The 57671-nt window shown below is 61.0% G+C and carries 40 protein-coding genes and 2 pseudogenes (1 of these 42 running past the window's edge); 16 read left to right on the forward strand and 26 right to left on the reverse strand.

Going from position 1 to position 57671, the window contains the following annotated elements; all coding sequences use genetic code 11:
* Positions 1-228, forward strand: a 228-nt coding sequence (locus E1N52_RS02265) for an ATP-binding protein (RefSeq protein WP_165979312.1), incomplete at its 5' end; no start/stop codon positions are given.
* A gap of 65 nt (positions 229-293) precedes the next feature.
* Here the strand turns inward: E1N52_RS02265 and E1N52_RS02270 are convergent.
* Positions 294-527 (reverse strand): annotated as a pseudogene (locus E1N52_RS02270) (amino acid permease); the annotation flags it as partial.
* A gap of 280 nt (positions 528-807) precedes the next feature.
* Between E1N52_RS02270 and E1N52_RS02275 the strand changes: the two are divergent.
* The gene (locus E1N52_RS02275) at positions 808-1266 is read left to right on the forward strand and encodes an Lrp/AsnC family transcriptional regulator (RefSeq protein WP_133179813.1); all 459 of its coding nucleotides are present in this window, start codon (positions 808-810) and stop codon (positions 1264-1266) included.
* 66 nt (positions 1267-1332) lie between these two features.
* On the opposite strand, the gene E1N52_RS02280 is transcribed toward E1N52_RS02275, so the two are convergent.
* Positions 1333-2070 (reverse strand): LacI family DNA-binding transcriptional regulator, encoded by a 738-nt coding sequence (locus E1N52_RS02280; protein WP_133179815.1) that lies wholly within the window; start codon positions 2068-2070, stop codon positions 1333-1335.
* Between E1N52_RS02280 and E1N52_RS02285 the strand changes: the two genes are divergently transcribed.
* Complete coding sequence (locus tag E1N52_RS02285) at positions 1960-2736, forward strand: enoyl-CoA hydratase/isomerase family protein (protein WP_281282591.1); 777 nt, start codon at positions 1960-1962, stop codon at positions 2734-2736. The two genes, E1N52_RS02280 and E1N52_RS02285, sit on opposite strands and share 111 nt — an antisense overlap.
* Positions 2737-2778: 42 nt before the next feature.
* Here the strand turns inward: E1N52_RS02285 and E1N52_RS02290 are convergent, their stop codons facing one another.
* Positions 2779-3531: a phosphate/phosphite/phosphonate ABC transporter substrate-binding protein gene (locus tag E1N52_RS02290; RefSeq protein WP_133179819.1), complete on the reverse strand. Its 753-nt coding sequence runs from the start codon at positions 3529-3531 to the stop codon at positions 2779-2781.
* 185 nt (positions 3532-3716) lie between these two features.
* Complete coding sequence (locus E1N52_RS02295) at positions 3717-5162, reverse strand: FUSC family protein (protein WP_165979313.1); 1446 nt, start codon at positions 5160-5162, stop codon at positions 3717-3719.
* A gap of 286 nt (positions 5163-5448) precedes the next feature.
* On the opposite strand from E1N52_RS02295, the gene E1N52_RS43960 reads away from it, so the two are divergent.
* A complete protein-coding gene (locus E1N52_RS43960; RefSeq protein ID WP_165979314.1) occupies positions 5449-5670 on the forward strand; it encodes a hypothetical protein in 222 nt (73 codons plus the stop codon).
* A 317-nt stretch (positions 5671-5987) separates the two neighbouring features.
* Here E1N52_RS43960 and E1N52_RS02300 read toward each other — a convergent pair whose 3' ends face one another.
* From E1N52_RS02300 to E1N52_RS02330, 7 genes and pseudogenes are all read right to left on the reverse strand, one after another.
* A complete protein-coding gene (locus E1N52_RS02300; RefSeq protein ID WP_165979315.1) occupies positions 5988-7493 on the reverse strand; it encodes a class II fumarate hydratase in 1506 nt (501 codons plus the stop codon).
* A 264-nt stretch (positions 7494-7757) separates the two neighbouring features.
* A pseudogene (locus E1N52_RS02305) lies at positions 7758-8599 on the reverse strand (oxidoreductase).
* A gap of 254 nt (positions 8600-8853) precedes the next feature.
* Positions 8854-9747: a LysR family transcriptional regulator gene (locus tag E1N52_RS02310; protein ID WP_133179823.1), complete on the reverse strand. Its 894-nt coding sequence runs from the start codon at positions 9745-9747 to the stop codon at positions 8854-8856.
* A gap of 172 nt (positions 9748-9919) precedes the next feature.
* Positions 9920-10762 carry an alpha/beta fold hydrolase gene (locus E1N52_RS02315; RefSeq protein WP_246088925.1) on the reverse strand — a complete coding sequence of 281 codons (843 nt, stop codon included), beginning with the start codon at positions 10760-10762 and terminating at the stop codon, positions 9920-9922.
* 228 nt (positions 10763-10990) lie between these two features.
* Positions 10991-12421, reverse strand: coding sequence for an NAD-dependent succinate-semialdehyde dehydrogenase (locus E1N52_RS02320; protein ID WP_246088926.1), 1431 nt, complete (start codon positions 12419-12421; stop codon positions 10991-10993).
* Positions 12422-12575: 154 nt separating this feature from the next.
* Positions 12576-14123 carry a hybrid sensor histidine kinase/response regulator gene (locus E1N52_RS02325; RefSeq protein WP_133179824.1) on the reverse strand — a complete coding sequence of 516 codons (1548 nt, stop codon included), beginning with the start codon at positions 14121-14123 and terminating at the stop codon, positions 12576-12578.
* An 11-nt stretch (positions 14124-14134) separates the two neighbouring features.
* Positions 14135-15523, reverse strand: coding sequence for an ATP-binding protein (locus tag E1N52_RS02330; protein WP_165979316.1), 1389 nt, complete (start codon positions 15521-15523; stop codon positions 14135-14137).
* 516 nt (positions 15524-16039) lie between these two features.
* Here E1N52_RS02330 and E1N52_RS02335 point away from each other — a divergent pair.
* The 4 genes from E1N52_RS02335 to E1N52_RS02350 are packed head-to-tail and all read left to right on the forward strand — an operon-like array spanning position 16040 to position 25913.
* Positions 16040-16720, forward strand: a complete 681-nt coding sequence (locus E1N52_RS02335) for a response regulator transcription factor (protein WP_133179828.1) — start codon at positions 16040-16042, stop codon at positions 16718-16720.
* 29 nt (positions 16721-16749) lie between these two features.
* Positions 16750-21750 carry an AAA family ATPase gene (locus tag E1N52_RS02340; RefSeq protein WP_133179830.1) on the forward strand — a complete coding sequence of 1667 codons (5001 nt, stop codon included), beginning with the start codon at positions 16750-16752 and terminating at the stop codon, positions 21748-21750.
* A 12-nt stretch (positions 21751-21762) separates the two neighbouring features.
* Positions 21763-24762, forward strand: coding sequence for a PAS domain S-box protein (locus E1N52_RS02345; RefSeq protein ID WP_133179832.1), 3000 nt, complete (start codon positions 21763-21765; stop codon positions 24760-24762).
* A complete protein-coding gene (locus E1N52_RS02350; RefSeq protein WP_133179834.1) occupies positions 24750-25913 on the forward strand; it encodes a hybrid sensor histidine kinase/response regulator in 1164 nt (387 codons plus the stop codon). The genes E1N52_RS02345 and E1N52_RS02350 overlap by 13 nt, the downstream gene beginning before the upstream one ends.
* Positions 25914-25953: 40 nt before the next feature.
* On the opposite strand, the gene katG is transcribed toward E1N52_RS02350, so the two are convergent.
* The gene (gene katG, locus E1N52_RS02355) at positions 25954-28218 is read right to left on the reverse strand and encodes a catalase/peroxidase HPI (RefSeq protein ID WP_133179836.1); all 2265 of its coding nucleotides are present in this window, start codon (positions 28216-28218) and stop codon (positions 25954-25956) included.
* Positions 28219-28733: 515 nt separating this feature from the next.
* Here katG and E1N52_RS02360 point away from each other — a divergent pair.
* Both E1N52_RS02360 and E1N52_RS02365 read left to right on the forward strand, forming a co-directional pair.
* Positions 28734-29369, forward strand: coding sequence for an SDR family oxidoreductase (locus tag E1N52_RS02360; RefSeq protein ID WP_133179837.1), 636 nt, complete (start codon positions 28734-28736; stop codon positions 29367-29369).
* A 121-nt stretch (positions 29370-29490) separates the two neighbouring features.
* The gene (locus tag E1N52_RS02365) at positions 29491-30180 is read left to right on the forward strand and encodes a type 1 glutamine amidotransferase domain-containing protein (protein ID WP_133179839.1); all 690 of its coding nucleotides are present in this window, start codon (positions 29491-29493) and stop codon (positions 30178-30180) included.
* Positions 30181-30285: 105 nt separating this feature from the next.
* Here E1N52_RS02365 and E1N52_RS02370 read toward each other — a convergent pair whose 3' ends face one another.
* Complete coding sequence (locus tag E1N52_RS02370; protein WP_165979317.1) at positions 30286-30663, reverse strand: BON domain-containing protein; 378 nt, start codon at positions 30661-30663, stop codon at positions 30286-30288.
* A gap of 237 nt (positions 30664-30900) precedes the next feature.
* On the opposite strand from E1N52_RS02370, the gene E1N52_RS02375 reads away from it, so the two are divergent.
* Together E1N52_RS02375 and E1N52_RS02380 are read left to right on the forward strand one after the other, a co-directional pair.
* Positions 30901-31962 carry a catalase family peroxidase gene (locus E1N52_RS02375; protein ID WP_133180517.1) on the forward strand — a complete coding sequence of 354 codons (1062 nt, stop codon included), beginning with the start codon at positions 30901-30903 and terminating at the stop codon, positions 31960-31962.
* Positions 31959-32555, forward strand: coding sequence for a cytochrome b (locus E1N52_RS02380; RefSeq protein WP_133179842.1), 597 nt, complete (start codon positions 31959-31961; stop codon positions 32553-32555). The genes E1N52_RS02375 and E1N52_RS02380 overlap by 4 nt, the downstream gene beginning before the upstream one ends.
* Positions 32556-32577: 22 nt before the next feature.
* Here E1N52_RS02380 and E1N52_RS02385 read toward each other — a convergent pair whose 3' ends face one another.
* The 10 genes from E1N52_RS02385 to E1N52_RS02430 form a co-directional block, all read right to left on the reverse strand.
* Positions 32578-38115 carry a trifunctional serine/threonine-protein kinase/ATP-binding protein/sensor histidine kinase gene (locus E1N52_RS02385; RefSeq protein ID WP_133179844.1) on the reverse strand — a complete coding sequence of 1846 codons (5538 nt, stop codon included), beginning with the start codon at positions 38113-38115 and terminating at the stop codon, positions 32578-32580.
* A gap of 347 nt (positions 38116-38462) precedes the next feature.
* Positions 38463-39704, reverse strand: a complete 1242-nt coding sequence (locus E1N52_RS02390; protein ID WP_246088948.1) for a c-type cytochrome — start codon at positions 39702-39704, stop codon at positions 38463-38465.
* A gap of 64 nt (positions 39705-39768) precedes the next feature.
* Entirely contained in the window at positions 39769-42006 is a 2238-nt protein-coding gene (locus E1N52_RS02395) for a xanthine dehydrogenase family protein molybdopterin-binding subunit (protein ID WP_133179848.1), read from the reverse strand.
* A 1-nt stretch (position 42007) separates the two neighbouring features.
* The gene (locus tag E1N52_RS02400) at positions 42008-42463 is read right to left on the reverse strand and encodes a (2Fe-2S)-binding protein (protein WP_133179850.1); all 456 of its coding nucleotides are present in this window, start codon (positions 42461-42463) and stop codon (positions 42008-42010) included.
* 48 nt (positions 42464-42511) lie between these two features.
* On the reverse strand, positions 42512-43945 hold the full coding sequence (locus tag E1N52_RS02405; RefSeq protein ID WP_133179852.1) for an aldehyde dehydrogenase family protein: 1434 nt from the start codon (positions 43943-43945) through the stop codon (positions 42512-42514).
* A gap of 133 nt (positions 43946-44078) precedes the next feature.
* The gene (locus tag E1N52_RS02410; RefSeq protein WP_133179854.1) at positions 44079-45041 is read right to left on the reverse strand and encodes an HlyD family secretion protein; all 963 of its coding nucleotides are present in this window, start codon (positions 45039-45041) and stop codon (positions 44079-44081) included.
* Between the two features lie 43 nt (positions 45042-45084).
* Positions 45085-45288 (reverse strand): DUF1656 domain-containing protein, encoded by a 204-nt coding sequence (locus E1N52_RS02415; RefSeq protein ID WP_133179855.1) that lies wholly within the window; start codon positions 45286-45288, stop codon positions 45085-45087.
* On the reverse strand, positions 45272-46774 hold the full coding sequence (locus tag E1N52_RS02420) for an efflux transporter outer membrane subunit (protein WP_133179857.1): 1503 nt from the start codon (positions 46772-46774) through the stop codon (positions 45272-45274). The genes E1N52_RS02415 and E1N52_RS02420 overlap by 17 nt, the downstream gene beginning before the upstream one ends.
* Positions 46771-48924, reverse strand: a complete 2154-nt coding sequence (locus E1N52_RS02425) for an FUSC family protein (RefSeq protein ID WP_133179859.1) — start codon at positions 48922-48924, stop codon at positions 46771-46773. Before E1N52_RS02425 ends, E1N52_RS02420 begins: the two co-directional genes overlap by 4 nt.
* 230 nt (positions 48925-49154) lie before the next feature.
* On the reverse strand, positions 49155-49670 hold the full coding sequence (locus tag E1N52_RS02430; RefSeq protein ID WP_246088927.1) for a DUF3331 domain-containing protein: 516 nt from the start codon (positions 49668-49670) through the stop codon (positions 49155-49157).
* A gap of 368 nt (positions 49671-50038) precedes the next feature.
* Between E1N52_RS02430 and E1N52_RS02435 the strand changes: the two genes are divergently transcribed.
* From E1N52_RS02435 to E1N52_RS43965, 4 genes are all read left to right on the forward strand, one after another.
* Entirely contained in the window at positions 50039-50410 is a 372-nt protein-coding gene (locus E1N52_RS02435) for a response regulator transcription factor (RefSeq protein WP_133179861.1), read from the forward strand.
* Positions 50411-50677: 267 nt separating this feature from the next.
* The gene (locus tag E1N52_RS02440) at positions 50678-52072 is read left to right on the forward strand and encodes a cytochrome ubiquinol oxidase subunit I (protein ID WP_133179863.1); all 1395 of its coding nucleotides are present in this window, start codon (positions 50678-50680) and stop codon (positions 52070-52072) included.
* 41 nt (positions 52073-52113) lie between these two features.
* A complete protein-coding gene (cydB, locus tag E1N52_RS02445) occupies positions 52114-53112 on the forward strand; it encodes a cytochrome d ubiquinol oxidase subunit II (protein WP_133179865.1) in 999 nt (332 codons plus the stop codon).
* Positions 53113-53126: 14 nt separating this feature from the next.
* The gene (locus E1N52_RS43965) at positions 53127-53267 is read left to right on the forward strand and encodes a hypothetical protein (RefSeq protein WP_165979318.1); all 141 of its coding nucleotides are present in this window, start codon (positions 53127-53129) and stop codon (positions 53265-53267) included.
* An 18-nt stretch (positions 53268-53285) separates the two neighbouring features.
* Here E1N52_RS43965 and E1N52_RS02450 read toward each other — a convergent pair whose 3' ends face one another.
* The 3 genes in view from E1N52_RS02450 to fdnG are tightly spaced (at most 9 nt apart) and all read right to left on the reverse strand, a layout consistent with a single transcriptional unit that may run on beyond the window.
* Positions 53286-53936 (reverse strand): formate dehydrogenase subunit gamma, encoded by a 651-nt coding sequence (locus E1N52_RS02450; RefSeq protein ID WP_133179867.1) that lies wholly within the window; start codon positions 53934-53936, stop codon positions 53286-53288.
* On the reverse strand, positions 53923-54846 hold the full coding sequence (gene fdxH / locus E1N52_RS02455) for a formate dehydrogenase subunit beta (RefSeq protein WP_133179869.1): 924 nt from the start codon (positions 54844-54846) through the stop codon (positions 53923-53925). Before fdxH ends, E1N52_RS02450 begins: the two co-directional genes overlap by 14 nt.
* A gap of 9 nt (positions 54847-54855) precedes the next feature.
* Positions 54856-57671, reverse strand: the 3' portion of a protein-coding gene (fdnG, locus tag E1N52_RS02460) for a formate dehydrogenase-N subunit alpha (protein WP_165979319.1). Its footprint extends 253 nt past the window's final position; 2816 of the gene's 3069 nt are visible here — the last part of the coding sequence; its start codon lies beyond the right edge, outside the window — the gene reads right to left on this strand; it ends in the stop codon at positions 54856-54858.

Below are 57671 nucleotides of genomic sequence, written 5' to 3' on the forward strand. Positions count from 1 at the left end.
CTGCTGCAGACCCTCGTCCATCAACGCTACAAGCAACGCCGCAGCATCCTCGTCACGTCCAACCGCGTCGTCCAGGACTGGGGGCGCTACCTTCGCGACAGCACCATGGCTTCGACGATCCTTGACCGTCTGCTGCATCGCTCCAAACTCCTCGAGTTTGAAGGCAAGAGCTATCGTCTCCGTGAAGCCGCTGCCAGGCTTGCCGTCACTGAGGAATCCGACGCATAATCCGCTCGTCCTGCCTGGGGGAATTTAGCCGCCCACAAGTGGAGGAGTTTGAACTGCCCATCGGGGGCATAGCACAACGCAGCAAATCCGCAGGCCAGTGCAGCAATGACGAACGATACGGTCAACGCCGGTCCGGCGGTGAGCGCACCGGTTCCCGTCAATACGAAAATTCCGGTGCCGACGATCGCGCCGATCCCCATCAGGATCAGATCGAACGGACCAAGCACTTTCTTCAGGCCATGCGGTGCTTGGCTCGCAGCGACCATCGCCGCGAGATCCTTGGTTCTAAACAAACTCATCCGACTCCTCCAGTTCTTTTGTATGGCTCGCAAGGGCCCGCTTCCGGGCCCCAGCCGTTCAGACATCGCAGACGCTATGCGGACGCCGCAAACCGCAGCGCGCCCCTCACCCGTCCGTTCTTGTCCGGTTAATGATCGTCGATAGTGTGGTTAAGAGGATTTCTCACCGATAAGCTTTTCTGCGCTCAGGGTGAATATAATTAACCTGAACCGTCGAAGGAATGTCGGCGCACCGGCGTGCGCCCGTCGCAATGCCATAGGGCAATGGAGAGGAGTGGAAATGACAGATCTGGACGATACGGACAGGAAGATCCTGGAGTTGCTGCAAGTCGATGGCCGTCTGTCCAACGCGGAGATTGCGCAGAAGGTCGGCTTGTCTGCGCCTGCCTGCTGGAAAAGATTGAAGCGGCTGGAGAAGCAGGTGATTCAGGGTTATCATGCGACGCTGAATCAGCGGGAACTGGGGCTAGGCCTCTTCGCGTTCATCAACATCATGCTCGACAGCCACTCGGAGAAGGCCATGCGCGCGTTCGAGTCAGGTGTGATGGCGCTGCCGAACGTGGTGGCGTGCCACAACGTATCCGGCAAGTACGACTATCTGCTTCAGGTCGTCGTGCGCGATATGGAGTCGTTCCATCAGCTCGCGATGCACCGGATCCGCACGCTCGGCAACATCAAGGAGATGTACACGGGCTTCTCGTTGAAGGAGATCAAGCGCTCGACGAGCCTCCCGCTATGAGGACGGAGCCGGGCTGATCAACGCATATGAATGCGTCTACGCTGAATGTCGAATGCCGCGCCATGGCTACGCCTGTCCGATCCTGCTGCCGCAAGACTCGCGCACGACAAGCGGAACCGCCATCATCGAATGCAATTCGTCTGGCCGTTCGCCAGCCATGAGGCGCACTAGCAGATCGGACGCCTCGCACGCCTGCTCATAAGGCGACGTCCGCATTGTCGTCAGTGGCGGCGTCGCAAAAGCGGCCAGCGGAATATCGTCATATCCGACCACAGCAACGTCATCGGGTATACGCAAGCCCGCCTTGCGCAAGGCGGCCATCGCACCGAACCCGACGGTGTCGTTGCCTGCAAACAGTGCGGTAAAGGAAGGGCCGTGCTCGAGCATTGTGCTCATCGCGTCGTACCCGCTTTGTGCATTGAAGTTCGCGAAGCCGACACGCTCGGCTTCCGCGCCGAGACCGAACTCCCGCATGGCGTCGCGATAGCCGTAGAGGCGTTCCGTGACCCCGTGGTACGCATCGGATGCAAACCCGAGATAGGCGACTCGCTTGTGCCCAAGCGCGAGGAGATGCCGCGTTGCGACGCGCGACGCTTCGCGCATGTCGACGTCGATGCTATAGATGTTCGCGTGTTCGGCGAGCTTCGATCCAAAGACCACAAGCGGAAAGCCTTCGGACGCGAGACGCGCGAGGTGGACGTCATCGGAGCGCGGCGTATTGATGGCAATGAGTCCGTCGATACGGCGGCTGTCGACCAGTTCAATGAAGCCGCCACCCGAACGTCCCGGTTCGACGGCTTCCACGTCGAATTCAGTCCGAAGAACTCAAGTGCCGAAATCGTTCTCGACCGATCGCCCTTCAACCTGATGTCGCTGAAGCAATGCGAGCAAATACGTCACGTATTCGAGACTCTGGACGCTGACGCAGCCGTCCGCGTAATCGTGCTGCGCGGCGCGGGCGAACACTTCTCCAGCGGGAACTTCAAACACGAGTCTATCGGCGTCTCTACAGATCATGAGTCGAGGCTCGCGTGGGCGCTAAGCTCGCCGTCGCGTTGCAGTAAGCCGGTCATTGCCGCGACCAGGGGTTATTGCTTCGGCGCGGCGTTCGAGTTGTCCCTCGCGTGCGACCTTCGGTTAGCCACGGAAACGACACTTTACGGACTTCCCGAGCAGAACGCGGGCCGAGTCGTGGGCTTCGAAAGCGTGGCGTGCCTTCGTGGCTTGATCGGCACCGGGCGTACCAGGGACATCGTCATGCGCTCCCGACTCATATGCGGGGTGCAGGCCTATGACTGGGGCATTGCCACTGAATTCGCGATGGACAGCGAACTCGAAGACGCAACGAATGCATTGGTTGCAGAACTGCTCGAGTTGCCGTCCGACAGGCAACGCGCAGCGAAAAAACTATTGAACAGCGCCGAGGCTGCACGGTTCTCTCTCGAGTTCGCGCTCGAGCATCACGGTTAGCAGCGCATCAACGGTTTCGCCTTCGGCCTCACTTCATGCCAATCAAACCTCATCTTCAGGCAGCTGGCACACCTGGTGATAAAAGGTCTGGATATCGGCGAAGTAAAACGGTCGGAACGCCCCGTAGACGTTTTTCCACTCCGGCATGTAGCTCAGGAGATGTTCTCTAAACGTAGTCGCAACGTCCGCGCTGAGGTCCTTGCGCACGATCAGGACGGCGGGCACGCAAGTATCATATTCGCCGATGACCTTCGTCGCCTGCACGTTCGCGGGCGTCATCTTCCATACGTCTTCCAGAATCATCGTTGCGCGAATGGACTTCGCGACGACAGCATCGACCCGATCCTGCCATCCCGCCACCTGCTTGAGTTCGAAGAAAGTTTCAAGCTTTTTTCCTTTCTCGTTCAACATGATGGCGGGCGGAAAAAAACTGGAAGAACACGACCGGTTCAGGTATCCGTATGTCGATCCTTCAAGGTCGTCGAGGTTATTTGCCTGATCATCGTGACGCACCACCAGAAGCGTGCGTTGAGCGGGCTGGCCGGTGAACTTCGACGTGGCGATGACCAGTCCGCGATAGTACGGGTTACCCTTTCTCATCATCACGCAGAAACCCGCGCCCGGAACATAGGCCATGTTCGGGCTGCCCGCTTCCAGCAGCCGGTTCATCGCCGGAATGTCCGTCGTCACCTCGGCGTTCATGCCGGCCTCTGACAACAGGCTTGTCCAGGGTTCTTCAGTAACGGGAAAGTCCAGATTCTTGTTCAGAAGAAACGTCAGATTCTGCTTTGCCATGGTGACCACCCTTTCTCTGCGAAGAACCGGCACAGCACGTCGCCGTCGGGCTGGATGAGCAAATGGACGTTGCGCTTCAATTGCCATCGTCTTTTACTGCGATCCAGGCCTTGTCATTCTAGGTGGATCGACAAAGCAGCGATGACGAGAAGAATAGGCTTTTTGCAGAAATGCACGTTTCCCAGCTATCTGGAAACGTAGGTATTCAAAGCGCTGACAAAGTGACGTATCGCCTGCGCGAGGTCGTCTTCGGCAACGCCGGCCGGTTGAGCCGCCGGCAATTGCCAGGTGGTCCGGGAGGTCAGCGCGTGCAACAGTTGGGCTGTCATCGCGTCATAGCCGTCAGCCCTCTGGCGATCAACCGCGCCCGGGTCTCCTTCTCGCAGGACCTCGAGCACCGCGGCAGCACCGCAAACCGAGCGCAAGGCCACGATGACCTCCCGCAGGTGCTCGAGCCACGCAGATCGCCAGCGCCCCTCGAGAAGCAGGCGCTCTCGCGCAGCTTCCAGGCGCGTGCTTGCGAGCCCGGCGTCTCGTTGCAGGTTATCGAGCGTGGTGGCCGAGCCGCCGTCCAGACGCAGCGCGGCTGAAGCGAAGCGCATGTTGGCAGAGATCGCCGCGGAAACCGCCGCCGTAAGCGTGTCGCTGCTCCGCTCGGGCCACAAGAGGAAGCTGGCCGCCACGCCCACAATGGCGCCAATGATTTCATTGACAAAGCGTGCAGCAATCAAGCCGCCAGTCGGGTGAATGAAGTCGGAAACCAGCATGAACATGGGGCAGAGAAAGATCACGAACAAGCCGTAGCTCACGAGCCTCGAAGCAATGGCCGCAGCGGCAAGCGGCAGGATGGCGAGGAGCATGGCGCCAGGACCCGGCAGCGTCGCCAGAAGCGCCGCGGCAATCAGTCCGCCAATGAGGCTGCCGATTGCTCTCTCCAGAACGCGCAGCCATGTGTTGGAGGAAATCGGTTGCGTCACGATGATTGCCGCGAGCGCGCCCCAATAAGCGAGCGTAACGTTTAGCCAGGTGCCAATGGCAAAAGCGATTACAGTCGCGATTGCAACTCTTAGCGCGTGGCGCCAAACGAGCGAATCCACGATCTGGCCGGTACGCGCTGCAGCGACCGGCAACGCGTTGCCGACTACGACTGAGGCTAAGCCGCCCGCAGCGAGGCGAACAATGGCGCTTGCGGCGAACGCCACGGCACGTACGACCACATCGTCCTCACCTGCGGCCTGGCGCACAAGGCTGTTCGACTGCATGACCACCGCGTCGGGAAGCGGACGATCCAGCAAGCCATGGGTGCTCACCTCCTGAAGCACCTCCTGCAGTCCTTGCAGCAGGTCGCGCGATTTCGCGTTGAGCGCCGCTTCGGACGTGCGCCGGGAATGACCGATGGCAATCAACGCGGAAAATATTCGGGCCGCCGTATCGATATATGGCCCGAGCCGCGATCCATTGCTGGTGTCGAGCGCCGCCAACGCCCTGCCCCGTTCGATAGACATGCGTACGCCGCGGCGATGCACGGTATCGAACTCCTCCCAACCGGTGACATTCGTGCCTGGGAGCGGATCCAGCGCCAGCAAAAAACCGGTCATGAGCTCCAGTCTTCCGAAGATCGTCGAAAGCATGAGATTGGCGGATTGCCGGAATGGAATTGGCCAGAGGAAGACACAGAACAGCATGGTCCAGGCGGAACCAAGCAAAAAATATCCGCCTAGTTCGAGTGCGCCGATCAACGGTCTGGCTAACGCAACGCCAATGACGACGGCGAGCGAGGCAACGAGGCCCGCCTGCGTGGGCATCGGGCCAAGCGCCGGCTTATAGGATCGCGCCAGTCCGCACAGGAACACCAGGACAAACAACGTGACGAGGCTCGCGAAATAACCCCAGCTCGCCGCACAGGCAGAGAGCGGCATGACAATGCCGCCCAGGATCGTGAAGGTGCCCGTCGCCTTGAGGCGCGCGGCTTTCTCCCCTTGGGGATCGCACAGGCAATTCCAGAAAGCCGCAACGGCGCCAAGCGCAACCTCGGGTCGTGCCAGCAGCATTGCCGCGGCCAGCATCGGCGCCATCGCCACGGCGGCGCGCACGCCCTCCGCAATCGCCACGCGCTCGGGCGTGACGGCGAAGACATGACCTTCCGCCCTGAAAGTTCGGCGACTGACGATCGATACCAGCCTGGCAAGGTTGTCCATGACACCATCGCTTTATGCAGACGTTGAACTGGGTGGCACAACACCTTCGAAGCGAAGCGCTCACTTTGCGCCCATCGTCAGCCACCTCGATGCGTTCATCCAGCTGTCATGCGCGAGCATCGTCGCGAAGCCGCAGCCTGGCGCGCTCGCGCGCTTTCGAAGCGCGCTTAGCGTAGCACGGAAAGCCGGACGATCCGCGAGCGCCTGCAGTGGCCTGGAGGCGTGTGGATCCGGCAGACGTTTCCCGTCATCGGCAGTCTATTGGTGCGCGACGTACGGCCTCACCATCTTCTTGGGATCGACGATCTGGTCAAATTGCGCTTCAGTCACATAGCCGAGCTTCAAGGCCGCCTGCTTGAGCGTGAGATCGTTGTCGTATGCGTAGTGCGCGATCTTCGACGATTTGTCATAGCCGATAACCGGCGAAAGCGCAGTCACGAGCATCAGCGAACGATCGACGTCTTCCTGGATCTTCTTCAGGTTCGGCTTCGTGCCTTCCACCAGAAACTTCCGGAAATTCGTGCATGAATCGCTCACGATAGCGATGGAGTGCATGATGTCGAAGATGATCAGAGGCTTGTAGACGTTCATCTCCAGATAGCCGCTTGCGCCGCCGATACCCGTTGCCACATCGTCGCCAATCACTTGCGTAGCGACCATCGCGAGCGCCTCGGCCTGCGTCGGGTTGACCTTCCCCGGCATGATCGACGAGCCTGGCTCGTTTTCGGGAATGATCAGTTCTGCGAATCCGGCGCGCGGCCCGCACGACATCAGCCGAATGTCGTTGGCGATCTTGTAGAGGGAGCATGCGAGCGTGCGCATCGTGCCCGACAGATGGATGAGCGCATCGTGCGCGCCTTGCACGGTGAACTTGTTCGGGGCCGTGACGAACGGAAGATTCGTCAAGCGGGCAATCTCGGCAGCGGCTGCGCCCGCGAATTCCGGCGTGGAATTCAGGCCCGTGCCGACCGCCGTGCCGCCGAGCGCAAGGCGATAAACGCCCTTCAGCGCGTCGTCGAGCCGCTCCAGATTATCGGTGAGCATGCCCTCGTAGCCGGACCACTCCTGACCCAGCGTGATCGGAGTCGCGTCCTGCATATGAGTCCGCCCGATCTTGACGATGTCTTTCCAGGCAATCGCTTTCACGCCAATCGCGTCGCGCAAGGCGGTAACCGTCGGCGCGAGCCGCTCCTTGACATTGATTGCCGCTGCCATGTACATGGCGCTCGGAAACGAATCGTTCGACGATTGCGACATGTTCACATGATCGTTCGGATGCACGGGTGTCTTGCTGCCGAGCGGTGTGCCGGCGAGTTGACAGCAGCGATTCGATATCACCTCGTTGACGTTCATGTTGAACTGCGTACCGCTGCCGGTCATCCACACGTGCAGCGGAAACATGTCGTGATGCTGGCCGGCGAGTATCTCGTCGCATACCTTGACGATGAGATCGTGCTGAACCGCTCCGAGCCGCTGTTCCTTGAAATTGACGTTGGCTGCTGCCTTTTTCAGAATCGCGTAAGTGATGATCATTTCACGCGGTATCAGATCGTCGCCGATGCTGAAATGCTGAAGCGAGCGTTGGGTTTGTGCGCCCCACAGTTTGTCTGCCGGCACATTGACGACGCCAAGGCTGTCGCTTTCCTCACGAAAGCCCGCGGCCGGCTCCGGTTGCTCCGCGCCCCCGGCCGATACCCACGCGGAACTGCCGCCCACGGCGAGAGATGCGAGGAGCGTCGATTGCATCATTTGTCTGCGGTTCATCTGCTTTCCTCTTATGTGCAAATACAACCAACATTGCGATAGGCGATATCGCATGGTTCGACGCGTCTGCTGGCGCGACAGCAGGCGCTATCTAACCTGTCGAGGAAAGTATGGGACGGTTTCGCGCGTCGATCTTCCTGAAACGCACTGGAATTCAAGCTCGATCGCCACGCTGAAATCAAATCAGGAATGCGAGTGTGGCAAGGGCCACCGCGAACCCGCTCAAATGCCGGATTCGCGGCGGCCCCTTTCAGCAATGATGCATCAATTGTCGAAGTCGGCCGAGAGGCTCAAATCGCGTTGGCTTTCGATATCCTTCGTGAGCTTCTGCAGATAATCGACGACCGTATTGAAGCCCCATGCGCCCAGCACCAGATGACGCGGCGCTTGCGTGTTGCGCGCGATGGCGATCATCGCTTCGCCGGCCGCCACCGGGTCGCCCGGTTGGGTGCCGCTCGTCTGCTTCGTGCCGGTGTGGCGCTTGCCTGCCGTTTCCGCGTAGTCGTCGATCTGGGTCAGCGTCTGGCGCAGCGAGCGCCCCGCCCAGTCGGTGCGGAACGGACCGGGCTCCACGCACGTCACGCCAATGCCAAGCGGCTCCAGTTCGGCGCGCAGCGAGTCGGACCAGCCCTCCACCGCGTGCTTCGAGGCGGCGTAGTAGCCCGACCCCGGAAAGCCGATCAGGCCGGCCACCGAGCTGATATTGATGATGTTGCCGCTGCGTTGCGCGCGCATGAGCGGCAGCACGGCGCGGGTCATCGTAAAGAGGCCGAATACGTTGGCATCGAATTGTGCGCGAATCTCGGCATCCACGCCTCAGCCGTGCTCTGATAGCCGTAGCCGGCATTGTTCACGAGCACATCGATACGGCCAAATTTCTCGCGCGTTGCCGCGACAGCCGCTTCGATCTCGGCCGGCTTCGTGACATCGAGCGCAAGCGCCATGGCGCGGTCTTCCGCGCCGCTCACGATGTCGGCCACGCTCGAGACGTCGCGTGCCGTGACGACGGCCCGCCAGCCTCGCTTGACGATCAGCGTGGCGAGCGCGCGTCCAAGGCCAGTCGAACAACCTGTGATGAACCAGACGGGGGTGTTTGATGATGACATGGTAGATCCCTAAAAAGACGTGCGAATGCTTCGTGATAAGGCAGGACTTTCGGGGCGTGCAAGCCGCCAACTCCTCGCGCCGGATGCTGTTTCACTCCGGCATGGCGTCGCAGTATAGGAGTTCGCTTGCTTATCAAAAAGCAGCACAATCCGAATGCGCTATGCGATGAATTCGCATAATGCGCGACTAGAGATGCAGTGGGCAAGACGCAGTAAGGGCGCAGAGAGCGATCGGCAGCGCCCTTTGCATCGCCTTATTTCAGTCGCTCACGCACGAAGTCGATGAAGACTCTCAGCTTGCGCGGCAAACCGTTGGGATTGTAGTAATAGAGATATAACGCACCACGCGGAATCCATTCGTCCAGCACATTCACGAGCCGCCCCGAATTCAGGTACGGCTCCACGAGGCGGTGCTGGAGGTAGCCGAAGCCAAGGCCATCGAGCGTGGCCTGCAGCAGAAGATCGTTGTCGTTGGTCGCCACACGCCCCGCTACCGCGATACTGATCTTCTCTCCGTCTTTTTCGAATTCCCAGCGATAGAGGGCCGCGGTGTCGGCGCTCCGGTAGTTGATGCAGTCGTGCTTGAGCAGATCGCGCGGATGTGCAGGCAGCGCTTTGCCGCGTAAATAGTCCGGCGACGCCACAACGCAAAAACGCATATTGGAGATGATCGGCACTGCCACCATGTCCAGCGCCAAAACATGATCGTAGCGAATGCCGGCGTCATAGCCCTTGCTGGCGATATCGACGAGGCTGTTATCGGATATCACGTCGATTTTTATATCCGGATAGGCAGCCAGGAAATCCTTTAGCACGGGAGCAATGACCAGTGCGATCGACGCGCGCAGCACGTTCAGCCGTAGTGTGCCCATCGTGCCGCTGGATGCGCGGCCAACCTCGTTGAATGCGAGATCGAGTTGCTCCATCAAGGGCTGTATGCGCTTCAGAAACTCGCTACCCGCTTCGGTCAAACTGACGCTACGCGTGGTGCGATTGAAGAGTTTCGTGCCGAGTTGATCCTCCAGCCGCCGGATCGTATAGCTTGCGACTGAGTTGGAGATACCGAGTGACTGCGCGGCGGCGCTAAAGCTTTGTTGCTCGGCAACGCGGGCAAACAGCGAGAGAGCGGAAAGATCCGAACCGTTCATTGCTCGATTTGATGGGATAGACGCCGCAAATTATGCACCTTTTCTTACGACGCCTTTGGGCGGTGTCGAGTTGCGATACGGACCGCCGCTGCACGCCATTCCCTCTTACTCTCGCCCAGCAGGAATGCGAATGCGTCATGCAACGCATTCGCACTGTTGACGAAAGCGTGGATCAGCCTTGCAAAAAGGCGAGCAGATCGGCATTGACCTTGTCGGCATCCGTCGTGCACATGCCGTGTGGTCCACCTGGATAGACCTTCAGGGTCGCGTTCTTCACGATTTTCGCCGTCATCCGCCCAGCAACGTCGACCGGCACGAGTTGGTCGTCGTCGCCGTGGAGGACCAGCGTCGGCACATCGAACTTCTTCAGGTCCCCGGTGTAGTCCACCTCGAACTGCTTGACGCATTGATACTGTGCCAGGATCGACCCGCCCATCGCCTCCCGCCAGAATTCGTCGATGGTGCCTTGCTCGACTTTTGCATTGGGCCGGTTGAAGCCGTAAAACGGCAGCGCCAGGTTCTTGTAGAACACGGACCGGTTGCCTGTCAGGTTCTTGCGGATGCCGTCGAAAGCCGACTCGGGCAAGCCGTCCGGGTTGTTGTCGGTCTTCACCATGTATGGCACGACGGCGCTAATCAGAACGGCCTTGGCGACCCGCGACGATCCATGGCGACCGATATAGCGTGCGACTTCGCCGCCGCCCATCGAGTGGCCAACGAGTGTCGCTCCCTTCAGATCGAGTGCGTTGATCACCGTTGCGAGATCGTCCGCGTAGGTGTCCACGTCGTTGCCCGACGCAGACTGGCCCGAGCGCCCGTGGCCGCGACGATCGTGCGCCACCACCCGGTAGCCGTTTTGCACGAGGAACAGCATCTGGGCATCCCATGCGTCCGCATCGAGCGGCCAGCCGTGCGAAAGCACCACCGGTTTGCCGCTGCCCCAATCCTTGAAGAAAATTCGCGTGCCGTCTTTGGCGAGGACCGAATCGGCCGCGTGGCGGGAAGCGGTATGCATGTGCCCGTTGCCAACGGTGGCTTCTGCCATCGCAACGGCCGGCGCCGCGATTGCCGCGACCGCCGCGCCTGCTCCCGCAGTCAACACGTACCGGCGATCCGATGAATGGTTTGCGCTTGATGTAGCCACGATTTCCCCTTTTCTTCAGGACGATGGTTGAAGCAACCAACACACCATCATGGTATCGAGGCAAACGTTATCGTTCTTTCGGCAACGCACGCATTTTATTCACGGCACCTTCTTGACCCAGACGCCCTGCGCATTGACGAATTCGCGCAGACCGAAATGCGAAAGCTCGCGACCGTAGCCACTCTTTTTCACGCCCCCCACCGGAAGGCGCGGATTCGAAGCACTGAACCCATTCACGAACACGCCACCGGTTTCGAGGCGTTTTGCGATCTCGCTCGCCTTTGCAGTGTCCGACGTCCACAGATTGCCGCTGAGTCCGTAGTCGCTCATATTGGCAAGACGGATCGCGTCGTCCAGATCGTCTGCGACCGTGAGCGCGGCGACGGGTCCGAAAATCTCTTCGTCGAACGCTGCCATTCCCGGCGCGACATCACCCAGCACCGTGGGCTCGTAGAAAAAGCCTGGGCCCTCGATCATCTTGCCGCCAAGGAGCACCTTCGCTCCGCTCGCTATCGTTCTGACGACCTGGTCATGCACGCCGTCACGAAGATCACTGCGCGCGATCGGTCCGATCGTTGTAGCGGCATCGAGTGGATTACCGGCCTTGACCTTCGACGCAGCGGCGACGTATTTGCGCGTGAACTCCTCCGCGATCGGCCGCTCCAGAATAAAACGCTTTGCGGCAAGGCACACCTGGCCGGCGTTCTGAAAACGCGCCTCGATGCCGACCTCCACTGCGCGGTCGAGATCGGCGTCCGCGAGCACGATGAACGCGTCGGCGCCTCCGAGTTCGAGGAGACTCTTCTTGAGGGCCTTGCCCGCGACCGACGCCACCGCCGACCCTGCCCGCATGCTGCCCGTTACCGTAACCGCCGAAGTGCGCGGATCTTCGATCACACGCGCCACCATCTCGTTGCCGACGTGCAGGATGCCGAATGCCCCCTTCGGAAATCCGCTCGCTTCGAAGGCTTCCTGCAGCGCATACGCGCAACCCATGACATTCGGTGCGTGCTTCAGGATGAACCCGTTGCCCGACAACATGATGGGCGCGGCTGCGCGCATCACCTGCCAGTACGGGAAGTTCCACGGCATCACGGCGAGTACCGTACCGATCGGCAGAAAGGACACGTATACGCGATCGCCGTTGTCCACGGGTGCAGGCTCGTCGGCCAGAATCGCGGGGCCGTGTTCGCTGAACCAGTCTACCGCCGCTGCGCACTTTTCGACTTCGGCACGCGCGGCGCCGATCGTCTTGCCCATCTCGCTCGTCGCCAGCAGCGCCAGCGGCTCGAGCCGTTCACGCAGTGTCGATGCGAGCCGCCGATAGCAACTGACGCGCTCCGTCATCGGCGTGGCGCGCCAGCTTCTCGCAGCAGCCGCGTTGTCCGCCAGCATCTGCTCGACTTCGTGAGGCCGCTGAAGCGGGTAAGTCATGATGACCTCGCCCGTTGCCGGGTTGCGCGATACCGATGCATCCTCCTGTGCCGCCACGTCACTCTTCATCACCGTCTCCAGGCTAACGTTGAACACGCAACTTTCCTATTTGCCGGCGTGCCGCGCCGCTTCCGGCCTGGATGATGGTACGTCCACCGCTTTCCAGGCGCTTTCCAAATCGCACGGGAAAATGCGCAAGCGCCCGAGGACGGCGGCTCGCGAAAACGGAGCGGGCCATACACCCCCTCATTCAAGCGGTTTGCGTGACAGGCAGCACGAATTCGAATGCCGCGCCGGGTTCCTCAGTCGACAACAGGGCCAGCGCGCCGTTGTGCGCCTGAATGATCGAGCGGCAGATCGAAAGACCCATGCCAAGCCCCTCGTCCTTGGTCGAAAAGAATGGTTCGAACAGGCGCTCCCTGGCATCGTGAGCGACGCCCGGCCCGTTGTCACGCACGACCACGCGCAATTGACCGGCATTCACCGTTTCTGCCAAAACGGTGATCGCCCGAATCTGCGAATGAACCGCTTCGAGCGCCTCGATGGCGTTCAGAATGAGATTGATGAGGACTTGCTGGATCTGCACGCGATCGCCGGAGACCTCGGGTAGTGCATGCGAGACGGCGTATTCGATCGTTATGTGTCTCGTGTGAAGGTCGCGAGCGAGCAACGTCAACGTCTCTTCGATAATCTCCGCAATCGAAAACCGGGACTTCTGCGGCAGTCCGTTCTTCGACAGCCGGCGAATGCGCGTAACGACGTCCCGGGCGCGCGTTGCGTCGCGGATGATTCTATTCATTGCGATACTCGCCTCATCGACATCCGGGTGATCGCGGTGCAGCCAGTGCAATGCGGCGGTACCGTAGGTCACGATCGCGGAAAGCGGCTGATTCACTTCATGCACGATAGACGACGTAAACTTTCCGAGCGCATGCACGCGGGCCAGATGCGCGATCTCCGCTTCGGCGCGGCGCAACGCCTCCTTGCGCCGTTCTCGCCCGGTCACGTCCATGCTGCTGCATAGGTAGTACGGGTCTCCGCTTTCGTTTCTTCGCCGCTCGCCGACCGTGCGAAAGTGTCGAACAGCATCCTCGTCAACGATTCTGAATTGCACGTCAAAATCCTGACGTTCCTCTATCGCCGCTGAAATCACTGCGGAAACACGTGCCCTGTCGTCTGAATGCATGGCGTCGAGCAGGCCGCTTATCGTTTGTTTTGGCGACCCTTCCGCGAGGATTCTGAACATTGCTCCGGCTTTCAGCGCCGGGCTGATCTCGCCGGTTTCAATATTCCACCACCAGCTTTCCGTCTCGCTCAGTCTTTGCACTTGAGCAAGCATGGATTCGGTCTCCTCCAGCCGCGTCTGCGCGCGTATTCTCTCCCGATTCCCGGAGCGCAAACTCTCATAGCGTTGCCCGGCATCAGGCGACCAGCCACGTGGAGGCCCGATCAATACATCCAGCCACGCGAGCAATTCCGCAAACTGGGCTGGATCGTCATCGCGATCGGCCCTACCGTCGATTTGATCGCGTTCGCGCTCGCTTGCGGCGGCGGGCTCGCTGATAAGAAGAATCGGTATCTCGCTACTTGAACTGCGCAACGTCGAGACAACACCGATTCCGGCGATCCTGCCGGGCAGGTTCCGGTTCCAAATGATCGCATCGTAGGTTTCAATTGCCGCGAGGAAGATGCGCTTGCGCCCGGTTTCGGCGAATTCCACGCAATGGCCCGCCTTGAGCAACCCAGCCTCGAGCTGGCGCGCGACGCGAACATTGTCTACCGCAAGCAGCACATTCATTTTTGCCCCAACTACCCTCGGCGGCCTACGAGGCCAAGCTCGCCCGCCTCGGCAAGCTTTCGGCGTGCGTAGTGCCGCGTCGTCTCCAATAGCCGGTAGCGCACGGTGTCGCCGTCCTTTTCAACCGTCACCCACGACTTCTCAACCAGGCTCGACAGCGCGTCGCGGATTCGAGCCGCCCGCGTTTCCCCGTCGGCCGCAATAGTCATGGCCGAATCGAGGCAAAACGCGTCAGCGAACACGCCGAGGCGGCGCAAGACGAGACGCTCGACTTCATTCAGCAATTGATAGCTCCAGTCGAGCGTTGCCAGCAAGCTCCTGTGCCGCGGCGCTCCCGTACGCTGGCCGCTTCCGGGCGCGGTGAACCGGTCGTCCAGTTGGGCCAAAAGTTCGCGGATGCAAAATGCATCGAGACGCGCCGCCGCCAGTCCGATCGCCAGCGGAATGCCATCGAGCCGGCGGCAGATTTCGGCGACCACAGGCGCGTTGTCGTCACACAGCGCGAAGTCGCTACATCGGGCCGCCGCGCGCTCTGCGAAGAGCTGGATTGCCGGGTACCGGAGCGCTTCGCGCGCGCTGAGTCCCGCTGTTGCGGCCGGCGTCCCGAGCGGCGCGAGCTTGTACACGTTTTCCCCAGTCGCACGAAGCGGTTCGCGGCTCGTGGCAAGAATCCGCATGCGCGGCACCGCCGAAAGCAGGCACTCAGCAATGGCCGACGCCGCTTCGACGACGTGTTCGCAGTTGTCGAGCACGAGCCACTGCGGGCGGCTGCGCGAGCAAAAGTATGTCGCGAGCGCCGAAGCGATACCGCCTGAACGCGTGTTCAAGCCAACCGTGGTCGCGATCGCGCACGACACGCAGCGCGGGTCCGAAAGTGCGGAAAGGTCGACGCACCATACGTCGTACTGGGACGTTTCAACGATCGTTCGAGCGACTGCCAGCGCGACGCTTGTCTTGCCGACGCCGCCCGCGCCCGTGACCGTCATGATGCGTGTGCACGGCAGGCGCGCGAGAATGGCGACGGTGTCGGCGGTGCGGCCGACCAGCCGCATGAGGCCCGCGGGCACGTTGTGCGCAGCAGCCGGGCGGTCTCGGTGGCGCGCGTTTTCCGCAAGCGGCGTCCTCGACCTGACGGGCGCCACAAACCGGTAACCCTGCCCCACGACCGTCGCCAGATAGCGTTCACCGCGGCTCGTTTCGCCGAGCGCCTTGCGCAAGGCAGCGATTTGAACCTTGAGGTTGCCCTCATCCACAACGGACCTCGGCCAGGCGCGCGCCATCAACTCGTGCCTCGTCACGACTTCCCCGGCACGTTCCACCAGCACCGCCAGCAGCTCGAGGGCACGGCTTCCAATCCGCACGCGCGATTCGCCATCGAGCAGCAGCCGACGCGCGGGCATGAATGTGAACCGTCCGAATTCAAATACCGAATCGAATACTGCGTTCTCGCGGCTTGCCTCATGGCGGGGATTCGCTTTAGCAAGCGAGAGCCCGCGCGTCTCGCCATCAATCGTTAGGATATCGAAAGCATGTTGAACGCCAGACGCGCTCCATTCTGAAGGCGCGCCCGCCGCTTCCTCTGCCTGGCACATAGGGACGACCTTGCTCATGGCGCTAAACGGAAGAAATCACGCTGCCATGTTAGGCCGGTGCAGCTATGCAGAAGGTGACCGAAACGTTAACCTTAATTAAGGCGACATCTCAACTTTCGCCCGTGTTAGTAACGGCGCCCGTTCGGTCGAGGGCGAGCGCCACGTTAAAAAAATTTAATCTGCCGTTGAAGCCCCGCCCGCGTGGTCCGCGCGATAATAAATGGTCGAAGCGGCAGGATCCTGGGCGCGCCTGGCCGGCGTGCTTCAGTGGTCTGTGTGACAGCGCACGTCTCGCGCTCGTTGTACTGACCGCGAGTGATAGACATGAAAATTCTCCTGGTCGAAGACAATCAGCAGGTGGCAGGCTTCCTGAAGAAGGGCTTGCAGGAAACCGGCCATGTCGTCGACTGGGCGGACAATGGCCGCGATGGCATGGCGCTCGCCATCGGGGAAGCTTACGATGCCATTATTCTCGACCGCATGCTTCCGGGCGGAATCGACGGGCTTGGCATCGTTTCGGCGCTGCGCGCATCGGGCAACAAGGTGCCGGTGCTGATCCTGAGCGCACTCGACGAAGTGGACGAACGCATTCGCGGCCTGAAGGCGGGCGGCGACGATTACGTCGTGAAACCGTTTTCCTTCGGCGAAGTCCTCGCGCGGCTGGAGGCGTTGGCGCGGCGCAGCCAGGACAATCACTATGATACGACCCTGAAAGTCGGGGAACTATGCATGGACCTTCTCTCGCGCAAGGTCACACGCGACGGCAAGGCGCTCGTCCTCAAGCCTCGCGAGTTCAAGCTGCTCGAATACTTGATGCGCCATGCCGAACAGGTCGTGACGCGCACGATGCTGCTCGAAAACATCTGGGAATACCACTTCGATCCGCAAACCAACGTCATCGACGTGCACGTGAGCAAGCTGCGTCAGAAGATCGACACCGGGTTTGAGCAGTCCATGCTCCGGACGGTCCGCAATGCGGGTTACATGCTAACGGCCAATCCTTGAATCGAGGCGTCTCTCGCGAGGGCGCAACCATGAGGCTGACGGACTACGATCGAACGAACTTGAGCGACGACGGCCAGTTCGTCCTGTCGCGCCTGCGCAGCCATGGGGAAAGCCAGAGCTGGCTGACCGTTACGTTGTCCGCTTACCGGCCACTGCCCGAAAGCCAGGAACGTCTCGAACGCGCCTACCGGATGCGCGCCGCGCTCCAGGACGCGCGTGTTGCCATGCCGCATTCGCTCCTGCAAGACCATGGCAACGTCACGCTCGTGCTGGAAGATCCAGGCGGCATCCCGTTGCGCACCACGCTCAAAGGCCCATTTCCGCTCGAACGGTTTCTCACTGTCGCGACGAGTCTCGCAGCGGCGCTCTGCACACTGCACTCCCGGGGGCTCACGCACAACGACATCAGGCCGGGCAATATCCTTCTCGACGAGCAAACGCAAGAAGTCGCCCTCACCGGTCTTGGCCTCGTGGCATCGGAACCGCGCGAGCGACCCGTCCGCAATCTGCCGGCACTCGCGACCGAAGCGCTCGCCTACCTTTCGCCTGAACGCACGGGCCTGATGAACCGCTGGTCCGACTCGCGCGCCGATCTTTATTCGCTGGGCGTCGTCCTCTACGAAATGCTCACGGGTCAATTGCCCTATCGCGCCAGCTCGCCTTCGGAATGGCTGCATTGCCACACCGCGCAAATGCCCATACCGGTTTCCGAGTGCATAGGCACTGCCGTGCCCGACCCGGTCAGCAACATCATTGCGCGCTTGCTGGCCAAGGACGCCGCCCAGCGTTATCAGACTGCAGAGGGACTTGCGCACGACCTGCGATGCTGCCTCGACGCCTGGCGCCAATCAGGCCACATCGAATCGTTCGAACTGGGCGCGGCCGATTCGCCCGACCAATTGCAATATCCGTTTCGGTTGTATGGCCGCGAAAAGCAGGTCGAAATGCTCGAAGCCGCACTGAGCCGTGTGGTTCGACATAAGGAAATCGTGCTTGCGCTCGTTTCCGGCTATTCGGGAATCGGTAAATCCACGCTCGTCAACAGCCTGCGCGCGACATCGGCATCCAGCTCGCGAGGGTGGTTCGCATCAGGCACGTTCGAGCGCTACAAGCGCGATATTCCCTACGCCACGCTTGCGCAAGCGTTCCAGGACCTGATCCGGCAGGTGATCGACGGCAGTCCCTCCGCGCGCGAAGGCTTGCGCGCGCGCCTCGTCGAAGCGCTCGGCGCAAACGGCGTGCTCATGACGAGCCTGATTCCCGAACTCGAACAGATCATCGGTCCGCAGGCGCCGGTACAGGAGCTTCCGCCCCAGGATGCACGCACGCGCTTTCTCGCTGTATTTACGCGCTTCATCGGTGCGTTTCCGCATGAAGGACGGCCGCTCGTGCTGTTTCTCGACGACCTGCAGTGGAGCGACGCCGGCACGCTCGCCTTGCTCGAACGACTATGCCAGTCCGACGTGCGAAATGTGCTCCTCGTCGGCGCGTATCGGGACAACGAAGTCGGCTTCACGCATCCGCTGAGACAGTCGATCGATTCCATCCGGCAAACCGGCACGCACGTCGATGAAATCATGCTCGCGCCGCTGCAATTCGACGATGTTTCGCGGCTGATCGGCGACGCGCTCAAAACCACGCGCGCCGAATTGCGCGACTTGAGCAAGCTGGTCTTCGAACGTACGGGCGGCAACCCGTTTTATGTCGTGCAGTTCCTGAAGTTCCTGAGCGACGAACATCATCTCGTGTTCGATCGCGAACGACGCATATGGCTTTGGGACAGCGATCGATTGCGCGCCGCCAGCTTCGCGCAAAGCATCGTGGATCTCATGGTGGAAAAGATCGAACGGCTGCCGGCGCCAACCCAGCAACTGCTCACGCAGTTCGCCTGCCTGGGCGGCCGCGCGAGTTCCTCGCTCCTCGCGCACATCAGTGGCATGACCGAGTCCGATGTGGAAACGACGCTCGCCGGCGGCGTGGAAGCGGGTTTGCTTTATCGCCGCCGCGATGGTTTCGCTTTCGTCCATGACCGCGTACACGAAGCGACCTACGATCTGATTCGCGAAGACGACCGCGCCCGCGCCCATTTGCGCATTGGCCGTATTCTCGCCGCGCAGGCGCCGACCGACGAAGAGCGTGACGTCTTCGAGATCGTCAACCAGTACAACCGCGTTCTTACGCTCATCGATACCTCGCAGGAGCGCGAACGGGTCGTCGATTTCAACCTCGAGGCGGGGCGACGTGCTCGCGCCTCATCGGCATACGGTTCGGCCCTCGCTTACCTTTCCGTTGGCAGCGAACTGCTTGGCGAGGACGAATGGGATCACCACTACGCGCGAAAGTTTCTGCTGGAAACGCAGCGCGCCGAATGCGAATTCCTGACCGGCGCCACGGAAAGCAGCAAAGAGCGTCTCTCGATGCTCGATCAGCGCGCGCGCACCTTATGTGACCGCGCCGCCATTACATTCCTGCGCATCACGCTCTATACCGCGCTCGATCAGGTCAACGTGGCTGTCGAAACCTGCTTGAGTTACTTGCAGCATGTCGGTATCGACTGGGTTGCACATCCCGGTCGCAGCGCGGCGCGCGAGGAATACGACCGGCTTCTCGATGGCATTGCCAACGCGCCGATCGAAGCGCTCGTGGATCTTCCGTTGCTCGGCGACACGGAAATGACGGCGACGATGAACGTGCTCACAGCGGTATTGCCGCCAGCATTCTTCAGTGACGAAAATCTCGTCTGCCTCGTGCTTTGCCGAATGGCGAATTTGAGCCTAGCGCATGGCAACAGCGACGCCTCGTCGCTCGGCTACGCCTATCTCGGCATGGTTGCGGGACCGTTATTCGACGATTACGACGCCGGCTATCGCTTTGGCCAGCTCGGCCTCGCGCTCGTCGACAAGCGCGGGCTCGACAGATTCAAGGCGCGCGTATACATGTGTTTCGCCTATCACGTCACGCCGTGGACCAAGCCGATCCGCACAGGCATTCCGCTGTTGCGCCTCGCGTTCGAAGCCGCGAGCGAAGCCGGCGACCTCACCTATATCGGCTTTAGCAGCTGCTGCACGGTCACGACGCTGCTCGCGGCCGGAGAGTCGCTCGGCGAAGTGGAACAGGAGGCGATACGGCGTTTGCAGATTGTCCAGGCGGCGAAGTTCGGGCTGATCGTCGATATCATCACGGCGCAACTGGCCTTGATCCGTTCGCTGCGCGCCGGCACGGCCGATACGCTCGACGAACACGGCCCCTTCTGCGACGATGCGTTCGAACGGCGCCTCGAAAGCGACCCGAGCCTCGCGATCGCCGCCTGCTGGTACTGGATACGCAAACAGCAGGCGCGTTATCTGGCGGGCGACATCAGAAGTGCGATGGACGCTGGCAACAAGGCCGCACCGTTGCTATGGACGTCCTCCGGGCACTTCGAAATGGCCGAATTCCAGTTCTTCGCCGCGCTCACGCGCGCACGCTGGCACGCCGAAGCACCAGGCGACGAGCAAGCGGAGAACCTGGAGAAACTCACGGCACATCACCATCAGCTCGAACTGTGGGCCAGGCATTGCCCGAGTAATTTCGGTAGCCGTACGGCGCTGGTGCGAGGCGAAATCGCCCGCCTCGCCGGCCGCGATTTCGAAGCGATGGGTTGCTATGAAGAGGCCATCCGGCTCGCGCGTGAATACGGTTTCGTCCACAACGAAGCCCTCGCACAGGACATTGCCGCAATGTTCTATCTGGAGCGCGGCTTCGCGAGCATTGCCGCCATGTATCTGCGCAATGCACGACTCGGCTGGCTGCGATGGGGAGCGATTGCAAGGGTAAAGGAACTCGACAGGCGCTATCCCGAGCTGCTTCGCGAGCAGGCGGCATACGGACCGGCTCCGGATACCGTAGCAGGCCGCATCGATGTCGACACCGTCATGAAGGCATCGCAGGCGATTTCGGCCGAACTCGTTCCCGGCCGCCTGATCCATACGCTGATGACCATCATGCTCGAACACGCCGGTGCGCGGCGCGCCCTGCTCGTTTTACCGCGCGAGGAAAAGCTGTGGATCGAAGCCGTGGCCGTGGCGACGCGTCAAGGCACGGATGTGAGCATCGAGCGCAAGCCGGTCTCGCCGCAGGAATTGGCCGAAGCGGTGCTCCACGAAAGCATACGGACGCGCCGCCAAGTGCTGATCGACGATGCTTCGTCAGACGAAGCCTTCTATGCCGATGAATATTTCGTCGCCAACCGCTCGCGATCGGTTCTCTCTCTCCCGCTCGTCAAGCAGTCGAAGCTGATAGGCGTCCTGTACCTGGAAAATGAACTTGCGCCTGGCGCCTTCACGCCTGCAAGGCTGGCCGTGCTCAGGCTGCTTGCCTCGCAAGCGGCCATCTCGCTCGAAAACGCTTCGCTCGAAGAGAAACAGATGCTGCTCGCGGAAAAGGATGCACTGCTGCACGAAGTGCATCATCGCGTGAAAAACAATCTGCAACTCATCAGCAGCCTGCTGAACCTGCAGGCAGAACGCGTCGAGGACAAAGCCGTCGCGGAGCTGTTTGCAGATAGCCGCAATCGCGTGCGCTCGATGGCCATGGTCCACGAAAACCTGTACCGCGCGGGCAACTTCGCGCGCATTCCCATGACGGTGCACGTGAAAACGCTGTGCGGGCATCTTGCGCGTGTCTACGACATGGGCCGGTTGGGCGTCGACATGCAGATCGCCGTCGACGATGTCCAGCTCGACATGAATCGCGCTGTCTCGTGCGGTCTCATCATCAACGAACTCGTTTCCAATGCGCTCAAGCATGCTTTCCCCGATCGGCGCGGCGGCGTGCTGAACATCGGCTTGCGCGCACTGGACGGTCATCGCTGCGAGTTGCGGGTTGCAGACGACGGCGTGGGGCTCGCGCCGGAATTCTCTTTCGAGCGCGACGAAACGCTCGGTTTGCGCCTCGTGCACGATCTCGTGCTGCAACTGCGCGGCAGCGTGGACGTCAGCCAGCAACAGGGAACCACATTCACGATTCATTTCGACGCCGCCGAACCCTGATCGACACTCGCCATGACCGCACGAATCTTGATCGTCGAGGATGACCGGATTGTCGCGCGAGATATCGCGCAACAATTGAGCCGCAGCGGCTACCGCGTGGTCGGCAGCGCGGTGAGCGGCGAGGAAGCGGTTGCGCTCGTTTCGCAGGCGCAGAACGGCCTCATGCCCGAACTGGTGCTCATGGATGTGAGGCTCGAAGGCAAGCTCGACGGCATCGATGCGGCGCGCCGGATCCGTGAACTGTGCGACGTGCCGATTGTTTTTCTCACCGCCTACGCCGACGACGAAACCGTTCAACGCGCTACTCAGGCAGAGCCGTTCGGCTACGTGCTCAAGCCGTTCGACGACATTCAGCTGCGCACCGTCGTGGAGATGGCGCTCTACAAGTACCGCGCCGAACGGCGCTTGCGGGAAAGCGAGCAGCGCTACGCCGTCACCCTTTCGAGCATCGGCGACGGCGTGATCGCAACCGACGCCGCAGGCCTCGTGACCTTCGTGAACCCCGCAGGCGAGGCGCTGATCGGCTGGCGACGCGACGAAGCCGCCGGGCGGTCCCTAGCAGGCGTGTTCCGCTTGCTCGACGAACTCACGCGTGCACCCATTGCGGACCCGATGGCGGCGGTCCTTCGCAACGACCGCGAGAGCGGGCTGCCCGCGCGCGCCATTCTGCTTACGCCCAGCGGCAGCGAAATACCGGTCGAAAGCACCGGCACGCCCATGACCGACGAACGCGGCGAAACGATCGGCGTCGTCATCGTGTTTCGCGACGTGACGCAAAAGCGCCGCGCCGAGGAAGCCGAAATTCTGCGCGAGACGAATGCACGGCTCGAAATGGCGATGTACGGGTCGAATGTGGGCGTGTGGGAAATCGATATGCCTGAGGGCGACTACAAGCGAGGCTTTGCACGCTTTTCGAATATCTACGAATGGCTCGGCTTTGGGACGCCTCAGGCGCGCCTCGACTATGAAGCGTATATGGGCGTTCTGCATCCCGACCATCGCGCGAGCACCGACCGCGCCATGGAGACGTTTCTCGCGGACAGTCACGGCATATTCGAAATCGAGAACCGGCTGCGGCATCGCGACGGTACGGATCGCTGGGTGTTGGTTCGCGGCACGGCGCGGCACGATGCGAGCGGCAAGCCGGTGCGCTTCGTCGGCAGCATCGTGGACATCACGCAACTCAAGCAAACCGAGCAGGCGTTGCGTGCCAGCGAAGCACGCTTTCGAGGCACGTTCGAAAACGCCGCCGTGGGCGTCGCGCACTGCGATCTGGACGGCCGCTTTTTGCGTGTCAATCAGCGCGCGTGTGAAATCGTCGGCCGCGAGCGGGACGCGCTGCAGCATATGCGGCTGCACGCGCTCGTTCACGCGGCGTATCGCGAGGCCAGCGAGGAGAAATTCCGCCTTTTGACGGCTGGGAAAATCGCGCACTACTCGGAAGAAGTGCCGCTCGTGAACGCGGAAGATGCACTGAACTGGGTTAGCCTCTCGCTCGCGCTTCAGCACGGCACGTCCAGCGAGCCCAGTCACGTTATCGCCATCATTCAGGATATTTCGGCACGCAAAGCGCTCGAAGAAACGGTGCGTGTTGCAAAGGAAGCCGCTGAATCCGCCAACCGGGCCAAGGACCAGTTCCTGGCGAATATCAGCCACGAACTGCGCACACCGCTCAATGGCATTCTGGGCTATGCGCAAATGCTGTTGCGCGACTCTGGGCTCGATGCGCGGCAACAGGCCGGCGTCGGTGTGATCGAACAAAGCGGTCACCATCTGCTCACGCTCATCAACGATATTCTGGACTTCACCCGTCTTGGCGCGGGCAAGCTGGAGCTTCAGGTCACGGAGGTGTCGCTGGGCGCATTTCTCGAAACGATCGCCGAGATCGTCGGCGTGCGCGCGCAACAGAAGAACCTCGTGCTCAACTATGTGCCGGCGCTGGACTTGCCCGCCGTGGTGTGCGTGGACGAACGCCGGCTGCGGCAGGTGCTGCTCAATTTGCTTGCCAATGCCGTCAAATTCACCGATCGCGGCGAAATCCGGCTTTCCGTGAGGCCCGGCGAAGCAGGACGGCTGAGATTCGATGTGCACGATACCGGCGTGGGCATCAGCGCCGATCGGCTGGAGGCAATCTTTCAACCGTTCGAGCAGGCAGGCGATCATATGCGGCGCACGGGCGGCGCGGGGCTCGGTCTCGCGATCAGCCGGCAACTCGTGCGCATGATGGGCGGCGAAATCTATGTGAGAAGCACCGTGGGAGAAGGCAGCACGTTCTGGTTCGAACTCGCCGCGCCCGCTTCCACGTCGGAATTCGATGCACACGCGACGAACCTCGAGCGAGGCACGCTCGACGGCACGGGACGGCGCATTCTCCTCGTCGACGACGTTGCGGCCAACCGGCGTTTGCTCGCTGACGTGCTGGAGCGCACGGGCTTCGAAGTGATCGAAAGCGCGGACGGACGCGACGCGCTCGAAAAGATCGCATCGAACCAACCGGATCTGATGATCCTCGACACCGTCATGCCCGTGATGGGCGGCATTGAAGTGCTGCGCAGCCTGCGCAGGTCAGTTGATTTCGCGGCAATGCCCGTGATCGTCGTCTCGGCCGACGCATCCGAGCAGAATGCACGGGCCAATATCGAGGCTGGCGCGAGTCTGTTCCTCGACAAGCCGATCGATCTCGACCTGCTGCTGCAGTCGATCGCCGGTTTGCTCGGCATAACACTCCAGCAAGGCGCGTCGCAATCCGACAAGGCGGCCCACCCGGAACAACACGGACAACCGATCGTCGTGCCGCCCCAAAGCGAACTCGCGCAGTTGCACCGCTACGCACTGCTGGGCTCCATGCGCGACATCCACCAGCACGCCGATCACCTCGTGGCATTGAGCCAGCGATACGAACCGTTCGCCGCGCGTTTGCGGCAACTCGCGATGACCTATGAATCGCAGGCATTGCTTTCCTTGATTGAACGGTATCTCAACAGTGAAGGGAAAGAACAATGGGAGAAATAAAGCGCGATGACGCTCCCGTGGTGCTCGTCGTGGACGACACCGCGGCGAATCTGGGTCTCGTCGTCGAAACGCTCGAAGCCGAAGGCCTGCGCGCAGCCGTGGCGCGTGACGGCCAGGAGGCGTTGCGCCGCGCCGAAATCGTCAAGCCCGATCTCATCTTGCTCGATGTGATCATGCCGGGGCTCGACGGATTTCAAACCTGCCGCGCGCTCAAGGACAATCCGGTAACACGCGATATTCCCGTCATCTTCATGACGTCGTTGTCGCAGACCGAGGACAAGATCAACGGATTTCGCGTGGGCGCGATGGACTTCGTCACCAAGCCCTTGCAGATGGAAGAAGTCGCGGTGCGCGTGCAGACTCATCTCAAGCTTCGCGCGCTGCAACGCACGCAGCAGGAGCAAAACGTGCGGCTCGAAGAAGAGATCAAGACACGCATTCGCGCGCAGGATGCCTTGCTCGAAGTGCTCGACGCGGTCAAGCACGTCTCGAATGCCATCGCGCATGATCTGCGCACACCGCTTGCCGAACTGCGCTCCCGGCTCGAAATCCTGATGCTCGGACTGAAAAAGAAAGGCGACGAGGACACATTGAATCAGCTCGAAGTTGCGGTCGCCGACGTCGACCGCGTCATCGGCATCTTCAATGCGCTGCTGCGCCTCGCCGAGATCGACGCCGGCGTGCGTCGCGCGGGGTTTGTCGAGGCCGATCTCACCGCCATCGTTTCCGATGCGGTCGAGTTCTATCAGCCCGTCGCGGAGTTGCGTGGCATTTCGCTCACGCTCCGTTTGCACAAGCAAGGCAAGGTGATGGCGGTCGTCGATCCCCTGTTGATGGCGCAAGCAATCGGGAATCTCATCGATAACGCCATCAAGTTCGCGCAGGAAAGCGGTGAGGTGGCGGTTTCACTCGGCGAATCCACGGACTCGATCGAGATTACGGTGACCGACGACGGTCCCGGCATTCCCGTCGCCGAGCGCTCCAAAGTCACCGAACGCTTCTATCGCGGCGATCGCAGCAGAGGCACGCCAGGCGTCGGGCTCGGGCTCGCGCTCGTCAAGGCCGTCGCGACGCTCCATCAAGGCGCGCTGGTATTCGCCGACAACAATCCGGGCCTCGCGGCCACCATGACGATCCGAAAAACGGCATGATCCGCGCTTCGCACGGCGAGGCCCGGCGTCTCGCGGCGGATCACGCCAGATCGAACCGGTCGAGGTTCATGACCTTCACCCACGCGGACACAAAATCGCGCGCGAACTTTTCCTGTCCGTCATCGCTTGCGTAGACTTCGCATAGCGCACGCAATTGCGCGTTCGAACCGAAAACGAGATCGACGCGCGTGCCCGTCCATTTCAGCTCGCCTGTCTTGCGATCCCGTCCTTCGAAGACATCTTGCGTCGGCGAACGTGACGTCCATTCCGTGCGCATGTCGAGCAGATTGCGGAAGAAGTCGTGGGTCAGCGTCTGCGGCCTTTCGGTGAACACACCGTGTGCCTCCTCTCCCGCATGCACGTTCAGCACGCGCAGACCGCCCACCAGCACGGTCATCTCCGGCGCGCTCAGCGTGAGCAACTGCGCCTTGTCGATCAGCAGGTGCTCGGCGGGCACGCTGCATGGTCCCTTCAGGAAGTTGCGGAACCCGTCGGCGAACGGCTCGAGCGCTGCGAACGCGTGCACATCGGTCTGTTCCTGCGAAGCGTCCATGCGGCCCGGCGCGAACGGCACGGTCACGTCGCGGCCCGCGTCTTTCGCCGCCCTTTCGATACCCACGCCGCCAGCCAGCACGATCAGGTCTGCCAACGATATTTTCTTGCCATCGGACCGCGCGGAATTGAACTCGCGCTGGATGGCTTCGAGCGATTCCAGCACTTGCGCGAGCTGTGCGGGTTGATTCGCGGCCCAGTCATTTTGCGGCGCGAGCCGTATACGCGCACCATTGGCGCCGCCGCGCTTGTCCGAGCCACGGAATACCGACGCAGATGCCCAGGCCGTCGAAACCAGTTGTGCAACAGTTAGTCCAGAGTCCGCTATCTTTTGCTTGAGCGCGGCGACGTCGCTTTCGTCGACGAGTTCGTGATCGACAGCCGGAATCGGGTCCTGCCAGATCAGTTCTTCGGCCGGCACCTCCGGTCCGAGATAGCGCGCGCGCGGCCCCATATCGCGATGCGTGAGCTTGAACCAGGCCCGCGCGAACGCATCCGCGAATTGATCGGGATTCTCCATGAAGCGGCGCGAAATTTTCTCGTAGGCCGGATCGAAACGCAGTGAAAGGTCTGTAGTCAGCAAGGTCGGCAACAGCTTCTTCGACGGGTCATGCGCGTGGGGAATCGTTGCGCTCGCGTTCTTCGCGACCCATTGATGCGCGCCAGCCGGGCTCTTCGTCAGTTCCCATTCGAAGCCGAACAGGTTCATCAAGAAGCCCATGCCCCATTGCGTCGGCGTGTTCGTCCACGTGACTTCGAGACCGCTCGTGATCGTGTCGGCAGCGTTGCCGGTTCCGAAGCTGTTCTTCCAGCCGAGGCCCAGCTGCTCGAGACTCGCCGCCTCCGGTTCGGGACCGACATGGCTGGCCGGCGCAGCCCCGTGGGTCTTTCCGAACGCGTGGCCGCCTGCGATCAGCGCGACCGTTTCTTCGTCGTCCATCGCCATGCGCGCAAACGTCTCGCGCACGTCGTGCGCCGCGGCCACCGGGTCGGGGTTTCCCTCCGGTCTCTCTGGGTTCACGTAGATCAGCCCCATCTGCACGGCGGCAAGGGGCTCTTCCAGATGCCGCCCGCTCGCGGTGCGGGTTGCTTCCTCGCCGTGAATCGCCACATCGGCCACGACTGTGCCGTCTTTGCTGTCGTCCCGAGGGGCGGCGCCCTTACCGTAGCGCAGATCCCCACCGAGCCAGGTCTTCTCGCTTCCCCAATAAACTTCGTCGTCGGGCTCCCACGTATCCACGCGGCCGGCGCCATAGCCGAACGTCTTGAAGCCCATGGTTTCGAGCGCGACGTTGCCGGTGAGGATCAGCAGATCGGCCCAGGAAATATTCTGTCCATATTTCTGCTTGATCGGCCAAAGCAGACGTCGCGCCTTGTCGAGGTTCGCGTTGTCCGGCCAGCTATTGATCGGCGCGAAACGCTGCTGGCCGCGCCCTGCGCCGCCGCGCCCGTCACCCGTGCGGTACGTGCCGGCGCCGTGCCACGCCATGCGAATGAAGAACGGTCCATAGTGGCCGAAATCGGCGGGCCACCACTCCTGCGAGTCGGTCATGAGCGCAGCGAGGTCTTTTTTCAGCGCAGCGAAGTCGAGTTTCCCAAAGGCCGCGGCGTAATTGAATTCGGGTCCCAATGGGTTCGATCTGCTCGAGTGCTGGCTCAGTAGATCCAGCCGAAGCCGATGCGGCCACCATTCGAGATTGTTGGTCCCATCTCCCGCCGCATGGGTGAACGTGCACGTTGCATCGGTTGACATGCGCTACCTCCTTGCGGGTATCGATTGATGTGCCGATTTTCCGGCGACATGACCTATTTGCTGCGGATCGCTTCGACGAGACATCGCCATTGCCCCGACTCCTTCGGGTCGCTCTCATGGCTGCATTGACAGCCGCCGACGCTCTCCAGTCGCCCGTGGGCTCGCTCATCCGTGTCAGCTTCTGCGTTTTTTTTGGCCGTGGAACACGCCTCGACCCGGCTCGCACCGAGCGCCTCATAGCTAGTCACGGAATAGGCTCGAACCGGTCCTGCGGCGCATGCCAGCGTCACGCTCACGGCCACGATGGAACGTCGCAACGTCATGTTGGCTCTCCAGCCTGAGACTGCGGAAAGTGTGGGCTGTCCCCTGGAATCTAAAGCAGTTGGCGCAACACCCCCTTTGAACAGTTTGAATCGGCAAGCCATGCGGATCGATAACGTCGCAACGCCCGCTGAACAGCGAAATGCGGATCGGACTAGACTGCGGAAACTGACCATGAACCCCAGGAGAGCGTCATGAAGGTCTTGCTAATCGGCGCGAGCGGTCGCACCGGCCGGCCGGTCGCGCAAAAGCTGCACGCTGCAGCCATCCCTTTTCGGGCACTGATACGCAACGCTGCAAAAGCCGACGAATTCCACCGCCTCGGCGCCGAAACAGCGATCGCGGACCTTGCCAGCGACTTCTCGCACGCTTTCGAGGGGATAGACGCCGTTGTTTATGCCGCCGGTTCCGCCGAAACCGAAGGCGCGGACCAGGAGCGTCAGATCGACCGCGACGCCGTCATTCACGCGGCGGACTACGCAAAGCAGCGAGGCGTGAATCGCTTTCTCGTCATCAGCGCGTTGCTGGCGTTCGATCCCACGCGCGCGCCGGATGCGCTGCGCCACTATGCGGAAATGAAGCAGGCGTCCGACGACTACGTGATTGCCAGCACCCTCGATTACGTCGTATTGCGGCCCGGCCAGTTGAGCGTGGAGCCTGGCGTCGGAACGATCCAGATCGTGTCGGGCGTGGCCGGTTCGCACGCCCCGGTGGCGCGCGAAGACGTTGCCGAGGTCGTCATCGAAGCGCTCAAGGCGGGCCTGTCGCACAAGGTCATCGGCTTCGCGGGCGGCAAGGATCCTATCGCCAGCGCGCTTGCCAATGTTTGACGTCTTCAGTGCAAAAGCGAAATAACGCCTTGTTTTCCGGAAGCAACGCCAGGCGATCCTAAGTAACAATGACACCTCCTCGATATCCCCTCAGCGCCCATCGCCGGGCAAGGAGAAAGTCATGAAGATTCTGGTAGTCCTGACGTCGCACGATCAACTGGGCAATACGGGCCGCAAGACGGGCTTCTGGCTGGAGGAGCTGGCCGCACCGTACTACGTGTTCAAGGACGCGAATGTGGAACTCACGCTGGCGTCGCCCAAGGGCGGCGCGGCGCCGCTCGATCCCAAAAGCAACGAACCCGCGAACCAGACCGACATGACCCGCCGCTTCGAGGCCGACGCCAGTGCTAAAGCGGCGCTCGCAAGCACCGCGATACTGAAGGATATTGCCCACGACACGTTCGACGCCGTTTTCTACCCCGGCGGCCACGGACCGATGTGGGATCTCGCCGAAGATCCGGATTCGATTTCGCTCATCGAGCGCACGATAGGCGCAGGAAAGCCCGTCGCGCTCGTATGTCATGCGCCCGGTGTGCTGCGTCACGTAAAAGGCGCGGATGGCCAACCGATGGTCAAGGGCAAGCCCGTGACAGGCTTTTCCAATTCCGAGGAAGCCGCGGTTGGCTTGACACACGTCGTGCCATTTCTCGTGGAAGACGAACTCAAGGCCAAGGGCGGCAATTATTCGAGCGTCGCGGACTGGCAACCGTACGTTCTCGAAGCCGGGTTGCTCATCACGGGGCAAAATCCGGCATCTTCTGGACCAGGCGCTCATGCCTTGCTGAAGAAACTGGACAGCATGAACAAATAGGCCCAGCAAAACGAACTGGTTCGAAAAGCCCAAGGCCGCCACGCGCAGCCAAGGGCGATTCGAACCAGATTCGACGTCAATGACGCGCAAAGGCGCATACGCTCGTCAATTGCCTTCCTCGTGCAGACTGAGCTTGCTCGTGACTCCCGTGACCCCCGCAACCTGGCGCGCTGCGTCGACCGCGGTTCGTTCCTGGGTCGGATCGTTGATCAGCCCGACGAGAACCACACGGCCCGTTCCCGCATTGGCAAAAACGATGATATCCGCTTCGCCAAGGGCGCGATCCTTATAGATCGCGCGCTGCACGGTGCGTGCGAACTGGCGATTCGCCTCGCGCGCGGATGACTTGCTCGATGCCTTCTGCACAGTGTCGCCATTCGCCTCGGCTCCCACCATACCCGACGACTCGACCGCGTTCTGTGCAAAAACCATCGACGAAAAGAGCAGTGCAAGACATCCGGTCATGACGTTTTGAATCTTCATCGTGGCACCTCCATGGTTTGGCGAAACGAAATCCAGATGTATCCGCGCTGATGCTACGCCGCCTGTCATCGAGGTTCTTTCGAAAACGTACGATGGATTTCGGGGATGAACGGAAATTTGCCGATTTTCCTTTCCGCACGCTTTGCGCGGGCACACTGGGAGCGGCGCAGTTTCGAGGAAGCGCATAATCTGCGAGCAGCAATCACCATCCAGCGGTTTGTCGATCGGGAGGGCCAGATGGATACCAAGCCGAATACCGCGCGCTCACAGACACGTTCGGTCGTCATCATCGTGCTTGCCGTTGTGGTGATTGTCATCGCGTTTTGCTTCACGGCAGGCTGGCTTTCTCCCGGCCGGCTGACGCCCGCCAAACTCATCGACGCGCTCGCGCCGCCCGATGGAGCTGCGCCCGGATTCCGGCGAAATCACGCCAAGGGAATTTGCTTCACGGGTGTATTCGAATCGAGCGGCGCGGCGGCGTCCGTTTCGAAGGCGCCCATGTTCGTTGCCGGCACCTATCCCGTTACCGGGCGTTTCAATCTCGGCTCCCCCGATCCCAAGGCGGCGGATGCGGCGGTTCGCGTGCGCGGACTTGGCCTACGCGTCGTCGCGCCCGACGGCAGCGAGTGGCGCTCGGCCATGATCGATGCGCCGTTCTTCGCGGTGTCGACGCCCGAGGCGTTCTATGCGTTGCTGCAGGCGTTGGGAAAGAAGGACGACCCCGACGCGATGAAGCAGTTTATTGCGGCTCACCCGGAGTTCCCCGCTTTCGGTGCGTGGCTCACGAAAACGCCGATGACGTCCTCGTTTGCCGAGGAGCAGTTCAACAGCCTCGACAGCTTTGTCTTTACCAACACGGCTGGGCAGGACAGCACGGTGCGCTGGTCTTTCGTGCCTTCCGCGAAGCCTGAACTGCTTTCTGCCGATGAGTTGAAACAGCGCGGGCCCAATTTTCTCGACGCGGATATCGTCCAGCGCGTAGCCAACGCGCCGCAACGATGGACGATGATCGTCACCGTCGCCAACCCAGGGGACCCGAGCGCCGACCCGAGCAAGGCATGGCCCGACGATCGCCGCAAGATTTCAGCGGGCACCCTGGTCGTGCAGGCGATCGAGCCGGAAGCCGATGGCCCGTGCCGCGATCTCAACTTCGACCCAACGGTGCTTCCCCCTGGCATGCATGTTTCGGACGATCCGTTCCCTGCGGCGCGCTCGGCTGCCTATTCCGTATCGTTTAACAGAAGAACCGCTGAAGCCAGCGATTATCCCCATACCGCTGCGGCAGGAGTCGCACAATGAACCCGACCGGCCAACGCTTCTCGCCTCTACAGCGCCTTCTCCACTGGCTCATGGCGCTTGCCATTCTCGCCATGTTGTTCATCGGCGTGGGTATGGTGTCCACTATTCGCCCCGATCATCTCACGCTGCTTGCCATCCACAAGCCGCTCGGCATATTGATACTCGTGCTCGCGTTGATTCGCCTCGCGGTAAGACTTGTCAAAGGCGCGCCGCCGTTGCCCGCCGAAATGCCGCCCGTCATGAAACTCGCCGCGCATCTTTCGCATCTTGCCTTCTATCTTCTGATGATCGCGTTGCCGCTGCTTGGCTGGAGCATGCTCTCGGCGGGGGGCTATCCGGTAGTGGTTGCGGGCGTGCGCTTGCCCGCCATCGCGCCGCACAGCGACGCATTGCACACGCTATTCTGGAACTCGCACAAGCTTCTCGCGCTGCTGTTTTTCTTCCTGATCGTTGCTCATATCGCTGCCGCGCTTTTGCATGCGCTGATCAGGCGCGACGGTGTATTCGAAGCCATGGCGCCGTGGGGCGATACCGTTGCGGGCATGCCAGTCGATAACGGCCTCGTTGCCGGCAAGACCTCCAGCCGCAATTAGTTCACCGGCATTACCCGAGGCCTCACGGTGCTCCATAATCGGCGCCCGGCAACTCGAACTCGAATACGGCGCCTGTTGGCACGTTCGCGTGAACCTGCAACGTGCCTCCGTGCGCCTCGACGATCGATCGGCATATCGACAGGCCCATCCCCATGCCGGAAGCCTTCGTGGTGAAGAACGGTTCGAACAGCCGTTCGGCGTCCGCTTCGTTGATGCCAGGTCCCGTGTCGCTTACCGTTATCCGTACGCCGTTTGCGTCGCTCGCATGCGTTGCGATCGTCAGTTGCCGCATGCCGTCGGCGCAATCGCTCATTGCCTCGACCGCGTTGATGATCAGATTCATGACGACCTGTTGAAACTGGACGCGGTCACCCTCCACCGTCGGCAAATCCGCGTCGAGGTGTTCGCGCAACGAGACATGGTGCTTCGACGCTTCGCCGCGCGTTAGCAAAATGACCTCGCGAATCGCATCGTTGACCATAAATGGCTCTTGCTTCGCCAACTGCTTTTTGACGAGCGCTCTTATGCGTCGAATCACGTCATTCGCGCGCGTGCCGTTCTTCACGACCCGCGCGATCGCCGCGCGCACCTCGCCCAGATTGGGCGGGCTGGCGTCCAGCCAGTGCGTGGCCGCCTGGGCATTGAACACCGCCGACGCGATAGGCTGCGTGATCTCATGGCTAATCGAAGCGGTGAGATGCCCGAGAGAAGCAACACGGTTCGCGTGAGTCAGTTCCATTTCGATTTCGTGGGAGCGCTGCTCATGGCTCCTCGCGTCCGCCTCGGCGCGTTTGCGCTCCGTGAGGTCGACGACGAACGCCACGACCTGCTCCGGCGAACTGCTGAACAGCGCGGCACCGAGCAGCACCGCGACGCGGCTTCCGTCGGCGCGGATATACTCCTTTTCAATCGGCTGCAGCACGCCCCTCTTTTTCAATTCGGCAATGGCCACCAGGTCCTGCTCGTGCCACTCGTCGGGCGTAATCCGCGTGCAGTCTACGAGCCCGGCGGCAAGATCGTCCTTGCTGTAACCGATCATGCGCAGAAACGCGTCGTTGGCTTCGTAAATCGGGCCGATGAAATCCCAGATGAAGACACCCACGATATTCGCATCGACAAGACGGCGAATTCTCGCCTCGCGCTCCGCGAGATCGCGATACAGGCGGGAATTCTCGAACGAAATCGCAGCCTGTGAAGCCAGCAACTTCAACACAGCCACCCGGCTTGCGGTAAACACGCCGGGGGCAAGCTTATTTTCAAGGTAGAGCAACGCAATCGGTTTGCCCTGGTGCAGCAAAGGCATGCACGCCACCGAGTGCGTATGGTGCTCAAGAAAATATCGATCCGAAGAAAAGTCGTGCCGGGCGTACGCGTCGTGAATGATGACGTTCTCGCGCGTCCTGGTCACATATTGAAATATCGATACGGGCAGGCTCCCGCTCTCCACGGTCGATTTATCCAGACCGACCGCAATCATCCCGTCACCCGTCGTTGCTTCGGCCTCGATGTGAAAGGTGGCCTCGCCTACGACGATCAACAGTCCGCGATCCGCGCCCGCATGTTCGATGGCCGTGCGCATCACGGTCTCGATCAGATTGTCGAGCACGATCTCGCTCGAAATCGCTTTCGAGACCCTGATGACCGTGGCGAGATCGAGGTGCTCGACAGACGTTTCCATGCTGCTGACCACGGAGTATGGCTGCCTGGGTTGCTCGATTTGCGGATTCAAGGCGTCGAGTTGCCGAACCTTGCCTTTCGCGCCCCAGCGCGCGAACGCTTGCCGCGCGTTCCTCAGGTACATGTCGGCAATTTCCACGAGCCCGCGCGTAGCGTAGAAGCGCGCGGCCGCCTGACACGCCACCGCCTCGTTATGGACGAAGCCGTTCTCGCGCGCAGAGCGGATCGCGAGATCGTATAGCTGCTCCGCTTGCGCAATGTCCGCGCGAATGCGCGCCATTTCCGCGCCCGCGAGCGCCGCGCGGTTTTCGAAATTCTGCGGGCAATGCGACGCCCATTTCTCGAGATGCGCCAAATGACCACGGATCGAATCGACATGCGCCTGCCGGTCCGACATGCCCGCTTCGTTCCAGCAGGCCGCGTGACTGAGCGCGCCGTAGAAGTGAAACTCAGCCGTTTCGAACTGCGAGGTCGCGACCCACAACAAGTTTTTGGCGTTCCGTTCCGCTTCGATCGCCTCGGCAAATTCATCGGCGATAAATCTCGCCTGCAATTTGCGCGTCCAGTAGTCGAACGCAGGGAGCGCCAGGGTCGGGGAACTGCGCAAGTGGCTTTCGAACTCCGCCTCGTCGAATTGCGCGTCATTGAATGAGCCAAGGCGTTCAGTCTCGCCGCGCAGGGTTCTGACGAGACCCCGATACGTAACGAGCATGTCAGTCACGAGCTGAAAGCGGACGCGTTCGGAAATCGCCACTGCCCTGTCGACTTCGCGCTGCACGTCATCGAGGTTGTCCCCGACCGAAACGAGGTTCTGCATCAGATCGCAAAGGATATAGAGCGTATAAGTCAGGTCTCCGCTTTCGTTCGCCATTTCGAGCGCTCGCCGTATCGGCTCGCGTCCTTCGAGGACGTGACGCGCCCAGGGCACCACGATATTGCCGAACGAGGTATAGGTACGGGCTCTGTACTTCGCGAGGTGCTTTTTCTCCACCAGATCGAGGCCAAGGCAGCCGAAGCGATAACCGGCCTCGTATTGATCGAAAACCGGACCCGCATAGGTCGCGAGCCACACGTAGGCATAGCAGGATGCGTCGCTATTGCCGTACTCCAGGCTCAGGTTGACCATCCTGCACAGCACGAGCGCGCAGAGATGCTGATCGGTGAAGAACGCCGGCGTCACGATTTCCGTCAACACGTCGAGCGTATCCTGCACTTCGGGATCGTCGAGCAACGGCAAATCAATCAGGTCCTCGATCTCTCGCTCGCCAAGCAGCGCGGCGATACGCTCGAATTCGCGCCGGACCGCCTTTTCGTCCGGATGGGGCGACCACTCCGTTCCGCCTTCGCGCAGATATTGCAGACAGATTTCGACGCTGCGCTCGCTCTGGTCCAGCGTCGTATAGAGCGTGATGCGCAATCGCGTCACCATCGCGGCGTGATGCCGGGTTCTCGCACGCCGCACGAGTTCGGAAAGCCGCGCTTGTGCCGCGTGCATTTTCGTGCTCAGCAGTTCGCACTCTGCAAGCAGATATTCAATGGAGAAAAGCAGATCATAGTTAGTGATCCAGTCGGCGTCCGTCAACAGCGCACGGCAGACGCCAAGATAGGCAAGCGCGGAATTAAACGCCGTCGCGGCCTTTGCGCGCTGCGCCGCCATGAGATTGAGCTGCGCCACCTGCTCGCGTTCCGCGCGCCCCTTGAGTTGCTGCGTGGCGCGATTGAACTGGCTGACGATTTCAAAAATTGCGTCTTCGCGATTAGCGGGCAGCGTATTGTCGAGCAGTCGCCTGCCGATGCGCAAATGCATGGACGTTCGCGCCGACTCGTCTATGAGCGTGTACGCGGCTTCCTGCACCCTGTCGTGAAGAAAGCGATACGCACCGCCGGTGCAAAGGACCAGTCCAGCCTGCACCGCGGGCGCAAGCGCTTCGCGTATCGCCTCTTCCGGCAACTCGCAAATCGTCTCCAACAGCGCGACGTTCGCGGCATTGCCGATACAGGCAAACTGCTTGAGTGCGATCTGCGTACGCTCGGGCAGCCGGCCCAGCTTGTCCAGCATTAGCGCGACGACGTTTTCCGTGTAGCCTTTGGCGTGAATCTGATGGAGGTCCCATGACCATCGGCTGGCAACGTGATCGAACGTCAGCAAGCCCTCATCCGCAAGCGCCGAAAGGAACTGGAGCGTGAAAAAAGGATTGCCACCGGTCTTTTTGTGCAGCAGACGGGCGAGCGGCACGGCGCGTGTGGTCGGGCAATGCAAGGCATCACATACGAGTTGTTCGAGGTGCAGATTCGCGAGCGGCGCGAGCACGATTTCGCGCACGAGCGCGCCAGAGGCGCGGATGGCGTCCATCTTTTGCGTGAGCGGATGCTCCGCACCCACCTCGTTGTTCCGGTATGCGCCCACCACAAGCAGGTGCTCAGTGTCGCCTTGAACGACCATGTCTTCGAGGAAATCGAGTGTCGCAATGTCCAGCCATTGCAGATCGTCGATAAAGATCGTGAGTGGGTGCTCGGGGCGAGCGAACACGGATATGAAACGGCGAAAGACGAGATGGAAGCGCCTTCGTGCGTCCTGCGCGGCCAGTAGCGGCACGGGTAATTGCTCGCCGATGATCATGGCCAGTTCGGGCACCAGATCGACGATCAATTGACCGTTCGGGCCCAATGCGCGTCGAAATTCGTCGCGCCACACCGCAAGCTCGTTTTCACTCTCACCGAGCAGCAATCGAACGCCCGAGCGAAACGCCATGGCGAGCGACGCGTAAGGAATATCACGGGCAAACTGATCGAATTTTCCGGCGAGGAAAAGGCCTCTTCTGGGCACGAGCGCTTTGTGCAATTCATTAACGACCGCGGATTTCCCGACGCCCGAGTAACCGGCAACGAGCACGAGTTCGCTGCGCGCTTCTTTCGACACACGCTCGAAGGCGGCAAGGAGCGCGGCGACTTCCGCACTGCGGCCATAGAGCGTTTCCGGTATCAGCAACTGATCGGGCATGTCGAATTGCGCAAGCGCGAAGCTCGCAATCTGCCCGTGTGTTTCCCAATGCGCAAGGCAACGCCGCAGATCGTGGACAATGCCGACTGCCGTTTGATAGCGATCTTCGGCCGTCTTGGCCAGCAGCTTCATGACGATTGCCGAAATCGGCTGCGCGAGCGACGGCACGAGATCGGCCGGAGAAGGAGGCTGCCGCGCGATATGGCAATGCACGAGTTCCATCGGATCGGTTGCACTGAACGGCAACTGCCCCGTCAACAACCAGTAGAAGACCACGCCCAGCGCATAGAGATCGCTGCGTGAATCGATCGACCGGTTCATTCGCCCCGTCTGCTCGGGCGCCATATAAGCGAGCGTTCCCGCGATGAATTCCGGAGGCACCGGCAGTTGCCGTTCGCGCTGAACCACCGATGCGATGCCGAAGCCCGTGAAGCGCACCGCGCCGTTCGCCCTGTTCAGCAAAATATGTCGTGGATTGATATCGCGGTGGACGATCCCCCTTGCATGGACTTTGCCCAATGCGTTCGCGATGGTCACGGCAAGGCGCAGAAATTCGACCGGTGTCGTGGGAACACCAAGCGTTTCGAGCGGTTCGTCACCGGTGTCTTCGAGCACCAGCATTGTCTGCCCCTGCTCGTCCAACAGTTGCAGAGGGCGCGCCGCGGCGGGACAGTCGAGCTTGTCGGCAAGCGCGTATTCGTGCGCGAGGCGAGCCACCACCTCACGATTCAACTGATTCCGCGCCGGGCATACGATCAGAACGGGTTCGCGCGTGTCATCGTCCCTTCGCCGCTTGCCGCGGCAGACGACATACGCGCCATCATCCCACGCGGCTTGAATCGACTCGACAGACTTAGTGTCGGGCCATGGGGCCAATCGCATCGACTGATACTCCCAGGAAGCCGGCGAGATGCATCGGCAATTCAAATAGCCGCGCCTTACCGTAATAACTCGATGCCCTGCTTCAGTCTATGCCAATAGCATGTTTGGCGACTACCAAACGGCTGGCTGCGCCCAGCGGTCTCCGCGAAAAATTGGGGCGCCAAGCATGAGGACATCGAGGAGACAGACGCCTGAGGCGCGTGTCACAAGAAGGACAGGTCTAGAGGTATCGACGTTATACACGACAACCTGATGCCGTGCTTTACGAGCGTTCCGGTTCGGGATGCGGGAGATGGAGCCGCCCCCCGGAGGAATGACGGCCGCGTTGTCGTATTGGCTATTGCCTGCTATTGCGCCGAACCTTTCGCTGTTTGCTGCCTGATCTTTTCCACTTCGCGCGGCGAAACAGGAGGCGCCCCGTTATTCCAGCCGCCGCGTATAAACGTCAGAACATTGGCAATCTGCTCGTCGTCGAGCACGTCCGCGAATTTTGGCATCGGGTATGGCGCCGGTACACCGCCGATGACGATGTCGTCCGTGCCGTTCAAGGTCACGTTGATCAGAGAAAGCGGCTGTGCTGCCAGTACGTTCGGGTTGCCGGCAAGCGGCGCCAGCAGGGGTGGAAACCCTCTTCCATCCGGGCCGTGACAATGCATGCAGAAAGCCGTATAAACGCGCGCGCCGGCGTCGTTGGCCGGGCGTCCGAGCGACACCTTCGTTGCTTTGGCATCGTAGGCATAGTCAGGACCGCCCGATCCGCCCGCAGCGGGCAACGATTTCAGGTAGCGCGCAATCGCCGCGAGGTCTGCATCGGACATCGCCTGACTGCTATGGTTGATCACGCTTGTCATCGAGCCGAATGCGGCCGCGCGCAGATTCGCCCCCGTTTTCAGGAACTGTGCGATATCCGCCTCCGACCAGCGGCCCAAACCCGCATTGTGGTCACCCGTGAGGTTCGACGCGAACCAGTTATCTACGGGCGCGCCCGTCAAATAGACGCTGCCGCTCTCGTCGAGTGCCTTTTCCTGAAACCCGACGCCGCGCGGCGTATGGCATGACCCGCAGTGACCCAGCCCTTGCACCAGATAGGCCCCGCGGTTCCAGGCGACGTCTTTGCCCGCCTTGTCTTCATACGCGCCCTTGTGCAGGAACACCATATTCCAGAACATGAGCGGCCATCTCATGTTCAACGGCCATTTGATATCGGACTCGCGATTCGCCTGCTTCACGGGTACAACGCCTTTCATGAAGTAGGTATAAAGCGCGTGCACGTCGGTGTCGCTGACCTTCGCATACGAGGGGTAAGGCATGGCCGGATACAGATTGTGGCCGTCTCTGGCCACGCCTTCACGCAAGGCGCGTGCGAAATCTGCCTCGGTGTAGCGGCCAATGCCGGTATCGGGATCGGGCGTGATGTTCGTCGAATAGATGGCACCCATTGGCGTCATCATTTTCAGTCCACCCACGAACGGCTTGCCATTTTGCGTCAAGTGGCAAGCTACGCAATCGCCCACCTTCGCGAGATATTCGCCACGCTGTATCAGCGCGGCGTCATCCGCGAAAGCCCGGCTCGAAACCATCGAAACCATTAACAAGGCAAGTTCGCAACCGCGGACGAATGCCTTCAACGCCGTTCTCATTGTTGGCCTCCGTCTATACAGACTGCAACTGCCTGCCCACCGGCAGATCGCGCAAACGCTTGCCGGTTGCCGCATAAATTGCATTGGCGATAGCGGGCATTGCCGCCGACGTGCCGGGCTCTCCAATTCCGCCAGGCGCTTCGCCGCTTTTGACGAGATGCACGAGAATTTCGGGTGCCTCGTGTATGCGCAGTATCCGGTAGTCCGTAAAGTTGCTTTGCAGCACGCGGCCCCGTTCGATCGTCACCTCACTGTACAGTGCGCCCGTGATGGCGAAGATCACGCCGCCCTGAATCTGCGCTTCCACCGTGTTCGGATTGACGAACATCCCGCAATCCACGGCACACACCACACGGTTTACGCGCACTTCGCCCTGCTCGACCGTGACTTCGGCGACCATCGAAAGATAGCTGCCGAAGGCGTGCATCACGGAAACGCCTCGCCCCTGGCCCTTCGGTAATGCGCTCCCCCAGTTCGAAAGCCGGGCGGCAATATCGAGCACGTTCAGCGCGCGCGGCGACTTGCCGAGCAGATCGCGGCGATACTGCACGGGATCGGTCTTGGTCTGTACCGCAAGCTCATCGATAAAGCTTTCGACGACAAACGTACCGCGCGTTGGGCCGACGCCTCGCCAGAATGCAGTCGGGATCGCATCCGGCTCTTGCCGCACATAGTCGACGAGCTGATTCGGCAAGTCGTAGGGTAGCGCAGCCGCCACTTCCACCGCATCGGGGTCGACGCCGTTCTTGATCGTCGAAGGCGCGAACCGCGAAAGGATCGACGATCCGGCAATGCGATGCTGCCATGCGACCGGTTTGCCATGCTCGTCGAGACCCGCCGAAATGCGGTCGTAGTAGTAAGGGCGGTACATGTCGTGCTGGATGTCCTCCTCGCGCGTCCACGTTACCTTCACGGGCGCGTTCACCTGCTTCGCGACTTTCACCGCCTGTGTGACGCCATCCACTTCGAGCCGCCGCCCGAATCCGCCGCCGAGCAGGAAGTTGTGCACCACGACTTTATCCGCGGGCAGGCCTGTGATTTTCGCCCCTGCATCGCGCGCGCGTGTCGGGACCTGCGTGCCGACCCAGATATCGCAGCTATCCTGCTGCACGTGCACCGTGCAATTCATCGGCTCCATCGTCGCGTGCGCAAGGAACGGTTGTCGATAGATCGCATCCACACGCGTCTTCGCACCGGCGAATGCGCGGGTCACATCCCCTTCCTTGCGCGCGACCGCCCCTTCGCCCTGTGAGGCCCGCTCCAGATCGCCGACGATCGTCTTGATCGATACGGACGCGCCCGCCCCTTCGTCCCAACTGATCTTCAACGCCGCCGCGCCGCGCTTCGCGGCCCAGGTATGGTCACCGACCACGGCAACGCCATTGTCGATCTTCACGATCTGGCGCACGCCTGGGATCGTCCTCGCCGCGCTATCGTCCACTGCTGCGAGTTTTCCGCCGAACACGGGACAGTTGACGATCACCGCGTACACCATGCCGGGCAGCCGCACATCCAGCCCGAACATCGCGCTGCCGTCCACCTTCTCGGGCGAGTCGAGCCGTCGCGCCGTCGTGCCGATGAGCTTGAAGTCTTTCGGGTCCTTGAGCGTGACGTCACCCGGAACCGGCAGCTTGCCGGCGGCTTCCGTGAGCTGGCCGTAAGCGAGCGTGCGATTCGTGGCAGCGTGCATGACCTGGCCGTTCTGCGCGTGGCACGTCGCGGGGTCGACCTGCCACTGCTGCGCAGCGGCGTTGACGAGCAGCGCCCGCGCCGTGGCCCCGGCGCGCCGCATCGGCTCCCACGCATAGCGAATCGACGTCGATCCGCCCGTCAACTGACCGCCTAGCAAGGGATCGAAGAACAGCTTCTCGTTCGGCGGCGCGTGGTCGATCGTGACGCTGTCGAGCGGGACTTCCAGTTCTTCGGCGATCAGCATCGGGATCGAGGTGTACACGCCCTGTCCCATTTCGACCTTCGGGATAATGAGCGTCACCTTGCCCGACGTGTCGATCTGCACGAACGCATTCGGCGCAAACACCGCGCTCTGCGCAGGCTCGACGCCGTCGCCGCCAATCACCGTCTTGCGTACGTCGCCCTCGCTGCGCGCGGGCAAGCTGAACCCGAGTATCAACCCGCCGCTGCCCAGCACCGCCACGCTCGCGCTGAACTTCAGAAAAGCCCTGCGTGTAAGGCCGGATAGCGCTTTGTCCCGCGGTTCGCCATTTTGCGCATCAAGGAGTCCCTGCGACACGTCACGCCTCCTTGACCGCCTGTTTGATGGCCGCGCGAATGCGGTTATAGGTGCCGCAACGGCAGATATTGCCCGCCATCGCCGCATCGATATCGGCGTCGCTCGGGTTGGCGTTCTGCGCGAGCAGCGACGCCGCCTGCATGACCTGCCCCGACTGGCAATATCCGCACTGAACCACGTCGAGCTTGCGCCACGCGGCCTGAATCCGTTTTCCCGCGGGCGTATCGCCGACTGCCTCGATGGTCGTGATCTTGCGCTCGCCCACGGCCCCGACCGGGTAGACGCACGAGCGGACCGCAACACCGTCGACATGGATGGTGCAGGCACCACACTGCGCGATTCCGCAGCCAAACTTGGTGCCCGTGAGCCCGACGAGGTCACGCAACACCCACAGCACGGGCATGTCGGGCGGCGCGTCCACCGTATGCGGCTGGCCGTTGACTTCAAGCGTTACCATCAAGACTCCTGATCAGTCGTACGTTTCAGCGGAATCCATGCGCGGCGCTTAGCCCTGCCTCATGACCATCAAACGCAGCTCCGTCATGTCCTCGATCGCGTATCGCACGCCTTCACGCCCGATGCCCGAATCTTTCACGCCGCCATACGGCATGTTGTCGACGCGGAAAGACGAAATGTCGTTGATGACCACACCGCCCACGTCCAGTTCATCCCAGGCGCGGTGAGCATGCGAGAGCGAATCGGTGAACACGCCTGCCTGCAGGCCGAAGTCACTGTCGTTGACCGTAACGAGCGCTTTTTCGAAATCGTCGAATTTCTCGAGGATGGCGACGGGCCCGAACGCTTCTTTACGATAGAGATCGGTATCGCGCCCGACGTTCTCGACGAGTGTCGCCTCGAACATCGCGCCTTCCACCTTCCCGCCCGCGATGATGGATGCGCCCGCCGCCACGGCGCTTTCCATCCAGCCCGCGAGCCGCCGCGACTCGGACACCGATATCATCGGGCCGACGAAAGTGGCCTCGTCCTTGGGATCCCCCGCCTTCAGCGATTTCGTTTTGGCAATCATCTTCTCGCGCAGTTCCTCGTAGAGCGACGCGTGCACGAGAATCCGCTGCACATGAATGCAGCTTTGACCCGACTGATAAAACGCGCCAAATGCGAGCCGCTCGACGACGTAGTCGAGTTTCTCCCGCTGATCGGCATCGACGATCACGGCCGCATTGCCACCCAGTTCCAGCACTACCTTCTTCTTGCCCGCTTTCGCCTTCAACTCCCAGCCCACCCCGGGCGAGCCCGTGAACGAAAGCAGCTTGAAACGCTCGTCCGTCGTGAAGAGATCCGCGCCGTCGCGATGGGCGGGAAGAATCGAGAACGCGCCCTTGGGCAAATCGGTTTCCGCCATGATCTCGCCGATAATGAGCGCGCCGATGGGCGTGCGGCTCGCGGGCTTCAACACGAACGGAACGCCGCAGGCGAGTGCCGGCGCTACCTTGTGGGCCGCGAGGTTGAGCGGGAAGTTGAAGGGCGAGACAAACGAGCACGGACCGATGGGAACCCGCTTCACATAGCCCTGGTATCCCTTCGCGCGCTGCGAAATCTCGAGATTGATGATTTCGCCGCCGATTCGCACCGACTCTTCTGCCGCGACCTTGAACGTGTCGATCAGACGGCTTACCTCACCGCGCGAATCCTTGATCGGCTTGCCTGCCTCGATGCAAAGCGCCACGGCCATCTCTTCGGCACGCTCGCGAAAACGTGCCACGCAGTGCTCGAGCACGGCTTGACGTCTATACGGGGCAAACGTACGCATCTCGGGCATTGCCGCTTCGGCGAAGCCAATGGCCTTGTCGATCGTTTTGGCGTCGGCAAGCGCAACACGCGTCGCGACTTCGCCGCTGAACTTGTCCGTCACCTCCAGGTCCGTATTGGCGGCGACTGCCTCGTTCGCAAGGTAGTACGGGTAGCTCTCCTGCAACATGACGCGCTCTCCTTCTTTCAAGGCGACCGAATCCAGAATAGCTACGGACCGCCCGAGCGTCTTTTTCGAAAACACGCAATTTGTCCGCTCTCCACGAGGACGGGCCGGAACGCAAAGCACCGCCACGCACGCGTCATCCAGCCTGCTTTGCCGCGCTGAGCGTAATCGTGCACGTCATGCCCATCGCGAGATGGACGTTGCTCGGAACGTCATCGAGGTGAATCCGCACGGGCACTCTCTGGGCGAGGCGAATCCAGGTGAACACCGGGTCGACGTTCGCCAGCAGTTCACTCTGCCCCGTGGGATTGTCCCGATCCACGATGCCGCTCGCGATGCTATCGACATGCCCCTCGATGTCCACCTTCGCGCCCAGCAGCCGGACGATGGCGCGGTCGCCGATCCGAACGCCCTGTATCTTCGTTTCCTCGAAGTAGCCGTACACCCAGAACGAGTGCGAATCGATCATGGCCATCCGCGCGACGCCCGCCGTGGCGAAATCCCCTGGAAAGAGATTCAGGTTCGTGATGTAGCCATCCGTCGGTGCACGCACACTGCTTCTTTCGAGGTCGAGCCGTGCAGTCTCGCGGTGTACGAGCGCGGCTTTGAGGCTCGCCTCGGCGGCCGCATGAGCGGCGCGCGCCGCATCGAGCGTGGATTGGGATTGCTGTGACTGCCAGGCGTAGTCCGAACGCAGTTCCTCCGATACGACATCGGCAGAAAGCTTCTCGCGCCTCGCCGCCTGATCCTTGCGCATTTTCAGTTCGTACTGGCTCGCATTCGAAAGCGACTCGGACTGAAGCAACTGCGCCTGCGCGCGCGCCACGTCCGCATCGGCCTGTTGCAACGCATAGACGAAGCGGTCCGGATCGAGCACGTAGAGCACTTCGCCCTTATGAACCCATTCGTTGTCCTTGACCCGAACTTCCTTCACGATTCCCGAAACGTCGGTCGAAAGATTGATGACGTTTGCCCGCACGCGTCCGTCGCGCGTCCACGGCGAATACATATAGCGATCCCAGATTGCGTGCATGAGCACGAGCGCAATCACGACCACGACCAGCGTGGTCGCAAAGCGTATGAAATACGGCTTGTTCATCTATCGCCTCGTTTTCCTGCGGCGGCCTCGGGGGCATCGGTAGCTACGTTCGCTGCACGATCAGCGCCGCGCCGCAGAATAGCGCGACGAACACCGCAACCCGGAACAGGCCCGGATGCCACGCGAACTGATAGGCACCGACCTTCGCCAGACACATGTCCACCGCTACGAACACAACGACGCTCCCCAAAAACACGAGCAGCAGCGTGGGCGCAAAGAAACCGAACAGGTCAATTTCCACGGGCATCGCTTTCCCCTTCCTTGGCGCCGACCGGCATTGCGTTGATCTGCGCGCCTCCGCCCAGGTCTTTCATCAGCAGCACCCATGCGTCGACGCGTTGTGCATGGATCAGAGTGAGGTCGCGCTCTTGTTCGAGCATGATCTTTTGCGCCACCAGCACATCGAGGTACTCGGTGATCCCGCCTCGATAGCCGCTGACCGCGAGATCGTAGGCGCGCCGCGACGATTGCCACGCCGATTCGGCCGATTGCTGCTGAACGTCGAGCGACTGGAGCGACGTCACGTCCTGAGCGACGCTCTGCATGGCGGACAACACCGTGTCGTTGTATTTGAGCACCGCGTCGTCATATTCGGCGTTTGCCACGCCGAAGTTGGCGCGCCGGCGGCCCGCATCGAAAATCGGCAATGACCCGGCAATGCCGATGCTATGCCCGACCGCGTCGCTATTGATGAAGTTGAAGAATCCGCCGAACGGCGCCAATGACGCGAGTGAGGCGCTGGCGACGAGATCGATGTTGGGATAGAAGTCCGCGTGCGCGGCATCGATCTTTTTCGCGGCTTCCGCAGCCCGCCACCGTTGCGCGACGACGTCGGCGCGATGCCCGACCAGTTCCGCAGGTAATGCCGAAGGCAGTGCCGTGGCGACGTTGCCCGGCAGCGACGGCGCCTTCAGGCGATCGCCGAAACCCGGCCCCTCGCCGACCAGATACGCAATCTGCAATCGGGCAAGCGCAATCTCGTTCAACGTGCGTGCGATATCGGTTCGGCCTGCTTCATATTGCGCTTTCGCCTGGCTCGCGTCGATCTCGCCACTGATTCCCGCCGCGCGGCGCTTGACCGCGATATCCAGGTTGCGCGCCTGTTCCTCGTTGATCGACCGATAAACCGCGAGCAGCGCTTCCTGAAGCGCGAAACGCGTATAGGTGCGCGCAACGGCCGTTTCGAGTTCGACTTTGGCGAACTGCGCGTCCGCCACCGAAGCCTGCACGTGATTGAGTGCGCCCTGCTCGATTGCGCGATTCTTGCCCCAGAAGTCGAGGTCCCACGAAAGCGTGACCGCCGCGGCATTGTTCCAGACCGTGGTGCCGCCGGGCGGCGAAGGGGTCGCGTAGCGCGGGAAGCGCGTGCGGGCGAAGTGGCCATCGCCCTCGATATCGGGCAGTTCGTCCGCATGCGCCGCGCGCGCCTCCCAGATCGCGGCGGTGACGCGCGATCTCACGATCGCGAGCGTTGGGCTGCCCTTATCGGCCTGCTGCATCAACATGTCGAGCTGCGGGTCTCGCCAGGCGAGCCACCAGTCGCTCGTGGGCCAGTTCGCGTCGCTGACCGCGGTGCGCATGGCACTGCCCGCGTCTACACCGGCGGGATCGATATACGAAGCCTCGGGCTTGATTCCCGCGCCATTGATGCAGCCCGCGAGCACCGCGAGCGTTATCGAAGAAACGACACGTAGCGCGAACGCGCCAGCACCGGAACCCGCGAAGGCGCTCATGACTCGGCCGCCGCGACTGCCCTGAGGCGCGGCAGCTGATCGGTCAGCGCCGCCCAGGTCGAATAGAGCCGCGCACGCATCTTCAGTATCGCGCGGCATTCGTCCGATTCCGGATCGCCAGGGGGACCAGCCAGCGCGTTCAATGCCCGCCTGATCGCCGCGAGCGCCGTTTCGACCGATTCGGCATCGGCGCGCTGTGCCAGTCGTTCCATCGCGCTGAGCCATTCAGCCTGCGCTTCGCCCCACGCCGGCGGAAGCAGATCCGGCTGCGTGAACTCGAGGTTGCGCACTTTCATCAACGTGTTGACGATCCATAGCTGGTCGAAGGCCCAACTCGTGGCGCGTTGCAGTTGATCCGGCGTGACGTGCGGCAACGTCGAGATATGCACGATCAGGTCGCGCATGGCGATTCCGACCTGTATGGCGTCGTTCGTATCGACAGGATCGCGCGCCGCGCGCTCCACGATCGAGCGAATCCGCGTCGCGGAGCGGCTCGCCATCCAGGCACCTTCTCGCGAAACCACGAGGGAAAACGCCACGGCGGAGACACCGATGCCGATGAGCAGGCCGAATCCGCGGTCGAGAATATAAGGCGGGTTGTAGACCGCGACGTTCGTTGGCGTGAGCACATAACAGAAGTAAATGTTGAACCCGGCGCCGAAAAGCGCGACACGCGGAAACGTATTGACGTAGCTGCCCAGGAACAGCACGATGCCCAGACATAGCGCGAACAGTGTGACGTCGCCCAATGCGGGCATCACGAAGAAGTTCGCGCCAAAGCCTACGATCCACGCGATCAGGCATCCGACAAAGACTTGCCAGCTCGCAACGGCAGGTGTCGGGCTAAGCGAAAAGAATCCGCTCGTAATGCCTGCCGCCACGACCGCGCTATAACCGTTGTCCCATCCCGAGAGCACCCACGCGTATCCGACGACTGCCACCGCCAGCGCCGCGCGCACGCCCGCTATCGCCGCCGTGAAGCCGCTCGTATGCAGCGGGACGCTGCGGATAAATGCCACCGCTTCGGCAACGGGCTGCGTGAACCGCACTCTCGGCGGGTCGATGAGCACCTTGCAGGTATTGCAGAACAGACGAAGCGCCACGACCGCCGACCACGCCTCGGCCGCGACCATCGCGATGGCCTCGTAACCGGATTCGTCCTGCTGTTCGTTACCGTTCGTCCTGCGGTCGAGATAGAGCAGCAACGACGCTTCCAGTGCGCTCAATCTCTCGATCATGCGCTGGAGCCCGCTCGCCGTTTCCAGGCACGCCGCATTCTCGTTCGCAATGACATTCGCCACCTTGCCGAATATCGCGTCAACCGTCGAGCGAAGCGCTTCGCCTATATTCGCCGAATTCCGCCGCGCGCGAAAAACGGAAAAGATGCGCGTGACGACACCGAGAAACGTCTTGTCGAGTTCCAATAGCCCCTCGTCGCGCAAACGCATTTCCGGCTCTTCAAAAACGGCAGCCGTACGCAGACCTTCCATCGTCACGCTCTCGCGAACCAGCTTGAGGTAGGTTTCAACCGGTTCATACCCAGGCTCGCCGCGCACCGCGCCGCGCAGCGAGTTCAACAATAGCGTCATCGCGTTTGCACGCCATTTGGTGAGCGCAGGCACGACCCTCTGCGGAAAAACCAGCGCACTCACGAGACTGCCGCTCGCCACACCAATTAGGACTTCGCTGATCGTATAGATGATGTTGTACGTCACGTCATAGGGCGTCGACCACTCGGGCACCGTGGTAATACACGCGGCATAGCCGGACAGCACGAAGCCGTACGACTGATAGTTCTTATAGTACGAAGCCCCGGCGACGAAGAGCCCGACCCACACAGCGAGACCGGCCAGGAAAAGCGCGGGCTGCTGCGCGAAGAGGATGATCAGCATCAGTCCCGCAAGGCATCCGCAGATAATGCCCAGGGTCCGGTAAAAGGCGCGCGCAATCACCATCCCGCTTTGCTGATGGAACATCACGATCACCGCCGAGACCATGGCCGTGCCGGGCGCGCGCAGTTCGAGCCGCATGCATATCAGCATGCTCATGATCACGGCCAGCGCAGCCTTGAACGCGTGGACAATGCGCGGAAGCTCGTCGCCGTACACATCGGCAAATTCTTTGCGCAATCCCTCCCAGGTCGTCATCATGTTCGCTTGACCTCACCCGTCAACCGCGCGCCATACGACTCCTCCACTCGATCGTTCGGAATCGTTCTGGCATTTATATTAGCGCGATCAACGGGCCGCCTCTTTCGTGAAATGGCGAGGAATATTCTGGAACAACGGCGATTCGTGATTACCGGTCGATCAATTGCGCTAGCTAATGCATCGAAATGGAAAGATTGCAATGCATTGACTACCCGAAAGCAATTCTCCTTTTAACGTAACGCTGTCAATCCGCAAGCGTCTACGTTCCATTCTTCCTGTGAGGCGCGCGGGCAGCAGGCGTCCACGGCCGAAGCGAGAATCATCGCGCCGACGTTCTTCGGTGCCGGTCTGGTTGGACGTGGACGAAAGATCTCGTCGCCGGGCGCGATCAATTTGCCGCTCATCGCGCAACGGCCGCTCACACGGGCATGCGCGGCGACCCACAACTGCTCCCGGTAGCAACATCTGGTCGGATCGCGCCAGTCGATCGTCAACGAATGGGCGCTTGGCCGGTCGATGATACGGACGAAGGGGCGCCAGTCCGAAACGTTGGCCTCCACGCCGCGCCGGCATTTCGCAGGAAGAACAGGCTCCACGTCGACAATTTCCGAAGCCTCCGGTATGGACAGCAAACCTATCGTGCGAATCCATGGATCGACGAAGTTCGTATTGGTCAACATCGACGCCTCCTTTCTCTCGGCAATCACGTCCTGCGAGCCGGCCCGACAAGCCGGTTCGACGTGCAACCAAGGTATCGCCGATCGTCGCGGTGAGACAGCCCTACAAAGGGTTGTGCCGCGCGCAGGATTTTTCCGCGACCCTATACCTTCGTTTAAGCCCGCGCTGGAGGAACGCTTTCGACTGGTTCAAATCACTCCGATGTAAATAGCGCTTACATACTCGCCGGGGGAATAGCGCTGCGTACCGCGCTTTCTTTCAGCAGCCTTCTTGTCTTCATCGAGTCGGCTGAATGAAAGAAACGGGCGATGCCTCGCTCACTTTTATACCTTTGTATGATTACCGTGCCCCCTACGCCGCACTATTCTGCAATGCGAAAGTCTAACAACCTGCAGGACTGCCGCACTCCGCCTGGGCAGTCCGTCCGAGGGATCGCGTGACTCCAGTCGCTCTTGTCTCGATAGTCGAGGACGACGAGTCGGTTCGGGAATCAATCGAGAGTCTCATTCGAGCCATGGGATGGGAAGTCTTGACTTTCGACTCAGCCGACGCGTTCCTCCGTTCAGGCGCCGTGCACAAAACGCGGTGCCTCATCTCGGACGTCACCATGCCGGGAATGTCCGGCCTGGAAATGCACGCGCAGTTGCGCAAGCAAGGCCATGCCCCGCCAACCATCTTCATTACCGCGTACCCAACCGCGCAGGACGAATCCGTGGCGCTCGCCAACGGCGCACTGGCCTATCTCGAGAAACCGGTTGATTCCAGCGTAATACTTGAAAAGGTTCGCGAGGCGATCGGTAAGTCCTGAAATTGCGGTCACCACTTCGATCGCCTCGTTCCGTCACACTGTGTCGACCGCGTGTAAACGAGTCACGCTTTCGGCTTCGCTCCGCTTTGTATTCACCATCCTCGTTTTAACGCCCGTTGTACTTCATCCCTATACGACGGTATAGGTCAGTGGCATTGCGTGCCGCATGTCGCATACCGCAGTAGTGTTTCCAACACTGTCGCGGCGCGCTAGTGTGCTGATGTCGGACCGGATGCGGTCCGCTCATCCTGCTAGAAGGTGCTCACGATGGATGCCAACGCGCTCGATCTGTCACGGCTTCAATTTGCCTTCACCGTATCCGTCCATATCATTTTTCCCGCGCTCAGTATCGGCCTGGCGAGTTTCCTTGCGGTCCTTGAGGCGTGCTACCTGAAGACAGGCAAGCCGCACTACAAGGCATTGTCGATGTACTGGGCGAAGATATTCGCCGTTGGCTTCGGCATGGGTGTCGTTTCCGGCGTGGTGATGGCTTATCAGTTCGGCACGAACTGGGCGGGTTTCTCGCGCTTTGCCGGCCCGATTACGGGCCCGCTTCTCACCTACGAGGTGATGACCGCTTTCTTTCTCGAAGCCGGATTCCTTGGAATCATGTTGTTCGGCTGGGAAAAGGTGGGCGCGAAAGCTCACTTTGCAGCAACGCTGCTCGTTGCCGTCGGAACGCTCATCTCCACGTTCTGGATTCTCGCCTCCAACAGCTGGATGCAAACCCCACAGGGATTCAAGATCGAAGACGGTCATGTCGTTCCCGTGGACTGGCTCGCCGTCATTTTCAATCCGTCGTTTCCGTATCGCCTTGCGCACATGACGATCGCAGCGTTTATCGTCGCCGCGCTGGTCGTTGCAGGGACGGGTGGGTGGCATCTTCTGCACGGGCGGCGTGACCCCGAAGTCAAGACCATGTATTCGATGGCGCTCTGGCTGCTCCTCTTTCTCGCCCCGATACAAGCCTTCGTTGGCGACCAGCACGGGTTGAATACCCGGCGCTATCAGCCCGTCAAGATCGCCGCGATTGAAGGTCTATGGGAAACGGAAAAAGGCGGCACGGCGCTCAATCTCATCGGCTTTCCCGATATGAACGCAGAAGTGACGCGTTATGCGATCAGGATTCCCCATCTCGGCAGCCTGATCCTCACGCATAGCTGGGATGGCGAAATTCGCGGGCTCAAGGAGTTTCCCAAAGAAGATCGCCCGAACTCGAGCCTGATTTTCTGGACCTTCCGGATCATGGCGGGGCTTGGCGTACTGATGATCCTGACGGCGCTCGTGGGCGCGCTTCTTCGACGCGGCGCAAGACTCTTCGAGTTTCGCGCTTACCAATGGCTCACCGTCATCATGGGCCCAATGGGTATCGTCTCGCTCATTGCCGGCTGGATCACCACCGAGGCGGGTCGCCAGCCCTGGGTCGTATTCGGCGTATTGCGAACGAGGGATGCCGTCTCGCCGGTGACTGCCCAGAGCGCGGGTGTCTCCCTGCTCGTTTTCTTCATGGTTTATGTGCTCGTCTTCGGCACGGGCGTCTATTACATCCTCAAGCTCATCTACGCCGGCCCGCCTCTGCAGAACGAACCCGCGGTGCCCGCCAAAGTCGCAGCTCACCCCGAGGTGGGCGGCCGCCGTCCACTTGCCGCGGCCACCGAATAGTCGTATGCCAAGCCAGATGCGCAATTCTTCAGGAGCCTGCCATGGATGTCACGGTAGTCTGGGCAACCATTATCGCCATTGGCCTTTTCATGTATATCGTCCTCGACGGGTTCGATCTGGGCATCGGGATGATGTTCCCGTTCTTCCCCTCGGACACCATCCGGGACATGCTGATGCACAGCATCGCCCCCGTATGGGACGGCAATGAGACGTGGCTCGTATTGGGCGGCGCGGCGCTGTTTGCCGCCTTTCCCATGGTCTACGCCGTCGCGCTTTCAGGGCTTTATTTGCCGATCATCTTCATGCTCGTGTGCCTGATTTTTCGCGGCGTCTCATTCGAGCTGCGCGGCAAGGCCAGCCGGACGAAAAACCTCTGGAGCCTCGCCTTCATCTGCGGGTCCGCCGGCGCCGCATTTTTCCAGGGGGTGATCCTCGGCTCCTACCTGCAGGGCATTCCCGTGAAAGACGGCGTTTTCTCGGGCGACCCGTTCTTCTGGGTTTCCCCCTTCAGTTTCCTCACCGGCATGGGCCTCATGGTCACCTATGCATTGCAGGGCGCCACCTACCTCGTCATGAAGACGGAGGGCGAACTGCAAGACAGCCTCTTCGGGATCGTTTGGCCCATGACGCTCGCGCTGCTGGCGTTCATCGTCGCCGTGAGCATCTGGACGCCGCTCACGGATGCCGAGGTCGCCGCGCGATGGTTTAGTTCGTCGTTCCGCTATGGCCTTTACCCGGTCCCGATTCTCGTTGCGGTGACGGCGGTCGCCATGTATCGCGCAGTGAAGAGGCGCTCCGATTTCGCGCCCTTCCTGCTTTGCAATGCCCTGATCCTTCTTGGCTATCTTGGCCTGCTGATCAGCATCTGGCCGTATGCGATTCCGCGTTCCGTGACGTTGTGGCAAGCGGCGTCACCCCGGTCTAGCCAGGTATTTGCGCTGGTTGGCGCCGTGATCATCATCCCGATCATCGTCGTTTATACGACTGCGGGCTACTGGGTATTTCGCGGCAAAGTCCAGGAAGGCAGCCAGTACCATTGATGGAGGAGAGAACCATGACGGATACCCCGCACGAAGAGCAGCCGACCCTCGGCAAGCGTATGACGTGGTTTGCCATACTCTGGCTGCTCGGTTTCGTCTTTACCGTCCTGCTCGCCATGCCCTTTCATTTTCTCGTTGTGGCGCTGCAGCGTTGATGGCGGTTGAACGCGCGATCACTTCAGATGCTGTGACTTGATCACCGACCGGAACCACCGCGGGTGGTGCTTTCTCGCCCACCCCGGCGTGACATAGCCGTGAAGCATCGCACCCAGCGTGCCGTCGATCCATATTCCGGCGTAGATGTGCACCATGATCGCCAGGATCAGGACGAACGCAACGAGCGAATGAACCAGCGCGGCGAAGCGTAGAACGTCAATGGCGAAGTACGCCGAAAAATAGCGACGCCAGATCACGATACCCGACAGCAGCAGCGCAATCATGCAGGGCAACAGCGTCCAGAACAGCATTTTCTGGCCGCCGTTGTATCGAGCCCCCTCGGGAAGTCCTTCGTCGCGATTCTGGAGAATCTGCAAGATGCGAAGAAGCCATTGAATGTCACTGAGTTCGATGAGGTTGTGGCGCCAATAGCGCATCGCGAGACAAGAGAACGCCGAAAACATCACGAGGCCGATGAACGGGTGCAGGATTCTCATCCACTGTCCGCCGCCAAACAGCGCCGAAAGCCAGAACATGGCCGGATGAAACAGCGCAAGCCCTGACAATGCGAGCAAGATGAAGCTCAATGCCGTGATCCAATGGATGGTCCGTTCGTTGGCGTTATAACGCTCGATCAGGAGATCGGGCCTGGAATTATCGCTGTTCATCTTTTTCCTCCTTGCTGGCTTCTATTTCGGCGCGCGCAGCCTCTTCGTCGGACTCGTGCACTCTATTCGGCCCGATCCGCACATAGTGGAAAAACGTCGTTAAAAGCGTGAGAAACAGCACTGCCAGCGCCAGCGGCTTGGCAACGCTCTTCCACACCATGACGAGCGGATTGATGCGCGGCCGGTCGGGCAGACCGTGATAGAGAGAGGGCTGATCCGCGTGATGCAGGACATACATGACGTGCGTGCCGCCAACACCGGCCGGATCATAGAGCCCTGCATTCTCGAAACCGCGCCGCTTCAAATCCACGATTCGATCGGCGGCCTGCGCTTTCATGTCTTCCTTGGTCCCGAACATGATCGCTCCGGTCGGGCAGGTCTTCGAGCAGGCAGGCTCCTGACCGACGGCAACACGATCCGAGCAGAGCGTGCACTTGTACATGCGATGGTCGGTCTTCGAAAGCCTCGGTATATTGAACGGACATCCGGCAATACAGTAGCCACAGCCAATACACTTCTCTTCATGAAAGTCGACGATCCCATTCGTGTACTGCACGATGGCGCCCGGCGACGGGCAGGCCTTGAGACACCCCGGATCTTCGCAGTGCATGCAGCCATCCTTGCGGATGAGCCACTCCAGATCCCCTTTGGGATTGACGTATTCCGTGAAACGCATGACGGTCCACGAGTGCTCCGATAGATCGCGCGGGTTGTCGTAGACCCCGACGTTCTCGCCAATATCGTCTCTCAGGTCGTTCCATTCCATGCACGCGGTCTGGCATGCCTTGCACCCTATGCATTTCGAAACGTCGATCAGCTTGGCCACCGTGCCGGTGACAGGTGTCCTGTCGCCGGGCGGTGGCACGGTCGTGGCGGATAACCGCTTGATATCCAGTGATTGCAGGGACACGTATGCACCTCATACCTTTTCGACCTTGACGAGGAAGGACTTGAATTCCGGCGTCTGCGTGTTGGCGTCGCCGACCGATGGGGTCAGGGTGTTGGCGAGATAGCCGGGTTTGGCGAGCCCCTTGTAGCCCCAATGCAGCGGCACGCCCACCGTATGAACCTTCTTCCCATCCACCATGAGCGGCCGGATGCGCTTCGTCACGAGGGCGATCGCAACGATGTAGCCGCGTCTGGACGAGACCTTCACGCTGTCGCCCGAAGCAATCCGCAGTTCATCGGCAAGTTCATCGCCGATCTCGACGAATTGCTCCGGCTGGATGATGGCGTTCAGGCGCGCATGCTTGGTCCAGAAATGGAAATGCTCGGTCAATCGATACGTCGTGGCCGTATACGGAAAATCGGCGGCCGTGCCGAAATCCCTTCTGTCACGCGCGAATACGCGCGCAACTGGATTGTTCGTGACGTCGGGATGGTCCGGATGAAGCGGATTGAAACCGATAGGCGTTTCGAAAGGCTCGTAGTGCTCGGGGAACGGTCCTTCGTTCATCTGCCGCCGTGCGAAAAAGCGCGCCACGCCTTCCGGGTTCATGATGAAAGGCCCCATGCCAAGCGAGGGTGCTTCGTCCTCCTTATAATCGGCAATATCCGCGCCGGTCCATTGGCTCCCGTTCCATTTGAGGATCGTGCGGCTCGGATCGAATGGTTGCCCATTGAGGTCGCAGGAAGCCCGGTTATAGAGAATCCGTCGATTCTCGGGCCATGCCCACGCCCAGCCTAACGACTGACCGATACTGGTGGGATCGCTGTTGTCGCGGCGGGCCATCATGTTTCCCGCTTCCGTCCACGCCCCGCAAAAGATCCAGCAGCCGCTCGCGGTACTGCCATCGTCGCGAAGCTGCGAAAAGCCTGAAAGTTGCTGACCGGCTTTCACGGCGATCGCGCCAGCGTTGTGCGAATCGCCAAGGTCCGATAGCGCCGACCCGTTGTACTCTTTGGCCAGTTCCTCGGGCGTGGGGCTTTGCGGGTCCGCATAGGGCCAATTGAGCTTCAGTATCGGGTCGGCGTACGCTCCGCCTTGCTTGCGATACAGCTCCCGCATCCGGATGAAGAGGTTCGACATGATCTCGGCATCGCCGAGGGCGTCGCCGGGCGGCTCGGCGCCCTTCCAATGCCATTGAAGAACGCGCGAAGAACTGACCACCGAGCCGTTCTCTTCCGCAAAGCAGGTGGTAGGCAGCCGGAACACCTCGGTCTGGATCTTCGCCGGATCGGCCTTGTGATAGTCGCCAAAGTCCTTCCAGTATTCCGACGTTTCCGTGGCGAGCGGGTCCATGATGACGAGCCACTTGAGCTTGCACAGCCCCTCGAAGACCTTGGCCTTGTTCGGCGCCGAAGCAATCATGTTGAAACCCTGGCAGACGTAGCCCGTCATCTTTCCCTGGCTCATCGACTCGACATTTTGAATCAGGTCATAGGTTTTATCCGGCTTCGGCAGGTAGTCGTAGGCCCAGTTGTTCTCTTTCGTCGCGGCGTCGCCCCACCAGGACTTCATCATGCTGACAAAAAAAGCCCGGTAATTCTGGTAGTAGCTCAATTGATTGGGACGTAGAGGCTTCAGCGCATGGCGCTGGATATAAGCCTCATAGTCCTGTTCGTCTTCCCACGGCAGCACCATGTACCCCGGCAGCATCTCGCTCAACAGCCCGAGGTCGGTCAAACCCTGGATATTCGAGTGCCCGCGCAAGGCGTTCACGCCGCCGCCCGAGATGCCGATGTTGCCGAGCAGGAGCTGGACCATGGCGCCGGTGCGGATGATCTGCGAGCCGATCGAGTGATGCGTCCAGCCGAGCGCGTACAGAAGCGTCCCGGCACGATTGGGCGCCGCGGTGCTGGCGAGAATTTCGCATACGTGCAAGAACTTATCCTGCGGTGTGCCGCAGATCTTTTCCACCATCTGCGGCGTGTACCGCGAGAAGTGTCCCTTCATCAACTGATAGACACAGCGTGGATGCGACAACGTCGCGTCGGTCTTCACGAATCCGGTTTCATCGAGTTCGTATTCCCAGGTGCTCTTGTCATACGATCGCTTGGCCGCGTCGTAGCCCGAATACAGGCCGTTATCGAAGGCGAAGTCCTCCCTCACGATGAAGCTGAAGTCGGTGTAGTGCGTCACGTACTCGTGCTGGATCTTGTCGTTCGTCAGCAGGTAGTTGATGACGCCGCCAAGAAAAGCGATATCGGTTCCGGTGCGAATCGGCGCGTAGTAGTCCGCCACCGAAGCGGTGCGCGTAAAGCGTGGATCGACCACCACGAGCTGTGCGCCGCGATGCGCCTTCGCTTCGACCACCCATTTGAATCCGCATGGGTGCGCCTCAGCCGCATTGCCGCCCATGACCAGAATGACATCGGCATTCCGGATATCCACCCAGTGATTCGTCATCGAACCGCGGCCGAACGTCGGGGCAAGACCTGCCACCGTCGGGCCGTGTCAGACACGCGCCTGGTTGTCGAATGCGAGCATTCCCAGGCTGCGCACGACCTTATGGGTGAGATAGCCGGCTTCGTTGCTCGCAGCCGAAGCGGCGAGAAACCCAGTCGTGACCCATCGGTTGACGAGTTTGCCCTCGTCCGTTTGATGAATGAAATTCGCGTCGCGGTCTGCTTTCATCAGCGCGGCGATGCGGTCGAACGCGTCGTTCCAGGAGATGGGCACCCACTTGTCCGATCCCGCCGCGCGGTATTCGGGTATTTTGAGCCGCGCTTCGCTATGCACGATGTCGAGAAGACTGGCGCCCTTCGGACACAGCGTGCCGCGATTGACCGGGT

The organism is Paraburkholderia guartelaensis (assembly GCF_004353905.1).
Classification (GTDB): Bacteria; Pseudomonadota; Gammaproteobacteria; order Burkholderiales; family Burkholderiaceae; genus Paraburkholderia; species Paraburkholderia guartelaensis.

What these genes read in the sequence shown, in the direction of transcription:
- E1N52_RS02275 (WP_133179813.1), top strand. Translation starts at nt 808, where the DNA reads ATGACAGATCTGGACGATACGGACAGGAAGATCCTGGAGTTGCTGCAA.
- E1N52_RS02290 (WP_133179819.1), bottom strand. Translation starts at nt 3,531, where the DNA reads ATGGCAAAGCAGAATCTGACGTTTCTTCTGAACAAGAATCTGGACTTT.
- E1N52_RS02295 (WP_165979313.1), bottom strand. Translation starts at nt 5,162, where the DNA reads ATGCTTTCGACGATCTTCGGAAGACTGGAGCTCATGACCGGTTTTTTG.
- E1N52_RS43960 (WP_165979314.1), top strand. Translation starts at nt 5,449, where the DNA reads ATGACAATGCCGCCCAGGATCGTGAAGGTGCCCGTCGCCTTGAGGCGC.
- E1N52_RS02300 (WP_165979315.1), bottom strand. Translation starts at nt 7,493, where the DNA reads ATGAACCGCAGACAAATGATGCAATCGACGCTCCTCGCATCTCTCGCC.
- E1N52_RS02310 (WP_133179823.1), bottom strand. Translation starts at nt 9,747, where the DNA reads ATGAACGGTTCGGATCTTTCCGCTCTCTCGCTGTTTGCCCGCGTTGCC.
- E1N52_RS02315 (WP_246088925.1), bottom strand. Translation starts at nt 10,762, where the DNA reads ATGCATACCGCTTCCCGCCACGCGGCCGATTCGGTCCTCGCCAAAGAC.
- E1N52_RS02325 (WP_133179824.1), bottom strand. Translation starts at nt 14,123, where the DNA reads ATGAATGTGCTGCTTGCGGTAGACAATGTTCGCGTCGCGCGCCAGCTC.
- E1N52_RS02330 (WP_165979316.1), bottom strand. Translation starts at nt 15,523, where the DNA reads ATGCCCGCGCGTCGGCTGCTGCTCGATGGCGAATCGCGCGTGCGGATT.
- E1N52_RS02335 (WP_133179828.1), top strand. Translation starts at nt 16,040, where the DNA reads ATGAAAATTCTCCTGGTCGAAGACAATCAGCAGGTGGCAGGCTTCCTG.
- E1N52_RS02340 (WP_133179830.1), top strand. Translation starts at nt 16,750, where the DNA reads ATGAGGCTGACGGACTACGATCGAACGAACTTGAGCGACGACGGCCAG.
- E1N52_RS02345 (WP_133179832.1), top strand. Translation starts at nt 21,763, where the DNA reads ATGACCGCACGAATCTTGATCGTCGAGGATGACCGGATTGTCGCGCGA.
- E1N52_RS02350 (WP_133179834.1), top strand. Translation starts at nt 24,750, where the DNA reads ATGGGAGAAATAAAGCGCGATGACGCTCCCGTGGTGCTCGTCGTGGAC.
- katG (WP_133179836.1), bottom strand. Translation starts at nt 28,218, where the DNA reads ATGTCAACCGATGCAACGTGCACGTTCACCCATGCGGCGGGAGATGGG.
- E1N52_RS02360 (WP_133179837.1), top strand. Translation starts at nt 28,734, where the DNA reads ATGAAGGTCTTGCTAATCGGCGCGAGCGGTCGCACCGGCCGGCCGGTC.
- E1N52_RS02365 (WP_133179839.1), top strand. Translation starts at nt 29,491, where the DNA reads ATGAAGATTCTGGTAGTCCTGACGTCGCACGATCAACTGGGCAATACG.
- E1N52_RS02370 (WP_165979317.1), bottom strand. Translation starts at nt 30,663, where the DNA reads ATGAAGATTCAAAACGTCATGACCGGATGTCTTGCACTGCTCTTTTCG.
- E1N52_RS02375 (WP_133180517.1), top strand. Translation starts at nt 30,901, where the DNA reads ATGGATACCAAGCCGAATACCGCGCGCTCACAGACACGTTCGGTCGTC.
- E1N52_RS02380 (WP_133179842.1), top strand. Translation starts at nt 31,959, where the DNA reads ATGAACCCGACCGGCCAACGCTTCTCGCCTCTACAGCGCCTTCTCCAC.
- E1N52_RS02385 (WP_133179844.1), bottom strand. Translation starts at nt 38,115, where the DNA reads ATGCGATTGGCCCCATGGCCCGACACTAAGTCTGTCGAGTCGATTCAA.
- E1N52_RS02390 (WP_246088948.1), bottom strand. Translation starts at nt 39,704, where the DNA reads ATGGTTTCGATGGTTTCGAGCCGGGCTTTCGCGGATGACGCCGCGCTG.
- E1N52_RS02400 (WP_133179850.1), bottom strand. Translation starts at nt 42,463, where the DNA reads ATGGTAACGCTTGAAGTCAACGGCCAGCCGCATACGGTGGACGCGCCG.
- E1N52_RS02405 (WP_133179852.1), bottom strand. Translation starts at nt 43,945, where the DNA reads ATGTTGCAGGAGAGCTACCCGTACTACCTTGCGAACGAGGCAGTCGCC.
- E1N52_RS02410 (WP_133179854.1), bottom strand. Translation starts at nt 45,041, where the DNA reads ATGAACAAGCCGTATTTCATACGCTTTGCGACCACGCTGGTCGTGGTC.
- E1N52_RS02415 (WP_133179855.1), bottom strand. Translation starts at nt 45,288, where the DNA reads ATGCCCGTGGAAATTGACCTGTTCGGTTTCTTTGCGCCCACGCTGCTG.
- E1N52_RS02420 (WP_133179857.1), bottom strand. Translation starts at nt 46,774, where the DNA reads ATGAGCGCCTTCGCGGGTTCCGGTGCTGGCGCGTTCGCGCTACGTGTC.
- E1N52_RS02425 (WP_133179859.1), bottom strand. Translation starts at nt 48,924, where the DNA reads ATGATGACGACCTGGGAGGGATTGCGCAAAGAATTTGCCGATGTGTAC.
- E1N52_RS02440 (WP_133179863.1), top strand. Translation starts at nt 50,678, where the DNA reads ATGGATGCCAACGCGCTCGATCTGTCACGGCTTCAATTTGCCTTCACC.
- cydB (WP_133179865.1), top strand. Translation starts at nt 52,114, where the DNA reads ATGGATGTCACGGTAGTCTGGGCAACCATTATCGCCATTGGCCTTTTC.
- E1N52_RS43965 (WP_165979318.1), top strand. Translation starts at nt 53,127, where the DNA reads ATGACGGATACCCCGCACGAAGAGCAGCCGACCCTCGGCAAGCGTATG.
- E1N52_RS02450 (WP_133179867.1), bottom strand. Translation starts at nt 53,936, where the DNA reads ATGAACAGCGATAATTCCAGGCCCGATCTCCTGATCGAGCGTTATAAC.